Below are 57,671 nucleotides of genomic sequence, written 5' to 3'. Positions count from 1 at the left end.
TGGGATACAATGCTGCCGAAGCTTTATACAAAAGAGTACAAGAAAATTTGTCAAAGTAGGGGGTACAGATGAAATACTGTTATGGTGTAGACATCGGTGGAACGACTGTGAAATTAGGTCTTTTTACAGATGAAGGCAAACTAATTGAGAAGTGGGAAATTGTTACAAATACAGAAAACAAAGGTGAAGCAATACTTCCAGATGTATGTGGAACCATCAAAGAAAATATAAACAAAAATAAATTGGATAAAAGCATGATAATTGGTTTAGGGGTAGGAATTCCAGGACCAGTTGATAAATTTGGACGAGTGAAAAGCACTGCAAATCTAGGATGGGATTTCAAAGATATAAAACTGGAATTGGAAGAAGGTTTAGACTTACCTGTAAAAGTAGGAAATGATGCGAATATAGCTGCCCTTGGAGAAATGTGGGTTGGCGGTGGAGCCGGCTATGAAAATCTTATTGTTATCACACTGGGAACTGGTGTCGGCGGAGGTATTATTATTAATGGACGCCCTCTTGTGGGAGAACATGGTGCCGGAGGAGAAATCGGGCATATGCGTGTGAATATGCAGGAAGAAACAGTGTGTGGTTGCGGAAGAAAAGGATGTCTTGAACAGTACGCATCTGCAACTGGAATTGCAAGACTGGCAAGAAAAAGATTGGAAAAGGACGGTGCACCTTCCTTACTAAGAGAACGTGAGGTCTCTGCAAAGTCCGTATTCGACTGTTTAAAGGAAGGAGATGCTATAGCCACAGAGATTGTGGAAGAGTTCTCTGGAATACTGGGAGACGCCATTGCAAGCCTCTGTGTGGTAGTAGACCCTGCCGTGGTTGTAATCGGCGGAGGTGTTTCGAAGGCAGGAGAGATATTGATTCAATATGTGAAGAAACACTTTGAAGCAGTTGCCTTCTTTGCCAATACAGAATTGAAGTTTGCTCTTGCTGAGCTGGGAAATGATGCAGGTATTTACGGTGGAGCTAAATTAATATTAGGTGAATAATTTTAAGTGAAATATAGTAAAAAGGAAGATTAACGCAATTGCGTCGATCTTCTTTTTTTAATGCGGAGACAGACACCAAAAGAAATATATATAAAAATATAAACTTGACATTATAAACATAGAGTGATAATCTTTTTGTAAAAAGAAAGACATATATTCAAGAGCGGTAATAAGCTTAATGGTGGCTATCATTGCAGACAATACTATTTAAGCAAAGGTGGAATAACACATTATTACAGTTCAGGCTGGAAAGTATGGGAAGCATACAGAGGTGGCGGTCCATTTGCAGATGGCAGAATGTATATGTACGGAGTCTAGAAGACTGTATGCATGGAGTGTAAGCAGGATGAGATGTTTACACTCCATGATTATATAGCAATGGGAAGGGGAAAACTTTAATATGCATGTTACAAAAACAAGGTTAGCACTAATAATAAGTGTTATTTTGGCAGTATGTGGAATGTTGTCAGGATGTACTGGTTTTGATGAGGCTAATAAAGAGAATGCATCGAAAGAAATAGATAGAAGTGAAGAAATTAAAGAATTATTGTTACCGGAAAATATTGACACGGTCTTTGATATGGTTGTTATGGAAGACGGAATATTGCGGCTAGTAGCGACTATAGGTAATGAGGTTGCAATTTATGATTCAGGTGATAAAGGGAATACGTGGGAAGAAGCTTACAATTCCACAGATTTGTTTGAAAAAGCCGAAAATGAAAAAGTGGGAGCATATGCTTCGAAAAGTAACGAAATTTTTTGGAAGTCTCTAGAATATAATGAGGATGGAGGCGTTGAAGGCGCTAAATACTATTATATGAAGGAGAGTAAAATAGTGCCTGTTAATTTGAAATTGCCAGAGATAGACAAGGCAAAAAGGGAGCATAATGAAGAATTTGAATGGTTGCCAGAAAGTGCAGTCAATTATATTTTGAATACGGAATTTTCTGATGACGGGAATCTTTTGGCAATGGATGAGAATTTTGATTTACACTATATAAACATAGAAAATGGAGAAATTAACAAGTCCTATGAAAACAACCATGGATATATTTTAGGTTGTTCTCAATACAATGATATGATTTTAATGGCGACTAATCATGAAATATTATCATGGGATATGAATACTGGGGAAGAAAATGAAGATGATGAGTTAATAGATCGTTTGAATAATACATATGTGAAGGAATCCATTCCTTCATTTGAAAGCAATATCGTTCTTAAACATGAAAGAGAACAATTATATGTGTTCAATAGTTTCGGCTTGTTTAGGAATGCTGAGAATGGCGTAGAGCAAGTTTGTGATTTGAAGGGAGAGGGTGCAGGAGAGCTACTGCAGCAATATATTTTGGATGCTGAGGTATATAACAAAGATTTATATCTAATAGCAATAAACATGCAATCTAATCAATATTCTATGTATTGGATGGATACAACGGAAAAAGATGAGGAGAGTGTAAAAGAAGAACTAACAATATATTCGCTTTATAATAACCAAAATGTTGAATTGGCAATAAATGCTTTTGAAATAGAATATCCGAATATTAAGGTTAACTACAAGGTGGGAATATCAGATGGTAATATTGCTACAGAAACAGATGTAATTAAAAATTTAAACACAGAAATAATGACCAACAAGGGGCCTGATATATTAGTCCTAGATGATTTGCCATATACCTCCTATATGGAGAAAGGGCTGCTAATGGATTTGGCTGAAACTATCAAAGCTGATAAATATTTTGCAAATGTGGTTGAGCAATTCAAATCCTCTGAAGACGAAATCTTAGCAGTGCCGAGTAGAATTGTATTACTTGCATTAGAGGGAGAAGTAGGGCTTGGGGAGAGTAGCGATAGTATTTCGGCTATTGAAGAGTACATCAAAAAAGTAGACAATCAAATGAACTATAGTGAAGAAGAATTCATGCAGATGATGGAATTTCTTTATTCTTCATATGTTGAACCAATGATAGGAACAGACACTGAAATTGAGGAAAAACTATTAACTGAATATATTTCTTGTATTAGAACATTATATAGTAAATGTGGATATCCGGAATTAAGTGATAGTTGGAGAAACAATAGTGCAGAGAAGAATGGTGTCTATGTAACAGTTAATTACTTTAACTGGGTTGCAGATGATAGGGCGATTACATTTGACTATGTTGATTTTGTGAAGCTTATCCCAATATTAAATGAAATTACTAATGCTGATGAATCAAAAGAATATTGTTTGCTTAGCGACAATAGTGAGAAAGTATATATTCCAGCAGGTATTTTAGGCATTAGCGCAGCAAGTAAGAAAGGCGAATTGGCAAAAAAATTTATAAATTTTACTATGTCGAAAAAGGTTCAAAGTAACGATAATATTACAGGGTTTCCTAATAATAAAGAAGCACTAAAAGTTTGTTTACAAGATGATAGACACAATGTTTATACGAATATTGACGAAACTACTGGATTCCAAATACATCCTTATACAGAAAGTGAAGCGGATAAATTTGTAAGTCATTTTGAAGAGTTAAATAAACCGATATTAAGAGACTCATACATAAAGAAAGTAATATTGGAGAGTGCGGGAAATTCATTAGCTGGAGATATAGCTGTTAGCTCTGTAGTTAGTGAAATAATGGAAAAAATCAATATATACAATCAAGAATAAGGAAAAAAATATGTATTGTTATTTCCCATAACAAGAAAATTGTAGATATGTGTGACAGGACTATAACATTAAAAAAGGGAAGAATAGTTGGAAATGAATCGTAGAAATGGTAAAAGGAAGAAAACGGTCGGACTTATTTTTATGTTACCGAGTCTAATCGGTGTAATATGTATATTAGTTATCCCATACATAAATGTTATTTTCTACGCATTTATAAATGTTTGGAACAGAAAGTTCGTAGGATTTGACAATTTCAAGAGAGTGATTCTTAATGATTCTTTTCAATTAGCAGCGTATAATAGTCTGAAATTTATTGTTACATGTATACCTATATTGCTTGTTCTTTCGTTAATAATTGCTGTTTATCTTCATGAACATGTAGCTGCAATAACAAATACGTTTAAAAGTATTTTTCTGTTTCCTTTATCCATACCGGTAGTTTCTATTGTATTATTGTGGAGACTATTATTTGATGATCAGGGATTTCTTAATGGGATATTCAATACATTTAGTATTAAAGGCGTTGATTGGATAAATAGTAAATATTCATTTGGAATTTTAGTGTTCAGTTATTTGTGGAAAAATTTGGGATATAGTATTGTATTATGGCTTGCAGGTCTCTCGACTATTCCAAAGCAAATATATGAGGCGGCTCGTGTTGATGGTGCAGGGGACAAGGAATGCTTTTGCTATATTACACTGCCAAATTTAAGGTCAACACTATTTGTCACAATGGTAATATCTATTATTAATTCGTTTAAAATATTCAGGGAAGCGTATCTATTAGCTGGTGATTATCCCAATAAGAGTATATATATGCTGCAACATCTATTTAATAATTGGTTTCGAGATTTAGATATTGAGAAAATGTCAGCAGGAGCAACGCTCTTATCAATAATACTTCTGGTTCCAATCGTGGCACTATATAAATGTTGGAACACGAAGGAATGACAGAGATGAAGAATAAAGTGATTTTGTTTATATTGTGTTTACTTGCGGGTATAGCAGCTTACCCGGTTGTTTTTTTGATAGTGGGATCTTTCATGAATAGCGATATGTTATATAGTTATTTATCGCCGGTTCTTATAGATGGCGAAGGTTATGCGAGTTGGGGATTATTTCCGTGGAATTTTTCTTTGAAATCATACATTGAATTACTAGTAGATGCCCCATCTTTTTTTGTGATGTTTTGGAATTCTATAAAAATTGTTATGGTAATTCTAGTTGGGCAAATGATAATTGCGATTCCAGCGGCCTGGGGATTGGCGAAATATACGTTTCCTTTAAAAAAGGTAATTTACTTTGTATATATTGTGTTAATGTTAATGCCTTTTCAAGTCTTAATGTTGCCGGAATACTTGGTGTTTGACAGGATTTCTTTGGTTGATTCACATCTCTCCGTAATTCTACCGTGCATTTTTTCAACGTTTCCGATTTTTATTATGCAGCATCTATTTTCTAAGATACCTAATGAGGTTATTGAAGCTGCGAAATTAGAAAGTGCCAATGATTTTCAGGTATTTATATATATAGGATTACCACTAGGAAAACAGGGGATTATTTCGGCCTTGGTCTTAGGATTTTTGGAATATTGGAATTTAATTGAACAACCATTAGCCTTTTTAAAAGACAAGACGTTATGGCCAATGTCATTATTTTTGCCGAATATTTCTATTGAGGAAATTGGAATAGCATTTGTAACTTCTATTATTGCGTTTGTTCCGTGTGGATTAGTGTTTGTATTTGGTAGAGGATATTTGGAACAAGGTATTACAGTAGTGACAAAGAAGGAGTAATTATAATGGATACAAAAAAAAGAGTTGTTAAAGCAACATTAATATTTTTATTATTTATGATAGCTTTTACAATTATCTCTAGAACAGCAGATAACTTATCGGTGGCAAAAGTAACTGTTAATACCTTGGAAAGGCAAAAGATTTCCCATGATATAAAAGTGCAGGGGCAAATTACAACGAGTAAAGAAATCGTTATCACTACGGTAGAAAACCAGTTAATTAAATCTATTAATGTTAGTGAGGGACAAATGGTTGATGAAAAAACGGTCTTATTTACTATTGATGAAGAAAAATTAAAAAGTCAAATAGAGCAATTACAAGGTAGTTTATCAAATAAAGAAGAAAAACAAAGTATTGAAAAAGAGCGTGCTAAAGAGGATTATGATCGTGCTGTTGCACAAGGAGACGCTATAGTTTCGCGAGCTGAAAACGCCAAAAATGAAGCTTATTATACGTATGAAAATTATATAGCAAATGCAGGCGATGAGTATGACGACTCTTATGCTTCGGGTCTTTATAGTACTTTTAGGGAGCTGGAAACAGCCTATGAGGTGTCATTAGAAGAAAGAGAAACTATAATACTTAATGCGAAAAGAACTCTTGAAGATGTTGAGGTTAATTCAGATAGTACGGATAAATTGGCCGATGAAATTACGGAACAGGAACAATTAAATAGATTATTAGAATTACAAAAAAACAATGGTCAAATACAGGCTCCTGAGAAGGGGATTGTTAATGAAATTATTGGAAAGGTGGGATCGCTGACGACTGAAGCAGGCACAGTGATACTAGGTGACTTAGATTCAGATTTACTTGCAAAGGCACAAGTCCCAGCGACAGTTAGTGAATATATAGGTGATAAAACAAAGATAAAAATGGAATCATTGCGTAATGATACAGAAGTCATAACCGAAAATTTATCAATAAATAGCATGCAGTTAAACCACGAACAACCGGAGTATTACAACATAAGCGTAAATGTCCCATCTGGGACATATGAGGTCGGGACGATAGTAAATATCACTTTGCAAAATCAGTCATATATTTATGAGTTATGCTTTCCGCTAGATGCTTTGCGTCAAGATGCATCTAATAAGTATTATGTGCTGGTTATAAAAGAGAAAGAAACGGTACTAGGAAAAGAATTAGTTGCAAAAAAAATAGCTGTAAATGTTATTGATAAGAACGACAAATGGATAGCAGTTGATAGTGAAAGTATTCCTGTTGATAGTGAAATAGTTGTTGAAACCAGTAAAGCCATTGAAGATGGCAGTCGTATAAAGAGAAAAATATTATGATAGTAGAATCGTTTGTAAATAATTCCTATAACAATTTAAGGAAAGCTAATTACATAATAATCATTAAAATTTTGATGTTGATAATCACATTTGGAATTATGTCCCATGCTATGAAATATCAGCAATACATGAGAGGTTTGGATGATTTATGCACATTACTTTGTGATGGTAGTGCAATAACCGGTAATCGGGCGAAAGAAATTCAAGACTACAATTCGGAATTAGAAAACCAGAAAGCATTTGTGATATGGGGGAGCTTAGGAAATGCAGTAGTGACCAATAGTGATTTGAATCGATCTAAAGACGTTGAGATTTTAGTTATGAATGGCAGAACCGATTTGGTTTTCTCAAATAGTCCATGGTTAGATCGGGGTGATTATAATCAATGTCTAATTGACGAGAATACGGCAATGGAACTATACGGCAGTAAAAAAGTCAGTGAAGTTGAGTTAATCTATAATAATAAAGCCTATCAAGTTAAAGGAGTATTAGAAAATGCTAAAGATACTCTTATTGTGCAAAGTGATTCAAGTGAAGTTATAGGATTAGAGAAAATAACAATAAGGACTGATGCAAAAACATCAGAAAAAGAAATACAACGGAAGATGGAGACACAGTATGGTATTACAGGAACCATTTTGAGATATTCTTTGCTTACGGAGAGTATTGAACTGGTAAGTTTATTGTTTCCAATAATTATAGGTTGTCATTTAATGACTGAGCTAATAAAAAATGTGAGAAATGCATCAAATAAAAAGAAAGAATATTTTTTTTGGAGTGCTGGTTTATTGGTTTTTATGATAGTATTTATAATACTTATATTTAAAAGAGTGAGTATTCCAGAGGATTATATACCTACTAGATGGTCTGATTTTAGTTTTTGGAGTTCTTTCTTTTCGGAACAATTCAGCACATTAATTATTATGTTCAAAATGTCAAAATCTTCATCAGAGCTTTACTATTGCTTTGTTTGGCTAAAAACTATATCATTGCTATGTTTATGTAATATTATGTACATTGTAGGGATCAGAAAGTGTGCGTTGAAAGGTAACCTAAAGTGAAAGGGATTAGTTGTATCAATTTAGACTAAGAGGTCGGTAGGGGAATAATCACCTACCGACCTCTCAATCTTTTATTCTCCACCTTCCGGAGCAGGCTCCGGTGTTGGAGTCTCCGGAGTAGGCTCTGGTGTTGGCTCTTCCGGAGTGGGCTCTGGATTAGTTTCTGCATTTGGATCTGTTTGATCCGTGCTATTTTCTGTGTTAGTACTATTGTCTGAAGTATTTGTAGAGTTATCATAAGGTTGATTCCAGCTGTTACTGCTTCCATGGCCTGGACAAGTTTCCTTTGGTGCGGAATCAAGAGCAAAATATTCAGTTATTGTAGGACACCAGGAGCGGGCGAGCTTTCCTGTTGTACGGCAGATGCTGAGTTGTTCAACAGAAGCCGGTTTTTCAAATTCTTTACGTTCCAGTCCTGCATGAACTCTGGACATAACACCTCGCCATATATTGGAATTAAAGTTATAGGCTACTGGTTTATTCATATCATAACCAATCCACACTGCACAGGTATAATAAGGTGTAAAACCAACAAACCAAAAATCGATTTGATCATCTGTGGTTCCAGTCTTACCAGCTACTGGCATATTATCCAGCTGATACTCTTTACCAGTTCCCTGTGTGACAACAGTTTCCATGGCAGAGGTTAAGAGGTAAGCAGTACTGTCTTTAATAGCCTGTGAGGTTTCGCCAGTACCATCCAGAAGAACATTGCCATCATGATCCAAGACTTGCTTGTATAAAGTCGGCTTAATATAAGTTCCGTTATTTGCAATTGCAGCATAGGCGCCACACATTTGGTAATTATAAACACCCTCCGTTAGTGCTCCAAGTGGAAGCAGCTCAATCAAATCAGAATGAAGTCCGTTTCCATAGTCTGTTGGTGTTTCAATTAAGGTTGTGATTCCTAATTTCTTTGCATAATCAATTCCTACTTGAGGCGTAAGTGTATTTACTACACGAACAGCAACCGTATTCATAGATTCATTAATTGCAGTTCGAAGGGTAACACTACCGCTAAATGTACCAGTTGCATTTTTCAAAGGCTGCCCATCACTCTTAGTATAAGGAGTATCCTGTTCAATTGTTGCTAAGGTCATTCCCGCAGAATCGAGTGCAGGCGCATAAGCAGTTACAATCTTGAAGGTAGAACCGGGTTGTCTTTTCGAACCAGTATAGGCTCTGTTCAGACTTAAGCTTGTTGGTTTCTCTCCACGTCCGCCAACCATAGCTTTAATTTCACCAGTATGTTGATCCATAATTGTAAGAGAAGCTTGGGGCTGTGGTGCAAGGTTGTAGTATTCATCATACTCATCTCCTTCTCTGGCAATTGTTGCACGGAAGGCAACGATATAGGCTTGAGCTTCTTCAAGGGACGAATAGAGAAGTCCAAAAGGTTTTCCGCCTGCTTCTGCATACTGTTTTACATGCTCCGAACCAAAATTCTCAATAGAACCATCTGCTCTGGTTACGGTAAGGGCATAATCCAGGCCGTATTCCACAAGAGCAGGATAATTTGCAGGATTATTCATTTCTTCATCACAAATCTGCTGTATGCCAGGATTCTGTGTGGTAATAATACTAAGTCCGCCACTATAAACTGTATTGTAGGCCTGGGTTTTAGAATAGCTTAATTGATCTTCCAGATCCTTTATAATTTGTTGTGATGCTGCATCAATAAAATAGGTTGTGGGAGGATCTGTTCCAATTTCATTATTAACGCTTTGAATACGAGCATATACATCATCGGCAACGGCTTCATCATATGCTTCCTGGGTAATGTATTCAGCTTTTAACATATGATCCAATACTTGCACCTGCCTCTTTTTATTTGCGTCAGGATTTGTAATTGGATTGTAGCCAGTTGGATTCTGTGTAATTCCTGCAATAACGGCAGATTCAGAAAGGGTCAATTCAGAGACATCTTTATTAAAATACCGCTTGGAAGCTGTCTGTACTCCAAGAGAGTTTTGTCCCAAGTTAACCGTATTCATATAATTCTCTAAAATGGTTTCTTTATCCATCTGCTTTTCAATTTGTAGTGCAAGATATTGTTCCTGGATTTTTCGCTCCAATCTGTCCATGAAGGTTTTCTCAGAGGTAAAATCGAAAATGGTATTTTTCAGTAGCTGTTGAGTGATGGTACTGGCTCCTTCACTGAAGCTTCCGGAGGTGATGCCTTTGATACCAGCACGAACTACACCTTGCAAATCCACACCATTGTGTTTATAAAAACGCTCATCTTCAATGGCAACAAAGGCATGCTGTAAATCCTCTGGAATTTGATCAATGGATCGATACACACGGTTTGAGCCTTCCATATTGAATCGTTCAAGTTCTGTTGTTCCATCCTCTGCATAGACGAAGGTGGTAAATTTCTTTGGCTTTACATTAGCCGGTGTTGTATCGGGAGCGTTGTCAATTACTTTTTTGACAAAAATCCCGGCGCCGATAACCGCGGCGACTCCTATCAGTAATACGCACAGTAAAAAAGCTTTAAAAAGTCTGACACCAACTCGTTTGTTTTGGTGTGAGGTCTTAGAGGTAACATGCTTTTGTTTTTTACTGGCAGCTTTCCTGCTATAATTCATATTTTGTGCCTCCTTATCAATTTGTAATTATAGCAAATACGAGGCATTAAATAAAGGAAAAACTAAAAAGTTCATAATTATAAAGGAAAAACAGGTTCAAAAATCATAAAGAATTCGCTATAGTATAGAGTAAGGATAGGAAAGGACATCAAAATATGAGTATACGATATTCCATCCTCTTTCAAGGAGGAGAAGACGAGATAGAAGAAAAAAAATCACGATTTATTGCCCAAACATTTCCGGTTACATCGGAGGAGGAGGCATTATCCTTTATTGGACAAGTGAAAAAGAAACACTATGATGCAAGGCATAATTGTTATGCCTATGTCATCGGAAAAAATCACGAGGTTCAGCGTTTCAGTGACGACGGAGAACCCAGCGGAACGGCGGGAAAACCGATTCTTGAAATATTGCTAAAGGAAGACATTCATAATGGGCTGATTGTAGTGACCCGATATTTTGGGGGAACTCTCTTGGGAACGGGGGGGTTAATACGTGCATACGGACGAGGGGCGAAAGCGGGAATAAAGGCTTCGGAAATTGCAGAGGTAAGGCAGGGAGGTTTATTTCAGATTGGGGTTGCATATACAGATTTAGGGAAAATCGAATACTTCATTCGACAGGAAGAAATTCTAATCATGGAACAGCGTTATGAAGAAGAGGTTCAGATTGTTCTTTTATTGGAAGAGGCCCAAATTGAGAAAGTAAATGAAGCTTTGATAGATGGAAGCGGTGGAAGAGTGAAAATCACAAAAGAAAAGGATGTATCATTTATTGTCGTGAATGGGAAAGGAATCATAATAGACTAAAAAACGGGATGTGCTAAACACATCCCGTAAACTTTTTTTATTTTAGTTGAACTCCGGCTCGATTAAACCAAAAGAACCATTTTTTCTTTTGTAAACTACATTTACTTCTTCCGTTTCAGCGTTGCTGAATACAAAGAAATCATGTCCTAAAAGCTCCATCTGTATTGCAGCATCTTCTGGATACATTGGTTTGATACCAAACCGCTTTGTTCGAACGATTTTAACTGCATCGTCTTCATCTTCATCCTGTGCACTGTCGAAGAATTCCTGCTGGAATATTCCGCCACCGTGATGCTTTTCTACTAATTTGTTTTTGTACTTACGTAACTGTCTTTCAATAACCTCTTCAACAAGGTCAATTGATACATACATGTCATTACTTACTTGTTCGGAACGAATCATGCTTCCCTTTACAGGAATCGTAACCTCGATTTTCTGACGTTCTTTTTCAACACTTAAAGTAACAATAACTTCTGTGTCAGGAGTGAAATACCTTTCTAATTTCCCCAACTTACTTTCTACAGCATCTTTTAGACCAGGTGTAACCTCAATGTTTTTTCCACTAATTGTTATTTTCATAGTGTTCAACTCCTTATTACTTATTTCAGATATGTCTGACAAAAAAAGGTGCTTCACGACGTATATATCTGATACATCAAGTATAGCATGATTGCAGGGGGTTGTCACTTGTTTTTCACCCTTTTTCGCAAATAGGGAAAGGCAGCAATGACCCACAAAACCAGAAGAAAATACTCAATAAAAGCTGCCCAAATAGTCATCTCCGGGAGCAGTGAAAAAAGGAGTTTGATTAAAAGCGCAGCAATCAAACCGATTCCAAGCTTTACAATTTGATGGCCAATATCGACTTCCTTGGTTTCAAAGTTAATATAGGATCTTTCTAAATACCAACCAAGGGCAAAGCCTAATCCGGCGCCAGAGGCTTTTATAGCATCTAAAGCTAAATCAGAGCCTTTGGTTTGTGCATAAGCAAAAACAAGGAGCGAGACAAAGGCTACAAAAAGAGCAGTTCCTTTTGTATGTTTTGGCGAAAGGAGTATCTCTTTGAAACGCCATAGCAAAAAAGCAATCACAAGAGAAAGACCCATGGAAACCAAAACATCCTTTGGGGTATGGGCGCCCAAGTACATACGGGAAAACCCAACGAGTAAAAACAAAATCCAAAGTAGAATTTTAAAGGTACGTTTCTTTACTTGAAAGGATAAGGTCCCATAAAGAGATGTTGCTCCTTGCGTATGTCCACTTGGGAAAGAAAAGCCTGTCGCCCCTGACAGGGCACTTTTTACAGGGGTGAAGTCGGGATCCAGAATCCAAGGTCTTGGAATCTGGAAGGTAATCTTTAGGGTTTGTACACAAAGTCCTGCAATGAAGTAATTTAGTCCTATTAAGTAGGCTAGTTCCTTATTGATACACCAATAGAGAGTACATATTATTGCTAGAATCAGAATGTCCTGTCCGAAATAAGTAATAAACTGCATCAGAACATTCAGCAGCGGAGTACGACAGGACTCCAAAAGATGTAAAAATGCCATTATTTTTTTCCTCTTCGTCTCATTTTAGGATCTAACTCTTTCTTACGAATGCGTAGATGGGATGGTGTTACTTCTAAAAGTTCATCCGTATCAATAAAATCAAGGGCTTCCTCTAAGCTTAAAATTTTAGGAGGAGAAAGGCGGAGAGAATCATCTGCTCCAGAGGAACGAGTATTAGTCAAATGCTTTGTTTTACATACATTTACCTCAATGTCCTCTACCTTTGCATTTTCTCCGATAACCATACCGGAATAGACCTTTTCACCAGCTCCGATGAATAAGATGCCTCGCTCTTGTGCACCGAAAAGTCCGTAGGTTACTGATTCGCCCGTTTCAAAGGCAATAAGAGAGCCTTGCTTACGGTAGGAGATATCCCCCTTGTAAGGAGCATATTTGTCGAAAACAGTATTCATAATACCATTTCCTTTGGTATCCGTTAAGAACTCGCCTCTGTATCCAATTAAACCTCTGGCAGGAATCGAGAACTCCATTCTGGTATAGCCGCCGTTGGATGCACCCATATTAATAAGCTCACCTTTCCGCTGGCTTAATTTATCAATAACGGTTCCGGTAAATTCGTCAGGAACGTCAATGTAAGCAAGCTCCATTGGTTCAAGGAGATGTTCTTTCTCATCCTTCTTATAAAGTACTTCTGCTTTGCTAACTGCAAATTCATAGCCTTCCCGGCGCATATTCTCAATTAATACAGACAAGTGAAGCTCACCACGTCCGGAAACACGGAAGCTGTCAGTAGATTCAGATTCTTCGACGCGAAGGCTGACATCTGTATTCAATTCCCGGAATAGGCGTTCCCGCAGGTGGCGAGAGGTAACAAACTTACCTTCTAAACCAGCGAAAGGACTATTGTTTACAAGAAATTGCATTGCAATTGTAGGTTCGGATATTTTCTGGAACGGAATGGGCACAGGGTTCTCAGGAGAACAAATAGTATCACCGATAGAGATATCGCTGATACCAGAAATGGCTACAATAGAGCCAATGGTAGCGTTTTGAACTTCTACCTTTTCCAACCCATCGAATTCATATAGTTTATTGATTCGAACCTTTTCTTTACGACCCTCATCGTGGGCGTTAACCACAAGGGCTTCCATCCCTGATACAATGGTTCCGCTGTCCACTTTACCGACACCAATTCGTCCTACATATTCGTTGTAATCGATGGTGCTGATTAACACCTGACAGTCTCCATCAGGATCTCCCATTGGAGCAGGGATGTGCTCAAGGATGGTCTCAAATAAAGGTATCATATTCTTTTGCTTATCATCCAGCTCGACCAAAGCATAACCTGATTTGGCAGACGCATAAACGTAGGGGAATTCTAACTGGTCTTCAGATGCATCCAAGTCGATAAACAGCTCCAGTACTTCATCGATTACTTCTTCCGGTCTGGATTCCGGACGGTCAATTTTATTCACACATACAATAACCGGAAGGTTTAGTTCTAAAGCCTTACGTAACACGAATTTTGTCTGAGGCATGGCACCTTCAAAGGCATCCACAACTAAAACCACTCCATTTACCATCTTAAGAACACGCTCTACCTCTCCACCGAAATCGGCATGGCCAGGCGTGTCAATAATATTGATTTTAACGTCCTTATAATAGACAGCAGTATTCTTGGACAAAATAGTGATGCCTCGTTCCCTTTCAATGTCATTAGAGTCCATAACACGTTCCTGAACTTCTTGGTTTTTTCGAAAAACGCCACTTTGCTTCAATAGTTCATCGACTAAGGTAGTTTTGCCATGGTCGACATGGGCAATAATTGCTATATTTCTAATATCTTCACGTTGAGATTTCATCATACATTCTTCTTTCTTTGCTTAGTATTTGTTTGTAACCTTGTTAGTTTACCACAAATCAAGGGAAGAATAAAGCTTTACATACAAACCCCTTTAATGATAGAATTCTCTATAAATGTAGGGAAGCTTATGAAGGAGGCAAAGAATGGTTAAAGTAATTATGCATGGATGTAATGGGAAAATGGGTCAGGTAATTACAAATCTTATAAAAGAGGATAGAGAAATTGAATTGGTAGCAGGAGTGGATCCGTATAAAGGAATTGAGAATCCATATCCAGTTTATGATTCCATTTTAGAAGTGAAGGAACAGACAGATGTAGTAATCGATTTTTCAAATGCAAACACAACGGATAAGCTCTTGGCAGATTGCATTGAAAAGAAGCTGCCAGTTGTTCTTTGCACAACAGGTTTGTCTGAGGAGCAGTTAAAGAAAGTGGAAGATGCAGCCAAAGAAATCCCTGTTTTGAAATCGGCAAATATGTCTCTGGGAATTAACCTACTGATAAAGATTTTAAAAGAGGCGGCGAAAACGTTAGCTCCTGCAGGATTTGACATTGAAATTGTAGAGAAGCATCATAATCTAAAAGTAGATGCACCAAGTGGAACGGCACTTGCGCTTGCGGATTCAATTAATGAAGCTTGCGACAATATTTACGAGTATAAATATGACAGAAGTCAGGAAAGAGTGGAAAGAGATACGAAGGAAATTGGTATCAGCGCCGTAAGAGGCGGTACAATTGTAGGAGATCATGAGGTGCTCTTTGCTGGTCCGGATGAGGTGATTGAATTTAGGCATACAGCATATTCGAAAGGAATTTTTGGGAAAGGTGCGATTGAAGGAGCCAAGTTCTTAAAAGGACAACAGCCGGGCAGATATGATATGTCTGATGTGATTGGAGAATAAAGAATGAGAGATATAGAAAGCAGATATTTGCATCGGTTGTCGGAGATGTTTCCTACGATTGCTGCAACATCTACCGAAATTATTAATCTTCAGGCAATTTTAAGTTTACCGAAGGGAACGGAGCATTTCCTGACCGATATTCATGGTGAGGATGAAGCCTTTGCTCACGTACTCAAAAACGGATCAGGTGCAGTCAGGAGAAAAGTACAGGAGGTTTTTGGAAATACTCTAAGTGCTAAGGATATGCAAAGTCTGGCGACACTGATTTATTATCCGAAGGAGAAAATTGAACAGATAAAGAAACAGGAAGTCCATATTGAGGATTGGTATAAAATTACCTTGTACCGGCTGGTTAAAGTGTGTAAAGCAGCTTCCAGCAAGTACACACGGTCGAAAGTGCGAAAGGCTCTTCCAAAGGATTTTGCCTATATCATTGATGAATTGATTAATGAGAGAGCAGATGATGGAGACAAGGATTCTTATTACAACGAAATCGTTTGTTCTATTATTAAAGTGGGAAGGGCGGAAGAGTTCATTGTGGCTATGGGGGAATTGATTCAGCGCTTAGTTGTAGATCACTTACACATTGTAGGTGATATTTATGACAGAGGTCCTGGACCTCATAAGATTATGGACAAATTAATGGAGTATCATTCCGTTGATATTCAATGGGGAAATCATGATGTACTCTGGATGGGAGCGGCAGCAGGGCAACTTGGATGTATTACGAATGTCATCCGCATTTGTGCCAGGTATGGCAATTTAGATTTGTTAGAGGATTGCTATGGAATCAATCTGCTTCCTCTTGCAACATATGCGTTGAACACGTATAAAGATGACCCTTGTACATGCTTTCAATTAAAAGGGGAGCCGTTAATTAATGCGGAGGAACAAGAACTAAATATAAAGATGCATAAAGCGATTTCCATTCTTCAATTTAAGGTGGAAGGACAGACGATAAAAGAAAGACCGGAATACAAGATGGCGGACCGCAATCTTTTAGAGAGCGTAAACTATGAAGAAGGAACGATTACACTGAGAGGGGAGAAATATGACCTTTTAGATGCTAATTTCCCAACAATAGATCCGAAGAACCCGAACCTTCTTACGAAGGAGGAGGTCGATATTCTGAACCGGTTAGAACAAGGCTTCTTGAATTGTGAAAAGCTTCAAAAGCATATGCGGTTTCTGCTCAATAAAGGCGGACTTTATAAAGTCTATAATAATAATCTGTTGTTTCATGGATGTGTTCCTCTGGCAAAGGATGGAAGTCTGAAAGAAATTGAAATTTACGGACAGACTTATAAAGGAAAAGCATTATATGAAGCATTAGAGGTATACGTTCGTAAAGGTTTTTTCGCCTTAAATGATGAGGAGAGACAAAGAGGGAAGGATTTAATGTGGTATATTTGGCTCCATGAGAATTCACCGCTTTTTGGAAAGGATAAGATGGCGACCTTTGAGCGGTATTTCATTGCAGAAGAGATTACCCACAAGGAAACAAAGAATCCTTATTATGAATATATTAATCAAGAAGAAACAGCAAACATGATTTTAGATGAATTTGGGCTGATTACAAAAGAGGCACATATTGTTAATGGTCATGTACCAGTGAAGTCTAAAAAGGGAGAAAGCCCCTTAAAGAGCAATGGAAAGGTTTTGGTTATTGATGGAGGATTTTCCAAAGCTTATCAAAAGGAAACTGGAATCGCTGGCTACACATTGATTTATAATTCTTACGGACTGATATTAGTGTCTCATGACCCTTTTGAATCAAAGGAGTCTGCTATCGAGAAGGAAAGTGATATTCATTCAGAAACGATTGTTGTGAAACGAACCAAGGAAAGAAAGCGTGTTGGAGATACGGATGTGGGAAAAGAATTGCTGGGTCAAATTGTTGATTTAGAAAAACTTTTAGACGCATATAGAAATGGAACGATTATAGAAAGAGGATAGGAAGTTAATGAAATTCAGACCGTGTATTGATATACATAATGGACAAGTAAAGCAAATTGTAGGGGGAAGTTTAAAAGAACAGTCAGAGGCAAAGGTAAACTTTGCCTCTGATAAAAGTGCGGCTTACTATGGGAAACTCTATAAAGAATCAAATCTTAAAGGGGGACACGTCATCATGTTAAATGGGACGGATTCCCCTTATTTTGAGGAAACAAAGAGACAGGCTCTGGAGGCTCTGGCCGCAGATAAAGGAAGTCTCCAGATAGGCGGAGGAATTACGACAGAGAATGCAGCCTTCTATTTGGAAAGTGGGGCAAGCCATGTCATTGTTACATCTTATGTTTTTCAGGATGGGCGTATTCATTATGAACGCTTAGCTGAATTAAAAGACGAAATAGGACGAGAACATTTGGTGTTGGATTTAAGCTGTCGGAAGAAAGACGGGCACTACCATATCGTTACAAACAGATGGCAGAGGTTCACAGATGAAATCGTTACAAAGGAATTGCTGGTTCGTCTTTCAGAGTACTGTGACGAATTTTTGATTCATGGAGTAGATGTTGAAGGTACCGGTGTAGGTATGGAAAAGGAGCTTGTAAAACTCCTGTCATCCTACGATGGGATACCTATGACTTATGCAGGTGGGATGAAAAGCGTAGAGGATATTGAGGAGTTCGGGTGCCTTACCGAAAAAAAGATGGACTTTACAATTGGAAGTGCCCTTGATATTTTTGGAGGAGATTTACCCTATGAATTCGTAAAGGGTATGTCATAAATAGTTGAATAATAAACATCTAAGTGCTATTATGTAATGTGAGTTATTAGCATATTGCACATAAGGAGACAAATAAAATATGGGATTATTACAAAAATTATTCGGTACACATAGTGAAAATGAGTTAAAAAGAATTTATTCGCAAATAGATGAAATTGAAGCCCTTGATCAGAAAATGCAACAATTGACAGACGAAGAGCTTCGAGATAAAACGAAGGAATTTAAAGAGAGATTAAAAAACGGGGAAACCTTAGATGATATTTTGATAGAAGCCTATGCAACAGTAAGAGAAGGTGCAGTTCGAGCACTGGGCATGAAGCACTATCGAGTTCAGCTGATTGGTGGAGTCATTCTTCATCAGGGGCGTATTGCTGAAATGAAAACAGGTGAAGGTAAAACTTTGGTGTCTACCTTACCAGCGTATTTGAATGCTCTTGCAGGTGAAGGAGTTCACATTGTCACAGTCAATGATTACCTTGCAAAACGTGATGCCGAGTGGATGGGTAAAGTTCATGAATTCCTTGGGTTAACAGTGGGTGTTGTCTTAAACAGTATGGACAATGATGAAAGAAGAGAAGCTTACAATTGTGATATTACATACGTTACAAATAATGAACTGGGATTTGATTACCTAAGAGATAATATGGTGATTTACAAAGAACAGCTGGTTCAAAGAGGACTGAAATACGCTGTAATTGATGAGGTTGACTCGGTTTTAATTGATGAAGCAAGAACGCCTCTTATTATTTCGGGTCAAAGTGGAAAATCCACAAAATTATACGAAGCTGCAGACATATTAGCCAGACAGCTGGAAAAGGGTGAGGCAAGCAAAGAATTTTCCAAGATGGATGCAATCATGGGTGAAATGATTGAGGAGACAGGAGACTTTATTGTCAATGAAAAGGAAAAAAATGTTTCACTGACTGAAAATGGTGTGAAAAAAGTTGAAAAATTCTTTCACATTGACAACTTGGCTGATGCAGAAAACCTTGAAATTCAGCATAATACAATTTTGGCATTGCGGGCGCACTATTTAATGTTTAAAGATCAGGATTATGTGGTAAAAGATGATGAGGTTTTAATTGTAGATGAATTCACGGGACGTATTATGCCGGGACGCCGTTATTCAGATGGTCTTCATCAGGCAATCGAAGCTAAAGAGAAGGTAAAGGTCAATAGAGAAAGCAAAACTTTGGCAACGATTACTTTTCAGAATTTGTTTAATAAGTATGAGAAGAAATCAGGTATGACAGGTACCGCTTTAACAGAAGAAAAAGAGTTCCGTGAAATCTATGGAATGGACGTAATTGAGATTCCAACCAATGTGCCAGTAATCCGTAAAGATATGGATGATGCGGTTTTCAAAACACAGCAAGAAAAATTTGTTGCTGTGTGTGATGAGATTGAAGAGGCTCATGGAAAAGGACAGCCGGTATTGGTTGGTACAATTACCATAGATAATTCAGAGCTGCTAAGTGCTATGCTGAAAAAACGAGGAATCAAGCATAATGTATTGAATGCTAAATTCCATGAACAAGAAGCTGAAATTGTAGCTCAGGCTGGTGAAAATGGCGCCGTTACAATCGCAACGAATATGGCAGGTCGTGGTACGGATATTAAGCTGGATGAAACATCAAGAGAGGCTGGAGGACTTAAGATTATTGGTACAGAGCGTCACGAATCCAGACGTATTGATAATCAGTTGAGAGGTCGTTCAGGAAGACAAGGAGATCCGGGAGAATCCAGATTTTATATTTCTCTGGAAGATGATTTGCTCAGATTGTTTGGTTCTGAGAGATTGATGGGAATTTTTAATACTTTAGGTGTTGAAGATGGGGAACAGATTGAACATAAGATGTTATCCAACGCCATTGAAAAAGCTCAGGAGAAGATTGAAAGCAATAACTTTGGAATACGTAAAAACCTTTTAGAATATGACCAGGTTATGAATGAGCAAAGAGAAATTATGTATGAAGAAAGAAAACGTGTATTAGACGGAGAGAATATGCGGGATTCAATCTTCCATATGATAAATGATTATATCGAAAACACAGTGGATATGATTATTGGGCAGGTGGAGAAGCCAGAAGAATGGAATTTGGGAGAGCTTAATGTTACAACTCATAACGTGATTCCTCTTTCTCCAATTACGGAAGCGGAAGTGCAAGGGAAATCGGCAAAAGAATTGAAGCAGCTTTTAAAAGAGCAGGCATCAAAACTCTATGAGCAAAAAGAAAGAGAATTTCCAGAGGCGGAACAAGTAAGAGAACTGGAGCGGGTCGTTCTATTACGTTCCATTGATGCGAAATGGATGGATCATATTGATGACATGGATCAGTTGAGACAGGGAATAGGCCTTCAGGCATATGGTAACAGAGATCCAAAGATTGAGTATAAGATGCTGGGTTATGAAATGTTTGATGAAATGACAAAAAGCATAACAGAGGCAACCATTCGAACCTTATTCCATATTAAAGTGGAACAGAAGGTGGAAAGAGAAGAAGTGGCAAAAGTAACGGGAACAAACCGAGGAGACGATTCTGTATCAGCAACGAAAAGAAGAGTCGAGAAAAAGGTTTATCCAAATGATCCATGCCCCTGTGGCAGTGGAAAGAAGTATAAGCAATGCCATGGCAGAAAATAGAAAGAGGTGAGATTGGTGGTCGAATTAGATCAGTTTAAAGGAATAATCCTTACGTATGAGACTCCATTGTATGAGATGAGGGATTCACTTTGACGAAGCAGGTAAGGAAAGAAAACTCGAAGAATTAAGAAAACGAATAGAAGAACCGGATTTCTGGGATAGTCCAGAAGAATCAACGAAGGTTATGAAAGAAATGAAGTCCTTAGAGGGCGTATTAGACACCTTAAAGGACTTGAGAAGTGCATATGATGACATATTGACTTTGATTGATATGGGATATGAAGAAGAAGATGTCACCTTAGTGAAAGAGATACAGGAAGAATTGGAAGATTTCGAAAAGCGCTTTGACACACTTCGTGTAGAAACTCTTCTGTCTGGTGAATATGATAAAGACAATGCAATTGTAACAATTCATGCCGGTGCAGGTGGCACAGAATCAAATGATTGGGCGAACATGCTGTATCGCATGTACCATAGATATGCAGAACAAAAGAACTTTTCTGTCTCAGTATTAGATTTTGTGGCAGGGGATATTACAGGGATCAAAGCGATTACCTTTGAAGTAGAGGGTGAAAATGCTTATGGATATTTGAAGTCTGAGAAAGGAATCCACAGACTTGTTAGAATTTCTCCCTTTAATGCAGCCGGGAAGCGGCAAACCTCTTTTGCTTCAGTGGATGTTGTGCCAGATATTGCTACGGACATAGATGTTGATATTGAGGATGATGATTTAAAGATCGATACTTATCGGGCGAGTGGTGCTGGTGGACAGCACGTCAATAAAACATCATCGGCAATTCGCATTACTCATCTGCCTACAGGAATTGTAGTGCAGTGTCAAAATGAACGCTCTCAACATTTTAATAAAGAGAAAGCAATGCAAATATTAAAGGTCCGATTGCAATTGTTAAAGGAGCAAGAGCAGGCGGATAAGGTGTCTGATATTCGAGGAGAAATGAAGGAAATAGGATTTGGAAGTCAAATCAGGTCTTACATCATGCAGCCCTATACCATGGTGAAGGATCATAGAACAGGTGAAGAGACCGGTAATGTAAATGCAGTATTGGATGGTTCCCTGGATTTGTTTATTAATGCATATTTAAAGGGAGGAAAGAAATGAAAAAGATAGCAGTAATGGGATATGGAACAGTAGGACAAGGTGTAGTAGAAGTTGTCTTAAAAAACAAGGATTTAATCAGCGAGAGAATAGGTGAAGAGATTCAGATAAAATATGTTTTGGATTTGCGTGAGTTTCCGGGAGATCCAGCTGAGCATATGATTGTACATGACTTTGACACGATTTTAAACGACGAAGAAATCGAAGTGGTTGTAGAAACAATTGGAGGAACAAATGCAGCATACCAGTTCGTAAAGAGCTGTTTATTGGCAGGGAAGAGTGTTGCTACATCTAATAAAGCCTTGGTTGCAGAATACGGTGCAGAGCTTTTGCAGCTTGCAAAAGATAAGAATGTTAATTTCTTGTTTGAGGCCAGTGTAGGTGGTGGCATTCCGATTATTCGTCCTTTGAATACAAGTTTAACAGGGGATCATATAGATGAAATCTCAGGTATCTTGAATGGAACAACCAATTACATGATGACAAAGATGTTTTATGAAGGTGCAGACTATAATGAGGTTCTGAAAAAGGCTCAAGACAAGGGGTTTGCTGAATTGAATCCAGAGGCAGATGTGGAAGGCCATGATGCATGTAGAAAAATCGCAATTCTATCCTCTGTAATTACCAACAAAACTGTAGATTTTAATGACATTTACTGTGAAGGAATTACAGGGATTACAACAGAAGATATGAAATATGCAAAAGAGATGGAAATGACGATTAAACTTTTGGCCATCAGTAAAAATGATGAAACAGGGCTTGAGGCAATGGTTGCACCATTTTTGATTGACGAAAATCATCCACTTTATAATGTAAACGGAGTCTTTAACAGTGTATTCGTCCATGGAAATGCTCTTGGTGATGGAATGTTTTATGGAAGCGGAGCTGGAAAACTTCCAACGGCAAGTGCGGTTGTAGGTGATGTGGTAGATGCTCTTAGAAACAAAGGAAAAACAATTATGCCGGTGTGGGATGTGAATAAACTTGCTCTCAAAAAACATGAGGACACGAAACGTAAATTCTTCCTTCGTATAAAAGGTGATGGAAAAGCAAAAGAGGCAGATGTTTTAGCAATGTTCCCTGGTGGAAAAATCCAGAGTCTTTCGGGAGCAAACGATGAGTTTGGTGTGATAACAGACGTGATGTCTGAAGGTATGTGTGCAGAAAAAATTGCCGCATTAGGAACAGATTTTATTCACATGATTCGAGTAGAAGAAAGCTTATAGGGAGATGAGTAATGAAATATATTGTTTTATTAAGCGATGGAATGGCAGGAGAGCCTATAGAAGAGCTGGGAAATAAAACGACAATGGAAGCGGCCCATAAACCAAATATGGACCGCTTGTGTAAAGTATCCCAGGTTGGAATGGCAAGAACAGTGCCAGAGGGTATGGCACCAGGAAGCGATACGGCGAATTTGGCTGTATTAGGATACAATCCCAGAAAGTACTATACAGGGCGTTCGCCTTTGGAAGCCTTGAGTATTGGAGCGAAGCTAGAGGATGCAGATGTCTCTCTTCGAATGAATTTTGTTACGTTAAGGGGAGAAGGACCTTATGAGAAGAAGATTATTTTAGATCACAGTGCAGGAGAAATCTCAACCCAGGATGCAGAAGTTCTTTTGAAAGCAGTTATAGATAACCTTAAACGAGATGGATATGAGTTCTATCTTGGAACAAGCTATCGTCATTTATTGGTGATTAAGAATGGCGAGGTGGTAGAACTGATGCCTCCTCACGACATTCTGTCGAAGGAAATAGGAAATTACCTGCCAAAAGATGAAATTTTACGTGAGATGATGGTAAAAAGTAATGAGATTTTAGAAGGTCATCCTCTCAACCAGAAAAGAAAAGAAGAAGGAAAAAATCCTGCAAACTCGATTTGGTTTTGGGGTGCAGGTACAAGGCCGGCGCTCTCTTCTTTTGAAGAAGAATATAAAAGAAAAGGTGTTATGATTTCAGCGGTGGATTTGCTAAAAGGAATTGCAACAGGGGCTTCCATGAAGGTAATTGAAGTGGAAGGGGCAAATGGAGGACTTCATACAAATTATGAGGGGAAAGCAAAGGCAGCCTTTGGAGCTCTCGTTGATGAGGGATATGATTTTGCTTATATTCATGTGGAAGCACCGGATGAAATGGGGCACCAAGGCCTGATAAAAGAAAAAATAGAAGCAATTGAAAATATCGATGGGAAAGTGTTGAAGCCACTTGTAGAGCTGCTTGATTGTGAGAAGGTAGACTATAAGATAATGATTCTCCCGGATCATCCAACCCCTACTCATCTGCGGACACATACATCCAATCCTGTGCCTTTTATGATTTATGACAGCACAAAAGAAGAAAAGGGTGTGGAAGGGTTCAATGAAAAAATGGCGAAAGATACGGGAATATTTTTTGACGAAGGGTATCAATTAATGGGTCATTTTTTGGATAAATAGCTGTTTTGAAATTTGGGATTTAAGGTTACTTCTTCGCCGAACCAATCGGGTGGCGAGAATTGATTTGCTTCTTCCGTGTTGGGAAATTCAACTTCAGCTAAAAGGAGAGGCGCTAAATCACCTTTAAATACATCCAATTCAATTGTGTAGGTTTGATACGGAATCAAAAAACGGTCCTTGGTTATGATGCGGCCATCGGCCTTTTTTAAAAGATGTTCAAAGGAAGCTTTGTCGAGGGGAAGATTGTATTCTTCTCTTACCATAAGTCCTTTGGATTTATAAGTTAGAACATAGGTGTCATCCTCTTTTCGTATGCGGATCACAGGTTCGGTATTTAAGTAAGCCTGGCAAAGAGATTTGCAAGGATAGGATGATAATAGTTCTGGTTTTTTGGTGATTATATATTTCCGTTCGATTTCCATAAAAGTTTCTCCGTTTTTGTTTTTCATTATAGGATAATCCCGGAGAAAAGTAAATTAGTTTAAGGAGGTAATCATGAAGAAAGCGTGTGTATTGCTGGTAAATGGATTTGAAGAAATTGAAGCATTAAGTGCGGTGGATTTATTACGCAGAGCAAAGGTGTATGTTGATACGGTCTCTGTTGAAGAAGAGTATACAGTGAATGGAGCCCACGGAATCAATGTGGTGACGGAGGACTTATTTGACGAAGTGAACTTTGAAGAGTTCGATATGATTATTTTACCAGGAGGCGGACCGGGAACAAAGCGACTGGAGGCTCATGCTGGTGTCAAAAGTGTTTTGTTGAAGGCGATTGAGAGTGAGCAATTGATTGCGGCTATTTGCGCTGCACCGACGATTCTTGGGAAGATGGGACTTTTAAAAGGTCGGCAGGCTACATGTTATCCAGGTTTGGAGGGAGACTTACAAGGAGCTGTATTATCTGATAAAAATGTGGTAGTAGATGGAAAAATCATAACGAGCAAAGGGGTAGGTACTGCTCTGGAGTTTTCGTTGAAGCTTATAGAAGAGCTGATTGATGATGAAAAGGCGAAGGAAATTGCCAATGAAATTGTTTATTAAGAAAAGCATTGCTTTTTTTCTAATTTGTGCTATGTTTTCATTAGGCGGATGTAAAAGCTCCTTTAACTCGTTGGAATATGTAGAAGCAATTTTAGATTTATCCTTTCAGGGAGATGGGACGAAAGCACTGCAAGTAGAAGAAGATGTAGAGAAAGAAGATTTGGAAGAGACTTACGAATTGTTTGTGACACAGTTTGTTGAGGATTACATTGCCTCAGGATTGGATGCAGATGATGAGTATAGAGAGCTTTTTGGAAAAGAAATAAAAAAGATATTTCAAACCATGCGCTACCATGTAAAAACAGGAAAAAAGATAGATGAAAATCAATATGAGGTGACGGTAGAGATTACTCCTCAGGATGTGTTTGTTCGATACAATGAGGAATTGGCGGCAGACAGTAAGAAGATGCAAGAAAAAATTGAGTCGGGTTTCTATTCTGAGAATCAAGAAGAGAAAGAAGAACAGATTCAGAGAGAAATACTATATCGGTCCTTGGAGCTGCTGAAGATTGCTGCCTCAAATAGTGAGTATAGTGAAACAGAAGAGGTGAATCTAAGGGTTCATAAGAATGACGATGGGAAATATGAAATAGAGGAACAAGATTTAAGTGAATTAGTTGTGAAAATTTTGAAATTGGATGAACTGATTACTGGCAATTAGCGTAAAAATGTGCTACAATTATAAGGTTAGTTCTGCTAAACTGAAGCAGAATAAAAATAGGAGGAAATTGTAATGAGCTTACAAGTAGAAAAATTAGAGAATAATATGGCGAAGCTGACGATTGAAGTTTCAGCAGAGGAATTGGAAAAAGCCCTTGAAGGTGCATATAAAAAACAAAGAGGTCAGATTAACATGCCAGGCTTCCGTAAGGGAAAAGTTCCACGTCAGATGATTGAGAAGATGTATGGACCAGAAGTTTTCTATGATGATGCAGCAAACGAATTGATTTCCGAGTCTTATGCAAAGGCGTATGATGAGAGTGAATTAGACATTGTATCCAGACCAGAAATTGATGTGGTTCAACTTGAAAAGGGAAAACCATTTATTTTCACTGCTTCTGTTGCAGTAAAACCTGAGGTGACTTTAGGAGAATATAAAGGCTTGAAAATTGCCAAGGTAGATACAGAGGTAACAGAGGAAGAAGTTGACGAAAAGATTAAAGAAGAAGCAAAGAAGAATGCAAGAAGTGTTGTTGTGGACAGACCAGTGGAAGATCAAGACGAAGTAATTATTGATTTCGAAGGTTTTGTAGATGGTGTTGCATTTGAAGGTGGAAAAGGAGAAAACTATCCTTTGGTAATCGGATCAGGTTCTTTCATTCCAGGATTTGAAGAGCAGCTTATTGGTAAATCAACAGGTGAAGAGACAGATGTTAATGTAACTTTCCCAGAAGATTATCAAGCAGAAGAGTTAAAGGGAAAAGCGGCTGTATTTAAGTGTAAAATCCATGAAATAAAAGCAAAAGAGCTTCCAGAGATAAATGATGAGTTTGCATCAGAAGTTTCAGAGTTTGATACTTTAGCTGAGTATAAAGAAGATTTAAAGAAACAAATGACAGAAACAAAAGAAAAAGAAGGAAAATCTAAGCAGGAAGATGAAGTAGTAGAATTAGCAGTAGCAAATGCGAGCTTTGAAATTCCAGAGGCTATGATTGAGACACATACAATGCAGATGTCAGACGAATTTTCACAGAGAATTCAGTCCCAGGGACTTTCTATGGAACAATATTTCCAGTTTACTGGTATGACAGCTGAGAAGATGCTGGAAGATTTAAAACCTCAGGCAATTAAAAGAATTGAGACAAGAATTGTATTAGAGGCCATTGCAGTAGAAGAAAACATCGCAGTAAGTGAAGAAAAGATGGATGAAGAAATTGGAAAGATGGCAGAAGCATATCAGATGGAAGCAGATAAGTTAAAAGAATTAATCGGCGATTCTGAAAAGGAACAAATGAAAGAAGATATAGCTGTACAGGAAGCAGTTACATTCCTGATTGACAACGCAGTAATTGAGTAACATTTTCAAAAGGAGGTAATGTCCTATGAGTTTAGTACCTTATGTAATAGAACAAACAAGTCGGGGAGAACGTTCCTATGATATTTATTCGCGGCTGCTGAAGGACAGAATCATTTTCCTGGGTGAAGAGGTGAATGATGTATCAGCAAGTGTTGTTGTAGCTCAGCTTCTGTTTTTGGAGGCAGAGGATCCAGAAAAAGAAATTCATATTTATATTAACAGTCCTGGAGGATCCGTAACAGCTGGAATGGCCATTTACGATACAATGCAGTATATTAAATGTGATGTAAGAACGATTTGTATTGGTATGGCAGCAAGTATGGGTGCGTTTTTGCTTGCAGGTGGAACCAAGGGTAAGAGATTAGCCCTTCCTAATGCGGAGATTATGATTCATCAGCCATCTGGTGGTGCACAGGGGCAAGCGACTGACATTGAGATTACAGCAAATCATATACTGAGAACCAAACAAAAATTGAATGAAATTTTGGCGGCAAACACAGGACAGCCAATAGATGTAGTAAAGGCGGATACCGAAAGAGATAACTTTATGTCTGCTGAAGAAGCAAAAAATTATGGCCTTATTGATGAGATAATTACAAATAGATAAGGTCACCATGGATATGAAATGAGGTAGAAATATATGCCAGGGAAAAATGATGATCAGGTGAGGTGTTCATTTTGTAATAAGACCCAATCTCAGGTGAGAAAGCTTATTGCAGGACCAAACGGGGCATACATATGCGATGAATGTATTGACGTATGTTCGGAAATAATAGAAGAAGAACTGGAATTTGATCAAAAGCAGCGCTGGAATCCTTTCTCAGAAATCAACTTATTAAAACCGGAACAAATCAAAAGATTCCTGGACGAATATGTAGTAGGTCAGGATCAAGCAAAAAAAGTTTTATCTGTTGCGGTATACAACCATTACAAAAGAATTATGTCTGAAAAGGATTTGGGAGTGGAATTAGGGAAGAGTAATATACTTATGCTTGGACCTACAGGCTCTGGAAAAACACTTTTGGCTCAGACATTAGCAAAGGTACTGAATGTACCTTTTGCGATTGCAGATGCAACTGCCCTTACGGAAGCTGGTTACGTGGGAGAAGATGTAGAAAATATTCTTCTAAAAATTATTCAGTCAGCAGATGGAGACATTGAGAAGGCTGAATATGGAATTATTTATATTGATGAAATTGATAAAATAACCAGAAAATCAGAAAATCCTTCTATTACAAGGGATGTCTCAGGAGAAGGCGTTCAGCAGGCTTTGCTAAAAATTATTGAAGGCACTGTGGCAAATGTGCCGCCCCAGGGTGGTAGAAAGCATCCCCATCAGGAGCTGATTCAAATTGATACAACGAATATACTTTTTATATGTGGTGGTGCCTTTGAAGGGATAGACAAAATAATTGAAAATCGAATTGATAAAAAATCAATTGGTTTTGGTTCAGAAGGTATTCAGAAAAAAGTGGTGGATACAGATGCAGTATTAAACCAGATATTACCTCAAGACTTGGTGAAATATGGTTTGATTCCAGAGTTAGTCGGTCGTGTTCCGGTTAATGTATCCCTTTCGATGTTGACGGAAGATGAGCTGGTAAAAATTCTTTCGGAGCCAAAGAATGCATTGGTAAAGCAGTATGAAAAGCTACTGGAATTAGATGGTGTAGAGCTGATATTTGATGATGGTGCGTTACGTGAAATTGCGGAAATTTCACGGAAAAGACGGACAGGAGCCAGAGGCCTGCGTGCAATTATCGAAAATGTAATGCTGGATATCATGTATGAGGCTCCCTCAGACGATACACTAAGGGTTTGCCATATTACAAAAGAAGCAGTCAAAGGAAAAGCCGAGCCTATTTTGGAACACGAGGATTTGGATTCTGAGAGTGCATAAAAAAGAAAAACTATAAGAGGGTGTCGTGTAAATGCGACACCTCTTTATTTAATACTTCATAAAGTTTATTTTGAGAGGAGTGATGACCAAAAATGGAAAGAATAGTATTACCTATGATTCCCTTAAGAGGAATGACGGTTTTGCCTGAGATGGTAATCCATTTTGATGTCAGCAGAGAGAAGTCCTTACAGGCTATAAATGAATCGATGGAAAAAGGACAGAAGATTTTTTTAACAGCGCAAAAATCGATTGAAGTGGAAGAGCCTGAGATAGAAGATGTGTTCACTGTTGGCTGTGTTGCCACAATTAAGCAGATTATTAAGCTTCCCAATAAAATCAGCCGTGTGCTGGTTGCTGGGGAGGAAAGAGCAAAAATAGAGGAAATCCTAGACAGAGAGCCTTTTTTCAAGGTGGTACTCCAACCAATTTCGGATGAAGTAGGAGAGTCACCCCTGGACACAGAGGCAATGCGGAGAGGGCTTTTAGATATCTACAGAGAGTATCTCTCGAAAAATCCTAAGGTTTCAAAAGAGCTAATTATTCAGGTGGAAGAAATTGGTGATTTTGCAAAAACGATTGATGAAATTGCTGCAAATGTACCATTTTCTCTGGTAGAAGCTCAAAATATTTTAGAAGAAAATAATGTTGTGAAGCGCTATGAGCTTGTTTCCCAATTGTTGTATAACGAGATTCAAATCCAAAACATTAAAGAAGAAATTCAAAACAAGGTAAGAGAAAGAGTTGACAAAAATCAAAGAGAATATCTTTTACGTGAGCAAATCAAACTAATCCGAGAGGAATTAGGGGATGATACCACATTAAATGATGCAGATGAATTTCAAGAAGAAGCAAAAAAATTAGATGCATCAGAAGAGGTAAAGGAGAAGCTTTTTAAGGAAATTAAGCGATTTAGGAGTAGTATGAATTCTCCGGCAGAATCTGGTGTTTTACGTACTTATATAGAAACTCTTTTGGAAATGCCTTGGAATAAAATAGCGAAAGAGCATAATGATATTGTATATGCAAAGCAGGTATTAGACGAAGACCATTATGGTCTTGAGAAAGTGAAAGAGAGAATTTTGGAGTTTTTGGCAGTGAGAGCGCTGACGGATAAAGGGAATGCCCCAATACTTTGTTTAGTAGGACCGCCAGGAACCGGAAAAACTTCGATTGCAAAATCCTTAAGCCGTGCTTTGAAAAAGCCATACGTGCGGATTTCTTTAGGCGGAGTAAGAGATGAAGCTGAAATACGTGGTCACAGAAAAACGTATGTAGGGGCAATGCCAGGTAGAATTGCCAATGGAATAAAGTCGGCGGGAGTGAAAAATCCCCTCATGCTGTTGGATGAAATTGATAAAGTAAGTAATGATTATAAAGGAGATACTTTCTCGGCACTTTTGGAAGTGTTAGACAGTGAACAAAACAGAGCTTTCCGAGATCATTATTTGGAAGTGCCTTTGGATTTGTCGGAAGTACTCTTTATCACAACAGCCAATACTCTGCAGACGATTCCCAGACCTTTGTTGGATCGTATGGAGGTTATTGAAATTAGCAGCTATACAGAAAACGAAAAGATGCATATTGCCACAGAACATCTGATTCCAAAACAGCTAAAACGTCATGGGTTTACTCCGAAGCAGCTGACAATCAGTAAAAATGCTTTGTGGAAGATGATACGTCATTATACGAAAGAAGCAGGAGTACGGCAATTAGAACGTAAAATCGGTGAACTGTGTCGTAAGGCGGCAAAAGAAATGCTGGAGAAAAATAAGAAGAGCATTTCTGTTACGGAGACGAACTTAGGTAAATATTTCGGGAAAGAATTGTATAAATTCCAACCAGCAAATGAAGAAGATGAGGTTGGTATTGTACGAGGTCTGGCATGGACAAGTGTGGGTGGAGATACTCTGCAAATTGAAGTCAATATTATGCCAGGAAGTGGCGATATATCCTTGACGGGACAATTAGGTGATGTAATGAAAGAATCTGCAAGAGCTGGCATAAGCTATATTCGTTCCATAGGAAATCGAATGAATATTCCGGAGGATTTCTTTAAGACTCACGACGTTCATATTCATATTCCAGAGGGGGCAGTTCCAAAGGATGGGCCTTCAGCTGGAATTACTATGGCAACTGCGATACTTTCAGCGATTACGGAAAAAAAGGTTCGCGCAGATGTGGCAATGACGGGAGAAATTACCTTACGAGGCAGAGTGTTGCCAATTGGTGGATTAAAAGAGAAGCTCTTAGCAGCAAAGAATGCAGGCATTAAGACAGTTATTATTCCAAAGGATAACCAGGTAGATGTGTCTGAGCTATCACAGGAAATTACGAGAGGATTGGAAATTATCCCTGTAATGACTATGGATGAAGTAGAAAAAATTGCATTGTATTCAGTAAGGAAAAAAGATGATAATTAAAAATGTAGAATTAGAAACAGTATGTGGCATTACCAGTGTACTTCCGGAGAACGAGCTTCCAGAGATTGCATTTGCTGGAAAATCAAATGTAGGGAAGTCTTCTCTGATTAACGGATTGATGAATCGTAAATCCCTTGCCAGAATTTCACAGACACCTGGAAAAACCCAGACAATAAATTTTTACAATATTAATAAAGAATTGTATTTGGTAGATTTGCCAGGATATGGATATGCGAAAGTATCGGAGAATGAAAAGAAAAAGTGGGGAAAGCTTATTGAACGCTATTTACATGGTTCCATGCAGTTGAAGGCGATTTTCCTTTTGATTGATATTCGTCACAAGCCTGGTGCAAATGACCAGATGATGTACCGCTTCATTACAGATATGGGATATCAGCCGATTATTATAGCAACAAAATTAGATAAGCTAAAGCGCAGTCAAGTTCAAAAGCATATAAAGATGATTAAGGAGGGCTTAGAACTTCCTGACAATACAATTTTTATCCCTTATTCTGCTGTTACAAAGCAGGGAAGAGATGAAATTTGGAAATATGTGGACGATAATATTCTCAAACCTGAGGAGGAATTTGATGAGTGATTTTGAAGTAGATAAACCCTTTTGGAAAGCAGCACTAAGTCTTGTGCTGAGTCTTATATTTACGGTGGCTTTCATATACTTTGGACTTAAGTTTTTACGCTTTTTTATGCCCTTTGTAATTGGATGGTTCATAGCGTATATTGCCAGCCCTCTTGTGAAGTTTTTAGAGGCAAAAATCAAGATGAAGAGGAAGCTTGGTTCAGCCATTATTATTATATTGGTATTGGCTGGAATAGGTTGTGCTTTCTATTTTGCGGGAAGTAAGGTGTTTAAAGAGATATCAAGCTTATTAGAAAATCTTCCACAGATTTATCGATCAGCTGAAGATGCCATGGCAAATACCATTTCATTTTCCCAGAATTTAATTCGTAATCTGCCAGAAGTATTCCAGGAGGGATTAACATCTTTGACTGATAATCTGGGAAGTTACGTAACGGATTTTTTGAGAAATGCAGGAACGCCAACATTTAACTTTGCAAGTAACGTAGCAAAACAGATACCTTCCACATTAATTAGTATTGTGATTACCATGATGTCAGCTTATTTCTTTGTATCAGAAAGAGATGAATGGATTGTATGGTCGAAGAAAGTGGCTCCAGAAGCAGTGTCTAAGAAAATGTCTATCATAATTTCAAACTTAAAGATGGCCTTAGGAGGATATTTTAAGGCACAGTTTAAAATCATGGCAGTTGTTTTTTGTATTCTTTTGATTGGATTTATTATTTTATCGGTGCCATATTACGTTCTCTTGGCCTTAATTATTTCCTTTTTAGATTTCCTTCCATTTTTTGGGACTGGAACAGCATTAATTCCGTGGGCCATATATTTATTTATGACAGGGGAATATAAAATGGCAATAGGGCTTGTTGTGATTTACGTTATTACACAATTAGTCAGACAGCTGATTCAACCCAAACTTGTAGGAGATAGTATGGGGCTCAATCCATTGATGACGTTAGTGTTTTTATACATTGGTCTTAAAATCGGAAGTGTGATTGGAATGATTTTAGCTGTGCCGGCAGGAATGATTATTATCAATCTCTATAAAGCGGGAGGCTTTGACTATATTTTAAATGATGCAAAGATTATATGGAACAAAATGCTGAGCTTATACAGTAGAGAATAAAAAATGCCTCAGGGAATTGCACGAAGTGCAGTTACCCTGAGGCACTTTTATTATGGCTTGAATTTCGTTGCATTCATTCGCTCGTCATGAGACATTTCAGATAAACGAATCACCTCGTTCAAATCAAGAGAGAAGCCCTTTGTTAGTCTTGTACCATAATCTTTGTCTGCCAGATAACAGTGTGCGCAATGGCGGTATCTGATGTTATCAGAGACTCCGTCCATATTTCGAAGGGTGTTATCAATTAAGGCAGTCTTTTTGTCATCATCAATCAAACGGTACAAATCACCGGGTTGATAGAAGGTGTTGTCGGTTTGATCATCCTTTGGTTCATAGGAATCCATTGCTCCCTTGATTTCAAGAGGCGGCTCCTTTTGCTCTTTTTGTTCTTCCCATTCGCCGTAGCTATTTGGCTGGTAATGAGTAGTTGCACCATAATTTCCATCCACTCTCATTTGACCATCTCTATGATAAGCGTGGAACGGACACCTTGGAGCATTTACCGGAATAGCGGTATGATTTACACCAAGCCGATAACGTTGAGCATCTCCGTAGGAGAAAAGCCGGCCTTGCAGGAGTTTGTCAGGAGAGAGTCCCACACCGGGAACAATACTTGCAGGATTAAAAGCAGCTTGCTCTACATCGGCAAAATAGTTTTCCGGGTTCCGGTTGAGTTCGAAGCGTCCAACTGGAATTAACGGGTACTCTTTATGACTCCAAATTTTTGTGATATCAAATGGATTTTCTTTGTGGTTATTTGCTTGTTCTTCAGTCATAACCTGAATGTAGAAATCCCATTTGGGGAAATCCCCTTTTTCAATAGATTCAAATAAATCTCTTTGGTGACTTTCACGGTCATGGGCAACGATTGCAGCAGCTTCTGAATCAGAGATGTTTTCGATTCCTTGAACGGTTCTCCAGTGATATTTTACCCATACTCTTTCATTCTTTTCGTTAATCATACTGTAGGTGTGACTTCCAAATCCATGCATATGGCGGTAAGATTTTGGAATTCCACGGTCAGACATGGTAATCGTTACTTGATGAAGAGCCTCAGGAAGCATACTCCAGAAATCCCAGTTATTCTGTGCAGAACGCATATTGGTTTTGGGATCGCGTTTTACAGCGTGGTTCAAATCAGGGAATCTTAATGGATCCCGAAGGAAGAAAACAGGAGTGTTATTTCCGACTAAGTCCCAGTTTCCTTCTTCAGTGTAAAATTTTAGTGCGAAGCCTCGAATATCCCGCTCAGCATCTGCAGCGCCCCTTTCTCCGGCGACAGTTGAGAAGCGAACAAACATCTCGGTCTCTTTGCCAATTTCCGAAAAAATCTTTGCTTTTGTATAATTGGTAATGTCGTGGGTTACTTTGAAGGTTCCGAAAGCACCAGATCCTTTTGCGTGCATCCTTCTTTCTGGGATAACTTCCCGGTCAAAGTGTGCCAGTTTTTCTATAAACCATGGATTTTGCATGGTCATAGGACCTCTTTCGCCTGCAGTATTGGAGTTGGTATTATCGGAAACGGGAGCACCCACAGAGTTGGTGAGTTTCTTGTTCTTTTTCATGTCGTCGTTCATGTTGATTACCTCCTTCTCTATAGCCTAATTAAAGCATTAAAGCATATTGAAATCAAATTAAAGATTTATAATAATTATAAATATAACTTTAGATTTGTCTTCTTTGCTTTTAATTGACAACCATGGGAAAACATACGATAATAGGTGTATACGAATGATTTTAATCGAGAAGGAGATAGAATATATGAACTATTTAGTAACAGGAGTTAAGGGTCAGTTAGGACATGATGTTGTAAATGAACTTTCAAAAAGAGGACATTCTTATGTGGGAGTTGATATTGAAGAAATGGACATTACAGACGAAGCAAAGGTTCGGGAGGTAATGCTGCCTTTAGATATAGATGGAGTGATTCATTGTGCTGCGTATACTGCAGTAGATGCTGCTGAAGATAATGTGGAGCTGTGTCGAAAAATTAATGCGCTGGGGACGAAGTATATTGCGAAGGTATGTAAGGAAAAAGATATCAAGATGATGTATATCAGTACAGATTATGTGTTTGACGGAACAGGGGAGAGACCTTGGGATCCAGATGACAAAAGAGACCCATTAAACGTCTACGGCCAGACGAAATACGAAGGAGAGCTTGCGGTAGAGGAATATCTGGATAAATATTTCACGGTTCGAATTGCGTGGGTGTTTGGAGTGAACGGAAATAACTTTATCAAAACCATGCTTAAGCTTTCTGAAACAAGAGATGAGTTAAATGTGGTGGATGATCAAATCGGATCACCTACTTATACTTATGATCTGGCAAGATTAATTGTGGATATGACACTTTCGGAGAAATATGGAAGATATCATGCTACGAATCAAGGCGGATATATTTCATGGTACGATTTTGCCAAGGAAATATTTAAGCAGGCTGGAGTCGATATTAAAGTGAATCCAGTAACAAGCGAGATGTTCCCGGCAAAAGCAAAAAGACCACATAACAGTAGGATGGAACAAAAAAAATTGGTTGAAAACGGATTTGAGTTACTTCCGACCTGGCAGGATGCCCTTTCTAGATATTTAGAAATTTTATAAAACGCAAGGGGAGCTGGAATGAAGGGGACGAAACAGTTAGGGATAGTTCTGATTTTTATTGCGTTATTAATGGTGATCAGACCAGAAACAGTACATGCTGAAATTGCAGATGAGTCTGTCTTTGAAGGCAGCGAATGGGAATTGTTATTTGAGGAAAATCTGGAAGAAGGACTTGTGCAATCTGTCTGTGTGACGGAAGATTATATTGTTACCTTGGAAAACAAGGATGATACAGTAGATACACCAGATATTCTAAGGGCGTACTACCGAAACAATAAGGATGAGAATGGAAACAAGGTCGAGCAGTATTCTTTGGCAAAAAGGATTGATTCTATTCATTATGAGCATTGTAATGGAATGACGTATAATCCCAAGACCAAGAAAATATTGGTTAGCTTATATACAGCGGCAGATCCGGAGAACAGAGGCTGTTTGTATGTGCTCAATAGCGAAACTTTTGAGTATGAAGACCGGATTAAAATAGCGGATGATTTTAATGTTTTAGGAATTGGCTACGATGAAGAAACGGATCAATATGTAATTCAAACAAATGACGAAGGTGGATATAGTTTCAAAATTTTAAACTCTGATTTTCAGATAACAGATGACTTAGGGTCTTTTAGTCATACCTCACAAGGCGACAATTTCCAGGACTTATGTGTGTCAGGTGACTATATCGTTAATTTCCCTTTGACAGCAGGTATGGGGATTGGCTCTTTTATTAATATGTACTCCATCTCAGCAAGGGATATTGTGTCTTCTACACAGTTGGATTTTAAGTTTGAAAATATAACTTGGGATGAACCAGAGTCAATCTGTGTGGTTGGTCCGGGAAAGTTTTTGGCAGCGGTAAATGTTGTAGAGGATACGCAGGAGCGTAAAGTACGATTTTATCAAACGGAAGTACCTTATTATCAACAGCTGGAGGTAATACAGACTGTTGGAGGGAAAGAAAAGAAGGATATACAAAAGGTTTTGCAGGGAGAAAAAATCTCGATTGACTACCAAGAGGTAAAAGGACAAAAGATTTCGGAAGTTCGTGTCGATGGTAAGGCTGTTGAGTATAACAAAAAGGATAAAGCATTTACTTTTACAAAGATAGAGGGATCTCATAGTATTGAGGTGATTTACAAAAAAGTAAAATATTTTCGTGTTACCTTCTTCTTTCTATTTGTTTTCGCAGTTGGAATATGTGCTGCATTACTGTATCGTCAGCATTTAAAGATTCAAAGAGCAAAGAAGAGGAAAAAGGCACAAAGAATGCGCCGACAGATTCAAAGAAACTTGTACGAGGAATAGGGAATGGAATCAGGCAATGGAGGGCACATGAAGAAGAGAAGTTACAAACCTGTTTTTTTAATCTTAGTTATTTTCTTGATTTTAGTGGTGATAGGAGTTGCGGGAGTTTCCCTTACTCGTGCCGGAAATGCAACGAGAGTTATTGAAGAGACATCTATGAATGAGATGTTGGCTCTTAGCAAAACGGTGGCATTAATGACAACAGCAGATGAACTGGATGAATTCATGACTGTTGGGGATATGGACAAAGAAAATTATAAGGAAATGAAAGAGGAGCTGGAGGTTTTTTGTAAAGACTCAGGTTTGGCTTATGCGTATTATTTGCGGTTGGATACGAAAACAAATAAGATGCAGTTTATTATTGACAATATACCAGGAATGGAAACGGGATTGGTTGAAGAACAGGTGGAAAGAGAGCCTTATCCGGATTTGGCATTGGAGGGAACAGCCAATACAGTTCCATTGGGAACTTATTCAGAAGGCTGGGCAGATTACTTGACTGCGTATGCACCAGTTTATTATAGCAATGGTGAAATGTCTAATATAGTAGCCGGAGTTGATAAAAAAGATATTTATATTCATCAGGCCCAAAGCAATGCCTATTCTCAAGCAATTCTTCTTTTGGTGGCCCTTATTGTAATTATATTAGCCTGTGGCTTGGCTTTAATAATGTATCGAAGTAAAGTTGTACAAGCGGAAGAGGCAAGTCAGTCGAAGACAATGTTTTTATCGAATATAAGTCATGAAATCAGAACGCCGATGAATACCATCATTGGTATGAGCCAGTTGGCGAAAGATAGTGTGGCTATGGAGCAGATTAAACAGTATTTGGAGAAGATTAGTGGCGCTGCAGAGCACATGATGGGATTGCTTAATGATATCTTAGATGTTTCGAAGATTGAGTCTGCAAAATTTGAAATTGTACCTGTGGAGGCGTCGTTAGAAGAAATTCTTAAGAAAGTAGTGACGATTACCACCTTTACAGTAGAAGCCAAAAAGCAGGAATTTGTACTAAAAGTAGATGGAGATGTACCGGATTCTTTGTTTGTAGATGAGCAAAGACTTACCCAGGTGATTGCAAATTTAATTTCGAATGCTGTAAAGTTTACGCCGGAATCTGGACGCGTTGATTTGGTGGTTCATAAGGATTGGGAAAAGGATGACAAATTGACACTGCGTTTTGAAGTCAAGGATACAGGAATTGGTATTTCCAAAGAGCAGCAGGAAAAGCTTTTCCAGGCATTTCAACAGGCCGACAGCAGTATATCAAGAAGATTTGGAGGTACAGGTCTTGGGCTGGTAATCTGTAAGAGTATTGTCGAAGGAATGGGCGGAAAAATTTGGATTGAGTCGGAAGAAGGAAAAGGTGCAAATTTTATTTTCACAATTCAAATAAAAAAAGGAACACAAAGTGATATTAACACGGAGGAGTCAAGTCTTTCATGGGAAAAGCTTAAGTTTCTTATTATTGGAGATTTTGGAGATGAGCGCTATGGATTTCAAGATATTTTGGTGAAATTTGGATCTCGTTGTACTTTAGCAGATACAAAGGAAGAGGCAGAACAGCTTCTAAAAGCCGGAGAACAATTTTCACTAATTTTCATTGATTATCGTTCCATTGAAGAGCATGGCTTTCGATTTACTAACAGGTTAAATAAAAAATACAATCAAGAGAATCTTGCAGTGATAATGAATGATGCATTATGGCGGGAAAATAGAGATGCTGCTTTTGAAGCAGGTGCAAAGGTTCATCTTGGTAGACCGATTTTTCCCTCTTTTATTGTGGACTGTGTCCAGGTGGTTTTGGGCAGTCAACAGGATGAAAAAGAATCGGAAACAAAGAAAAATCGAAGAGGAATTTTTATGAAAAATCGGATATTAGTTGCGGAAGATATGATGATTAACAGAGAAATTCTGAAAGCATTACTAAAAGATACTGGCATAGAAATTGACTTTGCTTTTGATGGTGAAGAGGTGGTTAAGCAGTTTAAAAATAATCCGAAATATGATTTGATTTTTATGGATGTACATATGCCAAACCTTGATGGATATGGGGCGACAAGGGCGATACGGGCATTGGATATTGACGAGGCGGCAAGCATACCAATTGTTGCAATGACAGCATGTATGTATGATGAGAATGTGGAGATGGCATTTGACGCTGGAATGAATGATTACATCACCAAGCCGATAAAAGTGGATGAAGTAATTGATAAGATGAGAAATTTTTTGTTGAGAAGCACGGAGGAAGAATAGTATGAAGGTTGGGGTTGGATATTGTGATAATCCGGATAGTGTATTAGCTGGAAAGGAGGCGTCTCGAAAAGCATTACAAAATGGAGGGCTTACAGAGCCCTGTGATATGGTCTTGCTTTTCGGTACGGCAACCCATAGTCATCAAGAGCTGTTGGATTCAGTTCAATCAGTAGTGGGAGACCAGGCTCAAATTTATGGAGGCGGTGGAGTTGGTATTATTACCAATGACACATATGGTTACGCAGGTAATCAAGTTGGTGTTGCATGTTTTTGGATGGAGAACTCTGCGTGTTCGGTTTATCACGAGAAAGGGCTCTTAGCCAGTGAAAAAGATACAGGATATCGTTTGGGACAACAGCTTAAAGAGGCTGGAGTAAAGGAAGACACTTCAGCAATGCTCTTTTATGATGGAGTAGACCATTCAAAGGATGGGGTGCGTCTTTTGATGGCTACATGGTTGTTAGAAGGGATGAAAAAAGGGTTGGGTTTTTTGCCGCCTTTGACAGGAGCTGGGCTGCAAGGGGATCACGTGTGTACGCCAACTCCTCTCGTTATTGATGGAAAGCTGACAGAGCATGAAGCAATGGCGTTGGTTTTTTCAGATGATATACAGATTGACCATGCTATTATGCATGGGTGTGAACCGGCATCTACATATCATACGGTTACCAAAGCGGAAGGACCGGTGATTTTAGAGATAGATGGAGAACCAGCAATACCTTTTGTGGACCGAATGATAGAATCTGTTGTAATGCCGGAACAGTACCCATTCTTTTTGACTTTTGGAATTAATCATGGAAAACGTTGGGAGCCATATAACGAAAGTAATTATGCCAGTCGTCTTTGCCTTGGAATTGACAAAGAAAGAGATGGGATTGTTATGTTTGAACCTGATATGGTATCAGGGACAAAATTTCAACTAATGTTCCGTGCAAATAATTTAGAATATATGAAGCCTAAAATTGAGAGTTTATTTCAAGAGCTAGGAGACCGAGAGCCTGTTCTGGGAATCTATATTGATTGTGCCGGAAGATGTGCAGGTTATGGCGGAAGAGATATAGAGGATGCTCTTGTTTTGCAAGAAGTTGTGGGAGATAAAGTCCCTGTATTAGGTGTATATACCGGAGTGGAGATTGCACCGATAGGTGGGAGAGCGAGAGGGCTTGATTGGACGGGTGTATTTTGTTTGTTAACCCAAAGTAAAGACTCTAAAAAGAAGAGTGCAGAGAGCGAAAATTCACAGGCGACAAGCTGGGAAGATACTCAGAAGGATGATTCGGATGAGATACCTTTGGATGGGGTAATCAGCCTTTCCAATCATAACGCAGCGAAGATCTTGGAATTGGATAATATGATGATTTCGATTCGTCATGAATTAGAGCAAAAACGGAGAGGATTTAGTCTCCTTTCAGAGCTTTCTGTTTCACTTCGTACAGTTACGGGACAAGATAGCGTATTTATACCGGTAGCCAGAAGATTGAACGCTGTTCTGAATATGCAAAAAACAGTGGTTTTAGTTCCTCATGACGAGGGAGGATTTATTCCATCGGTATTGCAAGGATATACCCCAGAGGAAATTATGGACATTTCACAAAGGCGTGTAAATCTGGAAGGGGAAATGTTAGATGAGCATACGTCGGTCATAGTTACAGCAGCAGATTCAGAGGAACGGCTGAAAGAGATAAGAGAGGTGCTAAAGCTTCCTTACTTTATTTCTTCTCCTGTGACAATACAGAATAAAAAAGTTGCAATTTTAATTACAGGAAGAACCGTAGAGCAAACGCCTTTTTTATCCAGACTAGGTGAAAGTGATGTAGAGACGATTCAATCCATTGCAGCGCTTCTTTCCTCTGTTCTTGCCCATCAAAGGCTGGAAACGGCCGAGGAAAGATCTCATATTATGGTGGGATCGATGCCTCTTAGCTGTGTGTTCTGGGATGAAAACGGGAAACCAATTGATTGTAATAAGGAAGCCCTTTACATGTTTGAAAGTGCCAGCAGGGAGGATTTTATTATACAATTCCCACAAATGATTAAAGAACAGAAAGATGGCGGATTCACCGATTATGTGATGAAGGCTTTTATTGATGGACATATAAAATTTGAATGGTCTTTTAGAACACACGTAGGAACAGAGATTCCAACAGAAATAACCTTAGTACGTGTTCCCATGGGAGAAAACTACTGCGTAGTAGGATATCTGAGAGATCTTAGGGAACAAAAGGCGGCAATGGATGAGCTTCAAAGAGCAAGGGCAATAGCAGAAGGAAACCTGAAGCAAAAGAACGAATTTTTGGCCTCTGTAGGACATGAAGTCCGGACTCCTCTCAATAGTATATTGGCAATGGCAAATGAAGTGAAAAACATAGAGGGAACTGGTGAAAGCACGCAAATCATTATTGAAAAGGGAATACATTCGGCTCATATTCTGAATTCTACAGTTGAGAGTATATTAGATTTTTCTGACATTGAGGCGGGAAAAATAGAGCTTGAAAGCAAGGAGTTTAATCCCAAACAAGTAGTGGAAAATCTGGGAAAACTTTTTGAAGACACTGCAAGAAAAAAGGGTCTATATATCAAGACGGAGATTGATTCGGATATTCCGGAAGGAGTTCTGGGAGACCGGGCTAAATTTGAGCAGATTATCTATAATATTATGTCAAACGGTGTGAAGTTTACAGCAGAGGGCGGTGTCACAGTCCGGCTAAAAAAAGAGTCGAAAAAATTTCGGAACAAAGTTGGTTTATGGGTTGAAGTAGAGGATACTGGCAGAGGTATTTCGGATGCAGGAAATGCTGGTTTGTTTACACCACTTACGCAAATGGACATGAGTTATAGCAAGAAACAAGAAGGTCTGGGAATGGGCTTGGCAATTAGTAAAGGACTTGCAAAGCTTATGAAAGGAGATGTTACCTACCAACAAATTAAGGATAAGGGAAGCTTATTTGGAATTCATGTCATTTTTGATATTCCTAAAACTCATATAGTGAAGGAAGAGATATCTCTAGATGAACAGAAAAAACGTTTATCAGGTATGAGAGTTCTTGTTGTTGAAGATAATGAAATCAATCGAATTATTATGGGAGAACTTCTTAAAAAGGCAGGAGTTGAAGTTTTCTATGCGACTAATGGAGTTGAAGCCGTAAAGCTTGTAAAAGAGCAAAGTCTTGACATCGTACTGATGGATATTCAAATGCCAGAAATGGATGGATTAACTGCAACTACTTTAATTCGTGAGAACCATGAATTTGACGATATGCCTATTTTGGCGATGACAGCTCATGCAAGCAAAGAGCATCGGGAAGAAAGTAAGAGATGTGGAATGAATGATCATTTAACAAAGCCGGTAGATGTAGAAGAAGTATACCGTGCATTGGAATATTGGAGGAAATAAAAAAGAGACAGGAGCAAGTAACGCTGGTTGCAAGCTCCTGTCATTTCTTTTATTTTAAATGTCTAACAAGGATTGATAATCCGTTTCTATTTGATGATATATCGAATCAATATCTTCATAATTTTGTGCTCTTAAAGATTCTACAAGGGAAGAGATTGATTGATAAAGAGGGGTTATTTCCAAATTCCCCACAACCCCCTTTAGTGCATGGGCACATTTAAACGCTTCTTCATAGTTTTTTTCTTTCATATATTTGCCAAGGTTGGCAAAGTTCTCATCCTCTATCAGCATATAGAAGCAAGTTTCAAATAGAGAAGCATCTCCTCCAAAGCGCTCAAGCGCAGCATTTACGTCTGCACCATAATTTGTAAGTTTTGTTAGTAATTCACTCATATTTTATTCCCCTTTAAGTTTCATTAACATTTCTTTATACTCATCTTGTGTTATTGGTTTAGAATAATAGTAACCTTGCGCAAGACCACAGCCCATATCTCTTAAAGTATCAGCCTGTTCTTTTGTTTCTACTCCTTCTGAAATCACAACGAGACCCATTCTTTTGGCCAAGTCTAAAATAAATGAAAGAATGTCATTTTGACGTTTGTTCGTAGTGTGATTCTGAGCAAAACGCATATCTAATTTTAAAATATCAATTGACATTTCGCTTAAAAGGTTTAATGAAGAGTAGCCGGTACCAAAATCATCCAATTCAAGAATGAATCCTAAATCGTGAAGGACTGAAGTAACCTTCAGAATTATTTCGGGATGTTCATTGTAAGCGGACTCTGTTATTTCTAAATGTAAATATTTCTTATCTAATTGATATTTGTTCGTCAAATGGCATACAATTTTTGGAACATCAAGGTTATATAAGTCTGTACGAGATACATTGACGGATATAGGAAGTTTCGGAAGTCCCTGGTCATGGCACTCACGCATAAAGCGGCAGGTTTCTTCCCAAACGAAGCAGTCAAGCTCGGATATAAAACCGTTCTTTTCGAACAAGGGAATAAATTGTCCCGGCGGCATAAAGCCGTCAATGGGAGACACCCAGCGAACCAGAGCTTCAGCGCCAATCATCTGTCCGGTTTTTAAGTCAACCTTAGGCTGATAATAGACTTTAAACTCTTTGTCCTTTAAAGCTCTTTCCATATTAGCAGTTATATTTTGAGCAAAAAGCTTGTCTTTTCGGAAAGATTCATCATAAAAAGCATAGTTTTTCGTGAAATTACCCTTCACCTTTTCGATTACAGACATTGCTCTGTTACAAGCAGTGTAAATAGAAGTTTCACTACTGCTGTTCTGGTAGATTCCATAATCCAATACAATATTACAATGAGTCAGACATGAATTTATGTGATTTGTTAAGTCGGTAAAAAACAGTTCGTCGTAGAGCTCCTTATGGGGTAATAATGCTACGAAGATATCACTGTTGAGTCGCGTGCATAATATATTATCTTTCAGGAAGGAGTTCACCGCACTGGCAGTGCACTTTAAAATTTCATTTCCCGTATCATAACCATAGGCATCATTTACGAGGCTAAAGTTTTCGATATCACAACAGATAATATCGTATGTGTTTTCTGGATGTGTCTCCATTTCTTCAGCTGCCATTTTATAAAAGTATTCTTTACTATAGAGTCCAGTTAATTGATCATACTTGATAAGATTAAATATAGCAGCTGTTTGACGAAGAGAAATAATGTTGTTAATTCGATGCTTTACAATTTGCCAATGATAGGGCTTTCGGATATAATCTGTAGCTCCTCTGGCGAGGGCTTGTATTTCATCTTTTTCACTATCGTTTGATGTTGTTACGATAATTGGTACTGTCATATAATCTGGATAATCTTTAATGACAGATAAGAAGGTATATCCATCCATTACTGGCATCATAATATCCAGTAGAATTAAATCAAGATTAAACCATTCATCTTTCAGTATATCTAATGCTTCCTGACCATTTACTGCCTCAATAATATCGTATTCCTGATCAAGCATTTTCTTTAATATTTGTCTGTTGATTGCACTATCTTCAACAATAAGAATCTTGCTCATTTACATATCCCCTTTACTCAAACTAACTTAATTTTACATGTTGTGGGAGGAAAAAGCAATCGTTGTTTCACAAATATAAAGGAAATAAGGGGGTGGACTTTTAAGATGCAATATGGGATACTAAGGAGTAGTAGTGTTTTTTAAAAATATTATGATATATAAATAGGAAGTAGGATATGATTCATATGAGTTCAAACAGATGGAGAAGAAATATTCATAAAAAAAGGAAAACTGAGAGAAAGTTTACGTTACCCTCTGCAAAAAGTTTTTTGAAAGCCCCCCTGTTTAAACGTATCGCCCTTGTCACGACAATTATAGTGTCAATTCTGCTGGCAATGGCTTCTTTTAGTATTCTTTGGATGAATAAAACATGGTCTGCCCTAAGTATGGATGAGCTGATGTATACACTGAATTCGCCGATTAAAGGGACAGATAAGGGGATGGTTTTAAATTACCTTCTTTCATGTTTGCTGCCCACGATATTAATTATGGGAATTCTTCTTTTCACAATGATAAAATTTAAGAAGCGGAATCTCTCTTCAAAGATTGCAGGTGGAGTGTTTGCTGTATTTCTGCTTATTACGTCAGTACTTTTTGGGTATACCTGGGATAAAATAGATGCAGGAGCATATTTCGCGGGAAATGGAACTTATTCTACCTTTGTTGAGGATAATTATGTGAATCCCGGCGAGACTCAGATTCAGTTTCCGGAAGAAAAGCGAAATTTAATATATATCTTTTTGGAATCTATGGAAACTACTTATGCCGACGTAGAGAATGGTGGAGGATATGAGGAAAACTATATTCCTAATTTGACGAAGCTGGCTCAGGAGAATGAAAATTTTTCGGGAAGCTCTGATAAATTGAATGGTGGACACAGCATGAAAGGTACAACATGGACGATTGGAGCGATGTTTGCCGAAACGGCAGGATTACCTTTGTCTGTGATGAGTGGTCGAAACAACATGGATATGCAAAGTACATTTTTTGAGGACGTAACGGCTTTGGGGGATATTTTGGAAGAGCAGGGTTACAACCAATCACTTTTAATTGGATCAGACGCGGTGTTTGGCGGACGTAAACTGTACTTTACAACCCATGGAAATTACAATATCTTTGATTATTATTATGCGAAGGATGTTAATTGGATTGAAGATGGATACAAAGTTTTTTGGGGATACGAGGATGTAAAGCTTTTTGAAAATGCGAAAGAAAAGCTGACAGAGATTGCAGCAGAGGGCGAGCCTTTTAATTTTACGATGTTGACGGTTGATACACATTTTGAAGATGGGTATGTATGTGAAATTTGTGGAGAAGAGCATGGGGAAGATCAGTATGCAAATGTAATCTCGTGCTCCGACAGGCAGGTACTGGCATTTGTAGAATGGATAAAAAGCCAGCCTTTTTATGAGAATACAACAGTTGTAATTGCAGGAGATCATCCAACAATGGATTCGGATTTCTGTGAGGAAATTGATGAATCTGCTGAACGAAAAGTTTATGTGAATTATTTAAACAGTGCGGTGGAGTATCAAGGTACAGAAGAACGCTTTTATTCAACATTTGATTTGTTTCCAACTACTGTTGCAAGCTTAGGTGCTTCTATTGAAGGAAATCGGTTAGGTTTGGGAAGTAATCTTTACAGCGACGTTCCCACCTTGTTGGAGAACTATGGAATAGAAGCAGTGAACAATGAGCTTGGGAAACAGTCAAAGCTTTTGGAAAATCTGGCCAATGAATATACTTATATGGAGCCTTCTATGTCTGCAGAATTGTGTGACAATGATTCGGAATATTTTTACGTATATGCAGATGATATGGATGATTATGCGAAGATTGCCGATGATGTTCATGCTGTAGTCTGGACGGGAGAGCACCAAGAAGATATACAATGGATTTCCATGAATAAGGCGATTTCCCAAGACGGCATTCGCTATTTTACAAGAGTAGACACGAAGGCCTTTATAGAACCAGAAGGAGAATACACGATTCACTTTTACATTACAGATGATGGACGAAAGAGAATGCTGCAAAGTATGAAGGTGACTTTTGATAAGAGTCTTAAGGTGGATCTTGGTACCGTGACAGAAGATAGTAAAGGAAGCTCAACAAGTAAAAAATAAGGAAATACATAGAAAGCACAGTGTGAATACATAATTTACCCTGTGCTTTTAAGAAACTAAAAGTTAAATGAGAGGTTGTTGAAGATATGAAAAGGATTATTCGATGTGTCTTCGCAGTGTCTTTTGCCATGATACTCCTTGTGGGATGTAATAATAAAGGGGTAAATGGAGCAAAAGAAAAAGACGAATACACGATTGGAGTGGTAGCCAAGTCTGTAAAAAGTGAGTACTGGTTATCGGTTCGTTCCGGGATGGAGGCAGCAGCTGAGGAGGTTGGGGCTAAAGTGATGTTCTTTGCACCGGAAGCGGAAGAAGATAAGGAAGCACAGGAGAAGTTGGCGATGTCACTCATTCAGCATAATGTAGATGCATTGGCAACAGCACCTATTGATGCATTGGGGATACCAGACTATTTGCTTGAAGCAAAGAAAAAAGGTATTCCTGTGGTGACCTATGATTCGGCATTTGATAATAGTGATTACGCTTATATTGGAATAGACAATAGAAAAGCGGGATACAAAATGGCAGAGTATATTGCGAAGACAATGAATTACCAGGGAGAAATCGGTATTGTGTCCGGGAAATTAGATCAAATGTGTCATAAAGAAAGAGTGGAAGGAATCCAACAATATATTGAAACCATACCAGGCATGAAAGTGGCCTATATAGAGAGCGGTTATTCAGGTGCGAAGATGTCAGGGGAGAAGATTGTTCAATTACGAGATGCATATCCCCAGGTGAAGGGGTTGGTTGTAACAAGCGCAGTTACAGCGCTGGGGATTGTAGAAAGTGCAGAAGCAGGAAATATGAAAATGGTTACAATTGACGTGCAGGAAGATGCGCTATATGCTTTACAGAATAAGAAGTTGACGGGTTTGGTTGCACAATCAGGTTTTGATATCGGATATGAAACAGTAAAATATATTGACGAGGTACGTAAAGGAACCAGTGAAAAAGAAGAAATTATTTTAGATGCTCAGTTTTTAACATCAGATAATGTGGAGGTGTTTATTGAAAAGCATACGAAGTAAAATATTAGGATCCATTTTATTTATTACGATTCTGACATCTCTTGTAATCACCATAATATTTTACCGAAAGTCAGCTGACACAATTGAGGAGAACTATATTTCGTCAAACCAGGAACGTAATCGACAGCTGATTGAAAACTTAGATCAAAATATGCAGGGGATTTACCATGTTCTTGTTGCAACCTCATGTGATGAGGAGTTAAAAGTTTTAATTGAAGAATTTTCTCAAAATAAAGAGGATGCTGTTTTGGAGCAAATATCAACGATCTTAAAAACGTATAATAAGCAAAATACTGCCATATCATCCTTCCATCTGATTTTGCCAGAGGAGCAGGTCTTGGTAACATCAGAAGCATATCCGATATATAAAAAAGTAGTGGAAAAGAAGAGTATAGAAGGCATGTTGGAGGAGACAACCGATAAGGCGGGACCATTTTTACTAAATAATTTGATTAGTGGGAAATCTCCTCATCTTGGTTTTGTGGAAACGATTGTTGACAATGGAAAAATAACTGGTTATATTTGTGCAAATATAGAAGAAAGGTATCTTTATTACAACTATATTTCTGAACTAAAGAATGATACCGTAAATGAGGTGTTTCTTCTTGACAGGGAAAATAAAGTCATATCTACGGTAGATGGTGGCGTTATTAATGAAAGAGCGACAATCAATATTGAGAATATAGACCAAGATGATCAGAACATTAATTTTTATTCAAAAGCTCCTTTTTCAGGATGTGCATTGTATATTTCGGTAAGTCGGGAAGCCGTTTTAGGGGATTTGAGTCAAATTCGTATCTATTATGGAGGTATTTTTTTTCTGTGCCTTGTTTTGGCGATTATTTTAGCCGCTTATGTAGCGAGACGAATCTACGAACCCGTTGAGACATTGGCCATAACAGTAAAGGATGTATCAGAGGGAAATCTGGAACAAAGAGCTAAGGTAACAACAAAAGATGAGATAGGAACTCTGTCTGTAGAATTTAATCAAATGCTTGATCATATTGAAGAACTGATTGGACAAGTTATTGAAAAAGAAAATTTAAAAAAAGATGCAGAGCTTGAAGCACTGCAATACCAAGTTACACCACATTTTATGTATAACACGCTAAATTCAATCAAGTATGCCGCACGAATCAGGGGGGAGCATGAACTTGCGGATTTAATTGCAAGCTTTGTGGAACTCCTTCAAGCAAGTATCAGTAAAAAGGGCGCATTTCTAACGGTCTCTGAAGAAATATACATATTAAAGAATTACGTACGTTTACAGGAGTTCCGAAGTAACTCAGAAATACAAATGATATGTGACATTGCCCCCGAGGTACAGGACTGTCTTCTTCCAAGACTGATACTACAGCCCCTTGTTGAAAATTCACTATTGCATGGGATTGATCTGAAGGAAAACAGTGGTAAAATTGTGATTAAAGCAGAAAAGAGAGAAGATTCCCTCTATATTGAAGTTACTGACAATGGAAGAGGTATAAGCGAGGAAAAGATAGAGGAGATTATGAATCAAAAGGCAAAGAAGACAAAAGGATTTACGGCGATTGGAGTTCCCAATATAAAAGAACGTCTTAAGCTGTATTACGGAGAAAAAGCAGGAATGCAATACATTCGAAATCCGAAAGGAACGACGGTTGTGATTTATTTGCCCCCTCAAAAGGAAAGTGGAGAAGTGATTTGAAATTATGTTTAAGACCTTATTAGTAGATGATGATTTTTTGGTAAGAAGTTATTTGAGAACCCTGCCTGCATGGGAAAGCGAAGGGTTTCAAGTTGAAGCCGATGTACGGGATGGCGAGGAAGCCCTTAATTTTCTTGCAGAACACAAAATTGATATGATTGTTACGGATGTCTCGATGCCTTTGATGAATGGAATCGAATTGATTCGAAGAGTGAAGGAAAAATATCCAGACGTATACATTATTGTTTTGAGCTGTCATGATGATTTTGAGTATGTGAAAGAGGCAATCCAACTGGGAGCAGACGAATATGTATTAAAAAATACATTGGAAGAAAACACCCTAAACCCTCTGCTTGCTCAGGCGAAAAGAAAGATTGAAGAAAGAGGAAATGTAAATACTTTCAGACATAAGAAAGAAACAATGATTTCCCCGGGAAATGAAAACTCAGAGTTTCTTTTCTTTAACAGAGTTCTTTCAGGGCTCTCTTCGGAAGAAGAAACAGAGGAGATGAGGAAAAGTGCAGGCATTAAGTATGCCTTTCACAATTGTGCAGTTGTCAGTATGGGAATTGAACTGGATCAAGAGGATGATGAACAGTGGTTTGAACTTGATATGGAGCGTTATTTTCATGAATTCTACAAGCGTTTGTACGACTCCCTAAAAAAAGTTGAAGGAGAAGAAAGCATAAATTGTGAAGTGGTTTATTTGGGAGCGGGAGTATTTTGTTGTTTCCTTGATTTATCGGATGAAAGAAAAAGTTCTGTTATGCGTCAGCAACTAATCTTAGTTGCAACGGCTTGTTACCGCATTTGCAAAGAGGAACCTCATGCCTTCCATATAGGTGCCAGTGATGTTTGTATGGGCAAGCAGTCTATACGACAAGCCTATCAACAGTCAAGAGTTGCGTTAAAAATGAGGTTCTACGAAGAGAGACAGATTTTATACTATGATAGTGAAAGAAAGATGTCAGAGCATATGCCGGGGAAGGCACAGCAGCTTTTGAAGGATGCAGATATGATTTTGTATCAGTTCGGCAAAGAAGAATTTTTAACGAGATGTTTGCAAGTCTGTAGAATATTTGAGGAAGAACGAACCAAAGTGAAGGTGGTGATTCGTTGGCTCGGTGCACTGCAAGGAATTATTGGTGTGGAAGATGAAAAGCTGAGTACGATAAAAAATATTAATCAGGTCTATACCACGATTAAAAAAATGTCTGGCGTAGGAAGAGGAGACGACGATTTTGTAATACCGGAAGAGGTAAATGAAACGGTACGTGTGGCAGCAGAGTATGTGATTAAGCACTATCAAGAATCCATAGGGCTTCGGGAGGTTGCAGCGGTGGCGGGAGTAAATTCTTCTTATCTCAGTTATATATTTTCACAAGAAATGGGAATAGGGTTCTCGGCGTTTTTATTAGGAAGGAGAAATGCCTGTGCAAAAAAGATGCTGGCCTCAACAAAATTAAGGATTACAGATGTGGCAGCAAAGTCAGGATTTAATGATTATCATTATTTTGCAAAAACATTTAAAAAGCTCAATGGAGTCAGTCCGGCGGAATATAGAAAAACTTGTAATGATTAGGTGTTTGCCAAGTTTGGCAGAACACCTAATTTTTTTGCCTAAAAATAATACACATTTATAGGATAAATAGGAATTGCTAAATAAAACACCTTTAAACCTAAAGAAAGTGCCGGGGAAAAATGTGCATGCACACTGTTATGATTGAAAAGAGCAAAGGGACACATAATTTGCAACGAGAATATGAAAGGAAGAAGAAAATGAAGAAGATTTGTATTGGTTCAATCGGACTTGGACGCCTTGGGTATGAGCACGCGAAAAATATTGCAACTCGTATACCTGGAGCAGAGCTTACAGCGTTATGTGATGTGGATTCAGTCAGGCTGGCACAAGTAGCTCAAGAATTAGGTGTCAAAAATACGTATGAAGATTATGAGGAAATGTGCAAAAATCCAGAACTTGATGGGATTTGTATTGTTTCACCATCATCCTTTCATACGGAGCACATTCGAATAGCATTAGAAAATGGAAAGCATGTATTTTGTGAAAAACCGTTGGATACAACTGTTGAAAAATGTAAACAAGGGGAAGCAATTGTAAGTGCACATCCAGATAAAGTCTTTATGCTTGGTTTTATGCGCCGCTATGATCATTCTTATATCAAGGCAAAGGAAAAAATTGATAATGGGGATATTGGTCGTATTATTCTGATACGTGCTTACACGCAGGATCCGGTTGCAACAATTGAAAGCACATTGAAGTTTGCTCCGAATAGTGGCGGACAGTTCCTTGATATGTGTGTTCATGATATCGATTTATGCAATTGGTTTACCGGTGGACAAAAGCCAAAGAACCTATGGGCGATTGGTGGTTGTTTTGCATATCCTCAGTATCGTGAATGGAATGATGGGGACAATGTGGGTTGTATGATCCAGTACGAAGATGAAACAATGGCCTTTCTATTCGCCGGAAGAGCAGCGGCTCAAGGCTGTAACGTAGAGACGGAAATCATTGGAACAAAAGGAACCCTTAGAATTGGTTCTGTTGGGACTGATAGCATGCTAGAAGTTTTAAGTGAAAACGGAGTGTGTCGTGAATGTTATACGGATTTCATGTACCGTTGGCACGAAGCATATATATCAGAACTGGAAGAATTCGTCAACTGCATTATTGAAAACCGTCAACCAGATGTAACGGTTTATGATGGAACGTTAGCTTCCCAAACAGCGTATCGCGCAAAAGAATCATTTGAAACAGGCAAAATGTTACCCTTTGAAAAATAGGAGGATATGAAAATGAAAAGAAAAATTTTGGCAGTATTAATGGTTATGGTAATGAGTATGGCACTTGTAGCATGTGGTGGAAAAAAAGAAGAAGTAAAAGAGGATACGAAAGAAGCAGCAACCGGCGGAGATGAAGTCAGTGTAAATGTAATCTTAAAAACAACAGCTTCTGAGTATTGGGGATATGTTATGGCTGGCTGTGAAGCGTATGCAAAAGATAATGCGAATGTAAAGGTAGATGTTCAGGGAGCTTCTTCTGAAACAGCATATGACGAGCAGTTAAATATTATTGAAACAAACCTTGCATCCGATCAATATGATGGATTTGTAATTGCTCCTTTACAGGCAGATATGGTGGTTCAGCAAATCGCGGGACAGGCAAAACCAATCATTGCAGTAGATACAGATATTGATGCACCTGAGGTTTTATCATTTGTAGGTACTGGTAATGAGGAAGCGGCTTACAGTGGTGGAAAGACAGCAGTTGAAATGGCAAAAGAAGCAGGCTGGGATGATCTGAAAGCAATTGCAATCTCAGGAGTAGAAGGAGATTCAACCGCTACTGCAAGACTTACAGGATACCAAAAAGGTATTGAAGAAGCAGGCGGAGAGTTCTTGAAAGATGAAATTCAGTATGCGGATGCAGTGGCAGATAAAGCTTATGCAAGTATGGAAGCTGTTATACAAAATCATCCAAAAGGTGTTGCTATGATCGTATGTAATAATGATGATATGGCGATTGCAGCAGCTCGTGCAGCAGCTGGAAATGAAGCATACAAAAATACTATTTTTGTAGGTTTTGATGGAATTCAATCAGCATGTGAAGCTATCTTAGCAGGAGAAGAAACAATGTCAGTTGCACAGAATGCATATGACATGGGATATAAAGCAGTTGAGGCATGTGTAAAGGCAATACAAGGTAATGAAATCGAATCATTTATCGATTCAGGCAGTTCAATTGTAAATAAGGACAATGCTCAGGAACAACTTGACACATTAAAGTCTTATCTTAAATAATATAAGGCTCCGCAAAAGGAGGTAAACGATGAGTGATTACGTTGTAGAACTCAAAGGTGTAACGAAACGGTTCCCCGGTGTTGTTGCCCTTGACAATATGAGTCTGTCTGTGAAGCCAGGAGAGATATTAGGTCTTATAGGTGAAAATGGAGCAGGAAAATCAACGCTTATTAAAGTGTTAACTGGGGTATACCAGGCGGAAGAAGGAAAAGTTTATGTGAGTGGAACGGAGCATCATTTTAAAAATCCAAATGATTCCGCTGCAGCCGGTATTGCCTGTGTATATCAAGAGTTAAATATAGAAAAGCTCTTAAGTGTAACAGATAATATATTTATTAATAAATGGATGAAAAAGAAATCTGGATTCTTGGATTATTCAGCAATGAATGCAAGAGCAAAAGAAGTAATGGAATCTTTAGGAATTGACATTGATCCATCAAAAGCAGCAGGAACATTTGGGATGGGTGTTCAGCAGATGATCGAGATAGCGAAAGCTATCTTGATCGATGCAAAAATGATTATTATGGATGAACCGACATCTTCTTTAGGAGAGAAGGAAGTAGAACTCTTAATGAAAATATGTCGAAAGTTAAAAGACAGAGGAATCAGCATTGTGTTTGTATCTCATAAGCTGGAAGAATTATTTGAATTGTGTGACCGTGTAACTGTAATGAGAGATGGGGAACACATTTGGACGAAAGAAATCAGCGAGACAGACAACGATGATTTGATTACAGCAATGGTTGGTCGTTCCATGGATCAATTATTTGTCAAAGCAGAGACGACAAAGGGAGAGTGTGCCCTAAGAGTCGAAAACATCAAAGAAGGAGGAGTACTTCACGATGTGAGCTTTGAAGCCTATAATGGGCAAATTTTAGGATTTGCAGGATTGGTTGGTGCAGGACGTACTGAGCTTATGAGAGCAATTTTTGGGGCTGATCCAATCGATGGCGGAAAAATTTTTATTAATGGCAAAGAAGAAAAAATTAGAAGTCCAAAGGAAGCAATTCGCAAAGGGATTGCATTCCTGACAGAAGACCGTAAAGGCCAAGGCCTGGTATTGGGTCAAAGTGTTCAGATGAATTTGATATTGGCTAATTTAAAGGGCTTTTGTAAAGGGATATTCATTGACGATAAGAAGGTTCGTGAAACGGGAGAAGAGAATGTAAAATCACTCAGGATCAAAACACCTTCTCAGGATGAAATTGTTGGACAGCTCTCAGGAGGAAACCAACAGAAGGTAGTAATTGGTAAATGGATTAACTCTGATGCAAATATCTTTATATTTGATGAACCTACGAGGGGGATTGATGTAGGGGCTAAGGTGGAAGTATACAATGTAATGAATACTTTAACAGAGGCAGGCAAGTGTGTCATAATGATTTCTTCTGAAATGCCTGAGATTTTAGGGATGTCAGACAGAGTTATTGTTATGCGGGAGGGCCGTATTATGGCAACTATTAACCGAGGAGACTTAAAGAACTTTAATCAGGAGGACATTATGAAAGCCGCCTGGGGAGGTAAGATAGATGAGTAAAGGAAAATTAAAGTCAAAGAATGGCTTAGCAGACAGACTGGGTTCACTGGGAGCATTGTTAGTGCTTTGCATCGTATTATCATTTGCGACAAGCAGCTTTCTTACACAGTCAAATATAATGAATATTTTCAAACAGACATCCGTTAATGCATTGATTTCAACTGGTATGCTGGTATGTCTGATTACGGCAGGAATTGACTTGTCGGTTGGTGCAAATGCTATTTTTTGTACCTGTATGATGGGTATGCTTTTACAAAAGGGAGTTACAAACCCGCTTATTATGATATTAGTAGGTATTGGTTCAGGTATTTTAGTCGGATTTATCAACGGAACATTACTGACTCGATTGCATTTACCTCATCCATTTGTTTCCACTCTTGGTATGAAGAATGTATTATGGGGAATGGCGCTATTAGTAGTAAATTCCCAGATTGTATCTGGATTTCCAAAACAAGTGACTTGGCTCGGATCGAGTACATTGCCAGCATCTGTGCCTGTACTTGGTGGTTTCCCAATCAGTTTTATTTTGGTTATTATTATCTTCATAATTATGGGAATATTCTTGTCTAAAACGGCACTCGGACGTTCCATCTACTGTGTGGGAGGAAACCCTGAGGCAGCTCGTCTTTCAGGAATTCAGTCTGCAAATGTATTAACATTCTGTTATACATTGTCAGGACTCATGTCAGCACTTGCAGCCATAGTCTTAGTTGGACGTGGTGGCATTGCAAATGGTGCAAATGCAATACAGCCCTATGATACAGATGCAATTGCAGCATGTATTATTGGTGGGGCATCCTTCATGGGTGGAAAAGGTACCATGAGCGGAACCTTAATTGGTGCTCTTATCATTACAGTAATCCGAAACGGACTACAATTACTGAGTGTTTCAACGGCAGTACAAAACATTGTCATTGGTCTTGTAATTATTTTAGCAGTATTACTGGATGTAACTCGTGAAAGAATGGATGCAAGGGCGAGACGCCTTGCAGCTAAATAGAAGGGAGTACAAATCATGTTAAAAATAGGAGTAATTGGTTGTGGTGCAATTGGAAAAGAGCATATCCGACGCTTAATGCACTTAATACCCAATGCAGAAGTTGTTGCCTGCACAGATTATTTTATAGATGCAGCAAAGGAGACGGCAGCAAAATATGGAATTCCAAATGTATATCAAACAGGAGAAGAATTGATTGCAGCTTCAGAGGTGGAAGCAATTGTAATTACATCCTCAGACGCATCTCATGCGGCCTATGTATTAGAAGGGGTGAAGGCAGGAAAGCAAGTGTTTTGTGAGAAGCCACTGGCACAAACCGCCGCTGATTGTGAAGCCATAATGGAAGAGGAAGTAAAGCAAGGACGTAAGCTTGTGCAAGTAGGGTTTATGCGTCGTTACGATCCTGGTTATGTGGAGATTAAAAAGGTAATTGATTCAGGAGAGTTAGGTGAGCCTTTAATGATACATGCGTGTCACCGTAATGTGTCACAGGGTGAAGGATTTCAAACAGAGATGGGAATCACAAATGTTGCAATCCATGAATTGGATATATGCAGATGGCTTTTAGGGGATGAGTATAAAAATGCCCAGGTACTAAAGGTAAAACAATCAGCACGATCAACAAAAGGTTATGATAATCCACAAATCGTTCTTCTTGAGACGGAAAACGGATCAAGAATTGATGTGGAATTACAGGTATCGGATGCGTATGGTTATGATATTCAATGTCAGGTTGTATGTGAAAAAGGAACATTGAATCTACCAGATCCCAGCTCGATTATCAAGCGTTCAAATGCTACTTGCTCAACAACTCTTATGACAGACTGGGCAGATCGATTTATTGAAGCATATGATATAGAGCTTGCAGATTGGGTAACAAAAGTAGAGCAAGGTGAGCCTGCAGGTCCCTCCTCCTGGGATGGATATGCAGCATGTGTGGCAGCAGATTCTTTGAACCGCTCAAGAGGCACCAACGAATTTCTAAAGGTAGAAATGATAGAAAAACCAGAACTTTATAAGTAAATAGGAGCGTAGTATTATGTTAGATAATAAAAAGATTAAACTAGGGATAGCACCTATTGGTTGGACAAATGATGATTTGCCAGAGCTTGGCGGAGAAAATACATTTGAACAGTGCATCAGTGAAATGGCTCTTGCAGGTTTTACAGGAACCGAAATCGGTAATAAATATCCAAAGGATCCGGAAATTTTAAAGCATGCTTTAGAGCTTCGGGGAATGGAAGTATGTAATTGCTGGTTTTCAACCTTCTTTACTACAAAACCGGAAGAAGAGACAATAGAAGCTTTTAAAGCTCAATTGGATTTTCTGCATAAAATGGGAGCGA

The 57,671-nt window shown here is 38.3% G+C and carries 45 protein-coding genes (2 of these 45 cut by a window edge); 37 read left to right on the top strand and 8 right to left on the bottom strand.

Annotated elements, in window-relative coordinates; translation table 11 throughout:
• From hprK to NHH15_RS03355, 7 genes are all read left to right on the top strand, one after another.
• Positions 1-59: the 3' portion of an HPr(Ser) kinase/phosphatase gene (hprK, locus tag NHH15_RS03385; RefSeq protein ID WP_262065237.1), read on the top strand. 865 nt of this gene lie to the left of the window's left edge; only the last 59 of its 924 coding nucleotides appear in the window; the start codon falls outside the window, past its left edge; the stop codon is at positions 57-59.
• A 9-nt stretch (positions 60-68) separates the two neighbouring features.
• A complete protein-coding gene (locus NHH15_RS03380; protein WP_262065236.1) occupies positions 69-1,004 on the top strand; it encodes an ROK family glucokinase in 936 nt (311 codons plus the stop codon).
• Between the two features lie 400 nt (positions 1,005-1,404).
• On the top strand, positions 1,405-3,663 hold the full coding sequence (locus NHH15_RS03375; protein ID WP_262065235.1) for an ABC transporter substrate-binding protein: 2,259 nt from the start codon (positions 1,405-1,407) through the stop codon (positions 3,661-3,663).
• A gap of 93 nt (positions 3,664-3,756) precedes the next feature.
• Positions 3,757-4,614 (top strand): carbohydrate ABC transporter permease, encoded by an 858-nt coding sequence (locus tag NHH15_RS03370; RefSeq protein ID WP_262065234.1) that lies wholly within the window; start codon positions 3,757-3,759, stop codon positions 4,612-4,614.
• Positions 4,615-4,619: 5 nt separating this feature from the next.
• The gene (locus NHH15_RS03365) at positions 4,620-5,459 is read left to right on the top strand and encodes a carbohydrate ABC transporter permease (RefSeq protein ID WP_262065233.1); all 840 of its coding nucleotides are present in this window, start codon (positions 4,620-4,622) and stop codon (positions 5,457-5,459) included.
• A 5-nt stretch (positions 5,460-5,464) separates the two neighbouring features.
• Positions 5,465-6,757 (top strand): HlyD family secretion protein, encoded by a 1,293-nt coding sequence (locus NHH15_RS03360; protein ID WP_262065232.1) that lies wholly within the window; start codon positions 5,465-5,467, stop codon positions 6,755-6,757.
• Positions 6,754-7,818: a hypothetical protein gene (locus NHH15_RS03355; protein WP_262065231.1), complete on the top strand. Its 1,065-nt coding sequence runs from the start codon at positions 6,754-6,756 to the stop codon at positions 7,816-7,818. The genes NHH15_RS03360 and NHH15_RS03355 overlap by 4 nt, the downstream gene beginning before the upstream one ends.
• A gap of 71 nt (positions 7,819-7,889) precedes the next feature.
• Here the strand turns inward: NHH15_RS03355 and NHH15_RS03350 are convergent, their stop codons facing one another.
• The gene (locus NHH15_RS03350) at positions 7,890-10,409 is read right to left on the bottom strand and encodes a transglycosylase domain-containing protein (protein WP_262065230.1); all 2,520 of its coding nucleotides are present in this window, start codon (positions 10,407-10,409) and stop codon (positions 7,890-7,892) included.
• A gap of 155 nt (positions 10,410-10,564) precedes the next feature.
• Between NHH15_RS03350 and NHH15_RS03345 the strand changes: the two genes are divergently transcribed.
• Positions 10,565-11,218, top strand: a complete 654-nt coding sequence (locus NHH15_RS03345) for a YigZ family protein (RefSeq protein WP_262065229.1) — start codon at positions 10,565-10,567, stop codon at positions 11,216-11,218.
• Positions 11,219-11,260: 42 nt separating this feature from the next.
• On the opposite strand, the gene hpf is transcribed toward NHH15_RS03345, so the two are convergent.
• From hpf to typA, 3 genes are all read right to left on the bottom strand, one after another.
• A complete protein-coding gene (gene hpf, locus NHH15_RS03340; protein ID WP_262065228.1) occupies positions 11,261-11,797 on the bottom strand; it encodes a ribosome hibernation-promoting factor, HPF/YfiA family in 537 nt (178 codons plus the stop codon).
• Between the two features lie 104 nt (positions 11,798-11,901).
• Positions 11,902-12,768 carry a phosphatase PAP2 family protein gene (locus NHH15_RS03335; RefSeq protein ID WP_262065227.1) on the bottom strand — a complete coding sequence of 289 codons (867 nt, stop codon included), beginning with the start codon at positions 12,766-12,768 and terminating at the stop codon, positions 11,902-11,904.
• Positions 12,768-14,591, bottom strand: a complete 1,824-nt coding sequence (gene typA / locus NHH15_RS03330; protein ID WP_262065291.1) for a translational GTPase TypA — start codon at positions 14,589-14,591, stop codon at positions 12,768-12,770. Before typA ends, NHH15_RS03335 begins: the two co-directional genes overlap by 1 nt.
• Before the next feature lie 145 nt (positions 14,592-14,736).
• On the opposite strand from typA, the gene dapB reads away from it, so the two are divergent.
• The 7 genes from dapB to NHH15_RS03295 all read left to right on the top strand — a co-directional run bounded on the left by dapB (position 14,737) and on the right by NHH15_RS03295 (position 24,424).
• Positions 14,737-15,495, top strand: coding sequence for a 4-hydroxy-tetrahydrodipicolinate reductase (gene dapB / locus NHH15_RS03325; RefSeq protein ID WP_262065226.1), 759 nt, complete (start codon positions 14,737-14,739; stop codon positions 15,493-15,495).
• A gap of 3 nt (positions 15,496-15,498) precedes the next feature.
• A complete protein-coding gene (locus NHH15_RS03320; RefSeq protein WP_262065225.1) occupies positions 15,499-17,451 on the top strand; it encodes a fructose-1,6-bisphosphatase in 1,953 nt (650 codons plus the stop codon).
• 7 nt (positions 17,452-17,458) lie between these two features.
• A complete protein-coding gene (gene hisA / locus NHH15_RS03315; RefSeq protein ID WP_262065224.1) occupies positions 17,459-18,226 on the top strand; it encodes a phosphoribosylformimino-5-aminoimidazole carboxamide ribotide isomerase in 768 nt (255 codons plus the stop codon).
• Positions 18,227-18,305: 79 nt separating this feature from the next.
• Positions 18,306-20,870, top strand: coding sequence for a preprotein translocase subunit SecA (gene secA / locus NHH15_RS03310; RefSeq protein ID WP_262065223.1), 2,565 nt, complete (start codon positions 18,306-18,308; stop codon positions 20,868-20,870).
• A 15-nt stretch (positions 20,871-20,885) separates the two neighbouring features.
• Positions 20,886-21,990 (top strand): peptide chain release factor 2 gene (gene prfB, locus NHH15_RS03305; protein WP_262065222.1). Its coding sequence is split into 2 segments (ribosomal slippage): positions 20,886-20,960 and positions 20,962-21,990, totalling 1,104 coding nucleotides; the frame shifts between segments, so codons are not numbered across the junction.
• Entirely contained in the window at positions 21,987-23,213 is a 1,227-nt protein-coding gene (locus NHH15_RS03300; RefSeq protein ID WP_262065221.1) for a homoserine dehydrogenase, read from the top strand. The genes prfB and NHH15_RS03300 overlap by 4 nt, the downstream gene beginning before the upstream one ends.
• Positions 23,214-23,224: 11 nt before the next feature.
• Positions 23,225-24,424, top strand: a complete 1,200-nt coding sequence (locus tag NHH15_RS03295; RefSeq protein WP_262065220.1) for a cofactor-independent phosphoglycerate mutase — start codon at positions 23,225-23,227, stop codon at positions 24,422-24,424.
• Here NHH15_RS03295 and NHH15_RS03290 read toward each other — a convergent pair.
• Positions 24,406-24,846: a CYTH domain-containing protein gene (locus tag NHH15_RS03290; protein ID WP_262065290.1), complete on the bottom strand. Its 441-nt coding sequence runs from the start codon at positions 24,844-24,846 to the stop codon at positions 24,406-24,408. The two genes, NHH15_RS03295 and NHH15_RS03290, sit on opposite strands and share 19 nt — an antisense overlap.
• Positions 24,847-24,919: 73 nt before the next feature.
• Here NHH15_RS03290 and NHH15_RS03285 point away from each other — a divergent pair, with 73 nt between their 5' ends.
• The 8 genes from NHH15_RS03285 to ytvI all read left to right on the top strand — a co-directional run bounded on the left by NHH15_RS03285 (position 24,920) and on the right by ytvI (position 33,526).
• A complete protein-coding gene (locus NHH15_RS03285; protein WP_262065219.1) occupies positions 24,920-25,465 on the top strand; it encodes a DJ-1 family glyoxalase III in 546 nt (181 codons plus the stop codon).
• A complete protein-coding gene (locus NHH15_RS03280) occupies positions 25,449-26,126 on the top strand; it encodes a DUF5105 domain-containing protein (RefSeq protein WP_262065218.1) in 678 nt (225 codons plus the stop codon). The genes NHH15_RS03285 and NHH15_RS03280 overlap by 17 nt, the downstream gene beginning before the upstream one ends.
• Positions 26,127-26,198: 72 nt before the next feature.
• Entirely contained in the window at positions 26,199-27,482 is a 1,284-nt protein-coding gene (gene tig / locus NHH15_RS03275; RefSeq protein ID WP_262065217.1) for a trigger factor, read from the top strand.
• 25 nt (positions 27,483-27,507) lie between these two features.
• Positions 27,508-28,089 carry an ATP-dependent Clp endopeptidase proteolytic subunit ClpP gene (clpP, locus tag NHH15_RS03270; protein WP_262065216.1) on the top strand — a complete coding sequence of 194 codons (582 nt, stop codon included), beginning with the start codon at positions 27,508-27,510 and terminating at the stop codon, positions 28,087-28,089.
• A 33-nt stretch (positions 28,090-28,122) separates the two neighbouring features.
• Entirely contained in the window at positions 28,123-29,382 is a 1,260-nt protein-coding gene (clpX, locus tag NHH15_RS03265; RefSeq protein WP_262065215.1) for an ATP-dependent Clp protease ATP-binding subunit ClpX, read from the top strand.
• A gap of 92 nt (positions 29,383-29,474) precedes the next feature.
• Positions 29,475-31,802 (top strand): endopeptidase La, encoded by a 2,328-nt coding sequence (gene lon, locus NHH15_RS03260; protein WP_262065214.1) that lies wholly within the window; start codon positions 29,475-29,477, stop codon positions 31,800-31,802.
• Positions 31,792-32,400, top strand: coding sequence for a ribosome biogenesis GTP-binding protein YihA/YsxC (gene yihA, locus NHH15_RS03255; protein ID WP_262065213.1), 609 nt, complete (start codon positions 31,792-31,794; stop codon positions 32,398-32,400). Before lon ends, yihA begins: the two co-directional genes overlap by 11 nt.
• Positions 32,393-33,526 carry a sporulation integral membrane protein YtvI gene (ytvI, locus tag NHH15_RS03250; protein ID WP_262065212.1) on the top strand — a complete coding sequence of 378 codons (1,134 nt, stop codon included), beginning with the start codon at positions 32,393-32,395 and terminating at the stop codon, positions 33,524-33,526. The genes yihA and ytvI overlap by 8 nt, the downstream gene beginning before the upstream one ends.
• A gap of 50 nt (positions 33,527-33,576) precedes the next feature.
• Here ytvI and NHH15_RS03245 read toward each other — a convergent pair whose 3' ends face one another.
• Complete coding sequence (locus NHH15_RS03245) at positions 33,577-35,103, bottom strand: catalase (RefSeq protein ID WP_276008595.1); 1,527 nt, start codon at positions 35,101-35,103, stop codon at positions 33,577-33,579.
• 184 nt (positions 35,104-35,287) lie between these two features.
• On the opposite strand from NHH15_RS03245, the gene rfbD reads away from it, so the two are divergent.
• The 4 genes from rfbD to NHH15_RS03225 are packed head-to-tail and all read left to right on the top strand — an operon-like array spanning position 35,288 to position 43,079.
• Complete coding sequence (gene rfbD / locus NHH15_RS03240; protein ID WP_262065211.1) at positions 35,288-36,130, top strand: dTDP-4-dehydrorhamnose reductase; 843 nt, start codon at positions 35,288-35,290, stop codon at positions 36,128-36,130.
• Between the two features lie 18 nt (positions 36,131-36,148).
• Positions 36,149-37,429 carry a glycoside hydrolase family protein gene (locus NHH15_RS03235; RefSeq protein WP_262065210.1) on the top strand — a complete coding sequence of 427 codons (1,281 nt, stop codon included), beginning with the start codon at positions 36,149-36,151 and terminating at the stop codon, positions 37,427-37,429.
• A gap of 27 nt (positions 37,430-37,456) precedes the next feature.
• Complete coding sequence (locus tag NHH15_RS03230; protein ID WP_262065209.1) at positions 37,457-39,685, top strand: ATP-binding protein; 2,229 nt, start codon at positions 37,457-37,459, stop codon at positions 39,683-39,685.
• A gap of 1 nt (position 39,686) precedes the next feature.
• On the top strand, positions 39,687-43,079 hold the full coding sequence (locus tag NHH15_RS03225) for a response regulator (RefSeq protein ID WP_262065208.1): 3,393 nt from the start codon (positions 39,687-39,689) through the stop codon (positions 43,077-43,079).
• A gap of 54 nt (positions 43,080-43,133) precedes the next feature.
• On the opposite strand, the gene NHH15_RS03220 is transcribed toward NHH15_RS03225, so the two are convergent.
• Both NHH15_RS03220 and NHH15_RS03215 read right to left on the bottom strand, forming a co-directional pair.
• Positions 43,134-43,472: an Hpt domain-containing protein gene (locus NHH15_RS03220; protein ID WP_262065207.1), complete on the bottom strand. Its 339-nt coding sequence runs from the start codon at positions 43,470-43,472 to the stop codon at positions 43,134-43,136.
• A 3-nt stretch (positions 43,473-43,475) separates the two neighbouring features.
• On the bottom strand, positions 43,476-45,134 hold the full coding sequence (locus tag NHH15_RS03215; RefSeq protein ID WP_262065206.1) for a two-component system response regulator: 1,659 nt from the start codon (positions 45,132-45,134) through the stop codon (positions 43,476-43,478).
• Between the two features lie 176 nt (positions 45,135-45,310).
• Between NHH15_RS03215 and NHH15_RS03210 the strand changes: the two genes are divergently transcribed.
• From NHH15_RS03210 to iolE, 10 genes are all read left to right on the top strand, one after another.
• Positions 45,311-47,257 carry an LTA synthase family protein gene (locus NHH15_RS03210; protein ID WP_262065205.1) on the top strand — a complete coding sequence of 649 codons (1,947 nt, stop codon included), beginning with the start codon at positions 45,311-45,313 and terminating at the stop codon, positions 47,255-47,257.
• Between the two features lie 86 nt (positions 47,258-47,343).
• The gene (locus NHH15_RS03205) at positions 47,344-48,288 is read left to right on the top strand and encodes a substrate-binding domain-containing protein (RefSeq protein WP_262065204.1); all 945 of its coding nucleotides are present in this window, start codon (positions 47,344-47,346) and stop codon (positions 48,286-48,288) included.
• Positions 48,269-49,972: a sensor histidine kinase gene (locus NHH15_RS03200; RefSeq protein ID WP_262065203.1), complete on the top strand. Its 1,704-nt coding sequence runs from the start codon at positions 48,269-48,271 to the stop codon at positions 49,970-49,972. Before NHH15_RS03205 ends, NHH15_RS03200 begins: the two co-directional genes overlap by 20 nt.
• Before the next feature lie 4 nt (positions 49,973-49,976).
• Positions 49,977-51,554, top strand: coding sequence for a response regulator transcription factor (locus NHH15_RS03195; RefSeq protein ID WP_262065202.1), 1,578 nt, complete (start codon positions 49,977-49,979; stop codon positions 51,552-51,554).
• 197 nt (positions 51,555-51,751) lie between these two features.
• Positions 51,752-52,774, top strand: a complete 1,023-nt coding sequence (locus NHH15_RS03190) for a Gfo/Idh/MocA family oxidoreductase (RefSeq protein WP_262065201.1) — start codon at positions 51,752-51,754, stop codon at positions 52,772-52,774.
• 12 nt (positions 52,775-52,786) lie between these two features.
• The gene (locus tag NHH15_RS03185) at positions 52,787-53,791 is read left to right on the top strand and encodes a sugar ABC transporter substrate-binding protein (protein WP_316044066.1); all 1,005 of its coding nucleotides are present in this window, start codon (positions 52,787-52,789) and stop codon (positions 53,789-53,791) included.
• A 28-nt stretch (positions 53,792-53,819) separates the two neighbouring features.
• Positions 53,820-55,328, top strand: a complete 1,509-nt coding sequence (locus NHH15_RS03180) for a sugar ABC transporter ATP-binding protein (protein WP_262065199.1) — start codon at positions 53,820-53,822, stop codon at positions 55,326-55,328.
• Positions 55,321-56,328, top strand: a complete 1,008-nt coding sequence (locus tag NHH15_RS03175; protein ID WP_262065198.1) for an ABC transporter permease — start codon at positions 55,321-55,323, stop codon at positions 56,326-56,328. The genes NHH15_RS03180 and NHH15_RS03175 overlap by 8 nt, the downstream gene beginning before the upstream one ends.
• 15 nt (positions 56,329-56,343) lie before the next feature.
• Positions 56,344-57,348 carry a Gfo/Idh/MocA family oxidoreductase gene (locus tag NHH15_RS03170; RefSeq protein ID WP_262065197.1) on the top strand — a complete coding sequence of 335 codons (1,005 nt, stop codon included), beginning with the start codon at positions 56,344-56,346 and terminating at the stop codon, positions 57,346-57,348.
• A gap of 16 nt (positions 57,349-57,364) precedes the next feature.
• On the top strand, positions 57,365-57,671 hold the start of the coding sequence (gene iolE, locus NHH15_RS03165; RefSeq protein WP_262065196.1) for a myo-inosose-2 dehydratase. 596 nt of this gene lie beyond the right edge of the window; only the first 307 of its 903 coding nucleotides appear in the window; the start codon lies at positions 57,365-57,367; the stop codon falls past the right edge of the window.

This window comes from Aequitasia blattaphilus, assembly GCF_024721305.1.
In the GTDB taxonomy this organism is placed as follows: Bacteria; Bacillota; Clostridia; order Lachnospirales; family Lachnospiraceae; genus Aequitasia; species Aequitasia blattaphila.
The sequence above is the reverse complement of the archived record's forward strand: the minus strand, read 5'-3'. Positions and strand labels throughout refer to the sequence as shown.

Coding starts and splice junctions, on each gene's coding strand:
- NHH15_RS03290 (WP_262065290.1), bottom strand. CDS start 24,846: ATGGAAATCGAACGGAAATATATAATCACCAAAAAACCAGAACTATTA.
- NHH15_RS03230 (WP_262065209.1), top strand. CDS start 37,457: ATGAAGAAGAGAAGTTACAAACCTGTTTTTTTAATCTTAGTTATTTTC.
- NHH15_RS03205 (WP_262065204.1), top strand. CDS start 47,344: ATGAAAAGGATTATTCGATGTGTCTTCGCAGTGTCTTTTGCCATGATA.
- NHH15_RS03185 (WP_316044066.1), top strand. CDS start 52,787: ATGAAAAGAAAAATTTTGGCAGTATTAATGGTTATGGTAATGAGTATG.
- lon (WP_262065214.1), top strand. CDS start 29,475: ATGGAAAGAATAGTATTACCTATGATTCCCTTAAGAGGAATGACGGTT.
- NHH15_RS03360 (WP_262065232.1), top strand. CDS start 5,465: ATGGATACAAAAAAAAGAGTTGTTAAAGCAACATTAATATTTTTATTA.
- NHH15_RS03300 (WP_262065221.1), top strand. CDS start 21,987: ATGAAAAAGATAGCAGTAATGGGATATGGAACAGTAGGACAAGGTGTA.
- secA (WP_262065223.1), top strand. CDS start 18,306: ATGGGATTATTACAAAAATTATTCGGTACACATAGTGAAAATGAGTTA.
- NHH15_RS03345 (WP_262065229.1), top strand. CDS start 10,565: ATGAGTATACGATATTCCATCCTCTTTCAAGGAGGAGAAGACGAGATA.
- NHH15_RS03210 (WP_262065205.1), top strand. CDS start 45,311: ATGATTCATATGAGTTCAAACAGATGGAGAAGAAATATTCATAAAAAA.
- NHH15_RS03190 (WP_262065201.1), top strand. CDS start 51,752: ATGAAGAAGATTTGTATTGGTTCAATCGGACTTGGACGCCTTGGGTAT.
- NHH15_RS03375 (WP_262065235.1), top strand. CDS start 1,405: ATGCATGTTACAAAAACAAGGTTAGCACTAATAATAAGTGTTATTTTG.
- NHH15_RS03285 (WP_262065219.1), top strand. CDS start 24,920: ATGAAGAAAGCGTGTGTATTGCTGGTAAATGGATTTGAAGAAATTGAA.
- NHH15_RS03350 (WP_262065230.1), bottom strand. CDS start 10,409: ATGAATTATAGCAGGAAAGCTGCCAGTAAAAAACAAAAGCATGTTACC.
- hisA (WP_262065224.1), top strand. CDS start 17,459: ATGAAATTCAGACCGTGTATTGATATACATAATGGACAAGTAAAGCAA.
- rfbD (WP_262065211.1), top strand. CDS start 35,288: ATGAACTATTTAGTAACAGGAGTTAAGGGTCAGTTAGGACATGATGTT.
- clpP (WP_262065216.1), top strand. CDS start 27,508: ATGAGTTTAGTACCTTATGTAATAGAACAAACAAGTCGGGGAGAACGT.
- NHH15_RS03170 (WP_262065197.1), top strand. CDS start 56,344: ATGTTAAAAATAGGAGTAATTGGTTGTGGTGCAATTGGAAAAGAGCAT.
- NHH15_RS03335 (WP_262065227.1), bottom strand. CDS start 12,768: ATGGCATTTTTACATCTTTTGGAGTCCTGTCGTACTCCGCTGCTGAAT.
- NHH15_RS03295 (WP_262065220.1), top strand. CDS start 23,225: ATGAAATATATTGTTTTATTAAGCGATGGAATGGCAGGAGAGCCTATA.
- clpX (WP_262065215.1), top strand. CDS start 28,123: ATGCCAGGGAAAAATGATGATCAGGTGAGGTGTTCATTTTGTAATAAG.
- NHH15_RS03320 (WP_262065225.1), top strand. CDS start 15,499: ATGAGAGATATAGAAAGCAGATATTTGCATCGGTTGTCGGAGATGTTT.
- tig (WP_262065217.1), top strand. CDS start 26,199: ATGAGCTTACAAGTAGAAAAATTAGAGAATAATATGGCGAAGCTGACG.
- NHH15_RS03370 (WP_262065234.1), top strand. CDS start 3,757: ATGAATCGTAGAAATGGTAAAAGGAAGAAAACGGTCGGACTTATTTTT.
- hpf (WP_262065228.1), bottom strand. CDS start 11,797: ATGAAAATAACAATTAGTGGAAAAAACATTGAGGTTACACCTGGTCTA.
- NHH15_RS03355 (WP_262065231.1), top strand. CDS start 6,754: ATGATAGTAGAATCGTTTGTAAATAATTCCTATAACAATTTAAGGAAA.
- NHH15_RS03245 (WP_276008595.1), bottom strand. CDS start 35,103: ATGAACGACGACATGAAAAAGAACAAGAAACTCACCAACTCTGTGGGT.
- dapB (WP_262065226.1), top strand. CDS start 14,737: ATGGTTAAAGTAATTATGCATGGATGTAATGGGAAAATGGGTCAGGTA.
- NHH15_RS03380 (WP_262065236.1), top strand. CDS start 69: ATGAAATACTGTTATGGTGTAGACATCGGTGGAACGACTGTGAAATTA.
- ytvI (WP_262065212.1), top strand. CDS start 32,393: ATGAGTGATTTTGAAGTAGATAAACCCTTTTGGAAAGCAGCACTAAGT.
- NHH15_RS03220 (WP_262065207.1), bottom strand. CDS start 43,472: ATGAGTGAATTACTAACAAAACTTACAAATTATGGTGCAGACGTAAAT.
- yihA (WP_262065213.1), top strand. CDS start 31,792: ATGATAATTAAAAATGTAGAATTAGAAACAGTATGTGGCATTACCAGT.
- NHH15_RS03280 (WP_262065218.1), top strand. CDS start 25,449: ATGAAATTGTTTATTAAGAAAAGCATTGCTTTTTTTCTAATTTGTGCT.
- NHH15_RS03195 (WP_262065202.1), top strand. CDS start 49,977: ATGTTTAAGACCTTATTAGTAGATGATGATTTTTTGGTAAGAAGTTAT.
- NHH15_RS03235 (WP_262065210.1), top strand. CDS start 36,149: ATGAAGGGGACGAAACAGTTAGGGATAGTTCTGATTTTTATTGCGTTA.
- typA (WP_262065291.1), bottom strand. CDS start 14,591: ATGAAATCTCAACGTGAAGATATTAGAAATATAGCAATTATTGCCCAT.
- NHH15_RS03225 (WP_262065208.1), top strand. CDS start 39,687: ATGAAGGTTGGGGTTGGATATTGTGATAATCCGGATAGTGTATTAGCT.
- NHH15_RS03365 (WP_262065233.1), top strand. CDS start 4,620: ATGAAGAATAAAGTGATTTTGTTTATATTGTGTTTACTTGCGGGTATA.
- NHH15_RS03180 (WP_262065199.1), top strand. CDS start 53,820: ATGAGTGATTACGTTGTAGAACTCAAAGGTGTAACGAAACGGTTCCCC.
- NHH15_RS03215 (WP_262065206.1), bottom strand. CDS start 45,134: ATGAGCAAGATTCTTATTGTTGAAGATAGTGCAATCAACAGACAAATA.
- NHH15_RS03175 (WP_262065198.1), top strand. CDS start 55,321: ATGAGTAAAGGAAAATTAAAGTCAAAGAATGGCTTAGCAGACAGACTG.